42 protein-coding genes and 1 pseudogene (2 of these 43 only partly in view) are annotated in these 57671 nt (G+C 67.0%); 36 read left to right on the top strand and 7 right to left on the bottom strand.

Annotated elements, in window-relative coordinates; all coding sequences use genetic code 11:
- Positions 1 to 619 carry the 5' portion of a phosphodiesterase DibA gene (gene dibA, locus PSm6_RS09150; RefSeq protein ID WP_265170081.1) on the bottom strand. Its footprint begins 1322 nt before the window's first position, so 619 of the gene's 1941 nt are visible here — the first part of the coding sequence; it begins with the start codon at positions 617 to 619; the stop codon falls past the left edge of the window.
- Positions 620 to 785: 166 nt separating this feature from the next.
- Between dibA and desA the strand changes: the two genes are divergently transcribed.
- Entirely contained in the window at positions 786 to 1973 is a 1188-nt protein-coding gene (desA, locus tag PSm6_RS09145) for a delta-9 fatty acid desaturase DesA (protein ID WP_021217922.1), read from the top strand.
- A 526-nt stretch (positions 1974 to 2499) separates the two neighbouring features.
- On the opposite strand, the gene PSm6_RS09140 is transcribed toward desA, so the two are convergent.
- Positions 2500 to 2697 carry a hypothetical protein gene (locus PSm6_RS09140; protein WP_236207517.1) on the bottom strand — a complete coding sequence of 66 codons (198 nt, stop codon included), beginning with the start codon at positions 2695 to 2697 and terminating at the stop codon, positions 2500 to 2502.
- Between the two features lie 96 nt (positions 2698 to 2793).
- Positions 2794 to 3750: a LysR family transcriptional regulator gene (locus tag PSm6_RS09135; RefSeq protein WP_111263963.1), complete on the bottom strand. Its 957-nt coding sequence runs from the start codon at positions 3748 to 3750 to the stop codon at positions 2794 to 2796.
- Between the two features lie 167 nt (positions 3751 to 3917).
- Here PSm6_RS09135 and PSm6_RS09130 point away from each other — a divergent pair.
- From PSm6_RS09130 to PSm6_RS09120, 3 genes and pseudogenes are all read left to right on the top strand, one after another.
- Positions 3918 to 4978, top strand: a pseudogene (locus PSm6_RS09130) (HlyD family secretion protein).
- Entirely contained in the window at positions 4978 to 6003 is a 1026-nt protein-coding gene (locus PSm6_RS09125) for a DUF2955 domain-containing protein (protein WP_371877065.1), read from the top strand. The pseudogene PSm6_RS09130 and the gene PSm6_RS09125 overlap by 1 nt, the downstream one beginning before the upstream one ends.
- Before the next feature lie 75 nt (positions 6004 to 6078).
- A complete protein-coding gene (locus PSm6_RS09120; protein ID WP_111263970.1) occupies positions 6079 to 7047 on the top strand; it encodes a GGDEF domain-containing protein in 969 nt (322 codons plus the stop codon).
- Between the two features lie 121 nt (positions 7048 to 7168).
- On the opposite strand, the gene PSm6_RS09115 is transcribed toward PSm6_RS09120, so the two are convergent.
- Genes PSm6_RS09115 through PSm6_RS09105 form a run of 3 tightly spaced genes read right to left on the bottom strand, consistent with a single transcriptional unit; the run spans position 7169 to position 11254 of the window.
- The gene (locus PSm6_RS09115) at positions 7169 to 8776 is read right to left on the bottom strand and encodes an arylsulfatase (protein ID WP_265170080.1); all 1608 of its coding nucleotides are present in this window, start codon (positions 8774 to 8776) and stop codon (positions 7169 to 7171) included.
- 19 nt (positions 8777 to 8795) lie between these two features.
- Positions 8796 to 9659 carry an ABC transporter ATP-binding protein gene (locus PSm6_RS09110; protein WP_021217915.1) on the bottom strand — a complete coding sequence of 288 codons (864 nt, stop codon included), beginning with the start codon at positions 9657 to 9659 and terminating at the stop codon, positions 8796 to 8798.
- A complete protein-coding gene (locus tag PSm6_RS09105; protein ID WP_265170079.1) occupies positions 9656 to 11254 on the bottom strand; it encodes an ABC transporter permease in 1599 nt (532 codons plus the stop codon). The genes PSm6_RS09110 and PSm6_RS09105 overlap by 4 nt, the downstream gene beginning before the upstream one ends.
- Positions 11255 to 11538: 284 nt before the next feature.
- Between PSm6_RS09105 and PSm6_RS09100 the strand changes: the two genes are divergently transcribed.
- Positions 11539 to 12588: an ABC transporter substrate-binding protein gene (locus tag PSm6_RS09100; protein WP_265170078.1), complete on the top strand. Its 1050-nt coding sequence runs from the start codon at positions 11539 to 11541 to the stop codon at positions 12586 to 12588.
- A 335-nt stretch (positions 12589 to 12923) separates the two neighbouring features.
- Here the strand turns inward: PSm6_RS09100 and PSm6_RS09095 are convergent, their stop codons facing one another.
- Positions 12924 to 13853, bottom strand: a complete 930-nt coding sequence (locus tag PSm6_RS09095) for a LysR family transcriptional regulator (protein ID WP_021217912.1) — start codon at positions 13851 to 13853, stop codon at positions 12924 to 12926.
- A gap of 367 nt (positions 13854 to 14220) precedes the next feature.
- Here PSm6_RS09095 and PSm6_RS09090 point away from each other — a divergent pair, with 367 nt between their 5' ends.
- The 31 genes from PSm6_RS09090 to PSm6_RS08940 form a co-directional block, all read left to right on the top strand.
- Entirely contained in the window at positions 14221 to 16581 is a 2361-nt protein-coding gene (locus PSm6_RS09090; protein WP_265170077.1) for a TonB-dependent receptor, read from the top strand.
- Positions 16582 to 16618: 37 nt separating this feature from the next.
- On the top strand, positions 16619 to 17524 hold the full coding sequence (locus PSm6_RS09085; RefSeq protein WP_021217910.1) for a TauD/TfdA dioxygenase family protein: 906 nt from the start codon (positions 16619 to 16621) through the stop codon (positions 17522 to 17524).
- 78 nt (positions 17525 to 17602) lie between these two features.
- Positions 17603 to 18508, top strand: coding sequence for a TauD/TfdA dioxygenase family protein (locus tag PSm6_RS09080; RefSeq protein ID WP_043245266.1), 906 nt, complete (start codon positions 17603 to 17605; stop codon positions 18506 to 18508).
- A gap of 650 nt (positions 18509 to 19158) precedes the next feature.
- Complete coding sequence (locus PSm6_RS09075) at positions 19159 to 19968, top strand: energy transducer TonB (protein WP_021217908.1); 810 nt, start codon at positions 19159 to 19161, stop codon at positions 19966 to 19968.
- 44 nt (positions 19969 to 20012) lie between these two features.
- The gene (locus tag PSm6_RS09070) at positions 20013 to 20729 is read left to right on the top strand and encodes a MotA/TolQ/ExbB proton channel family protein (RefSeq protein ID WP_021217907.1); all 717 of its coding nucleotides are present in this window, start codon (positions 20013 to 20015) and stop codon (positions 20727 to 20729) included.
- A 1-nt stretch (position 20730) separates the two neighbouring features.
- The gene (locus PSm6_RS09065) at positions 20731 to 21132 is read left to right on the top strand and encodes an ExbD/TolR family protein (RefSeq protein ID WP_021217906.1); all 402 of its coding nucleotides are present in this window, start codon (positions 20731 to 20733) and stop codon (positions 21130 to 21132) included.
- A gap of 491 nt (positions 21133 to 21623) precedes the next feature.
- The gene (gene tssB, locus PSm6_RS09060; protein ID WP_265170076.1) at positions 21624 to 22127 is read left to right on the top strand and encodes a type VI secretion system contractile sheath small subunit; all 504 of its coding nucleotides are present in this window, start codon (positions 21624 to 21626) and stop codon (positions 22125 to 22127) included.
- 30 nt (positions 22128 to 22157) lie between these two features.
- On the top strand, positions 22158 to 23693 hold the full coding sequence (gene tssC / locus PSm6_RS09055) for a type VI secretion system contractile sheath large subunit (RefSeq protein ID WP_111264619.1): 1536 nt from the start codon (positions 22158 to 22160) through the stop codon (positions 23691 to 23693).
- 24 nt (positions 23694 to 23717) lie between these two features.
- Positions 23718 to 25073 carry a type VI secretion system baseplate subunit TssK gene (tssK, locus tag PSm6_RS09050; protein ID WP_236233144.1) on the top strand — a complete coding sequence of 452 codons (1356 nt, stop codon included), beginning with the start codon at positions 23718 to 23720 and terminating at the stop codon, positions 25071 to 25073.
- On the top strand, positions 25070 to 25747 hold the full coding sequence (tssL, locus tag PSm6_RS09045; protein ID WP_265170075.1) for a type VI secretion system protein TssL, short form: 678 nt from the start codon (positions 25070 to 25072) through the stop codon (positions 25745 to 25747). Before tssK ends, tssL begins: the two co-directional genes overlap by 4 nt.
- Before the next feature lie 10 nt (positions 25748 to 25757).
- Entirely contained in the window at positions 25758 to 27479 is a 1722-nt protein-coding gene (locus tag PSm6_RS09040; protein ID WP_265170074.1) for an OmpA family protein, read from the top strand.
- A 13-nt stretch (positions 27480 to 27492) separates the two neighbouring features.
- Positions 27493 to 27984 (top strand): Hcp family type VI secretion system effector, encoded by a 492-nt coding sequence (locus PSm6_RS09035; protein WP_111264615.1) that lies wholly within the window; start codon positions 27493 to 27495, stop codon positions 27982 to 27984.
- A 95-nt stretch (positions 27985 to 28079) separates the two neighbouring features.
- Positions 28080 to 30746 (top strand): type VI secretion system ATPase TssH, encoded by a 2667-nt coding sequence (gene tssH, locus PSm6_RS09030; protein WP_265170073.1) that lies wholly within the window; start codon positions 28080 to 28082, stop codon positions 30744 to 30746.
- Between the two features lie 2 nt (positions 30747 to 30748).
- Entirely contained in the window at positions 30749 to 33508 is a 2760-nt protein-coding gene (locus tag PSm6_RS09025; protein ID WP_265170072.1) for a type VI secretion system Vgr family protein, read from the top strand.
- A gap of 5 nt (positions 33509 to 33513) precedes the next feature.
- Positions 33514 to 36789: a phospholipase D-like domain-containing protein gene (locus tag PSm6_RS09020; RefSeq protein WP_265170071.1), complete on the top strand. Its 3276-nt coding sequence runs from the start codon at positions 33514 to 33516 to the stop codon at positions 36787 to 36789.
- A complete protein-coding gene (locus PSm6_RS09015) occupies positions 36786 to 37919 on the top strand; it encodes a T6SS immunity protein Tli4 family protein (RefSeq protein WP_265170070.1) in 1134 nt (377 codons plus the stop codon). Before PSm6_RS09020 ends, PSm6_RS09015 begins: the two co-directional genes overlap by 4 nt.
- Positions 37916 to 39049 (top strand): T6SS immunity protein Tli4 family protein, encoded by a 1134-nt coding sequence (locus PSm6_RS09010; RefSeq protein WP_265170069.1) that lies wholly within the window; start codon positions 37916 to 37918, stop codon positions 39047 to 39049. The genes PSm6_RS09015 and PSm6_RS09010 overlap by 4 nt, the downstream gene beginning before the upstream one ends.
- A 79-nt stretch (positions 39050 to 39128) precedes the next feature.
- Positions 39129 to 39395, top strand: a complete 267-nt coding sequence (locus tag PSm6_RS09005; protein WP_307735133.1) for a PAAR domain-containing protein — start codon at positions 39129 to 39131, stop codon at positions 39393 to 39395.
- Between the two features lie 2 nt (positions 39396 to 39397).
- A complete protein-coding gene (locus PSm6_RS09000; RefSeq protein ID WP_503827120.1) occupies positions 39398 to 40651 on the top strand; it encodes a KPHS_23130 family T6SS system protein in 1254 nt (417 codons plus the stop codon).
- A 1102-nt stretch (positions 40652 to 41753) separates the two neighbouring features.
- A complete protein-coding gene (locus PSm6_RS08995; protein ID WP_371877063.1) occupies positions 41754 to 44006 on the top strand; it encodes an ImcF-related family protein in 2253 nt (750 codons plus the stop codon).
- Positions 44003 to 45586: a type VI secretion system protein TssA gene (tssA, locus tag PSm6_RS08990; RefSeq protein ID WP_265170066.1), complete on the top strand. Its 1584-nt coding sequence runs from the start codon at positions 44003 to 44005 to the stop codon at positions 45584 to 45586. Before PSm6_RS08995 ends, tssA begins: the two co-directional genes overlap by 4 nt.
- Positions 45587 to 45619: 33 nt before the next feature.
- Positions 45620 to 47383 carry a type VI secretion system baseplate subunit TssF gene (tssF, locus tag PSm6_RS08985; RefSeq protein WP_371877121.1) on the top strand — a complete coding sequence of 588 codons (1764 nt, stop codon included), beginning with the start codon at positions 45620 to 45622 and terminating at the stop codon, positions 47381 to 47383.
- Positions 47347 to 48441, top strand: coding sequence for a type VI secretion system baseplate subunit TssG (gene tssG, locus PSm6_RS08980; protein WP_111262994.1), 1095 nt, complete (start codon positions 47347 to 47349; stop codon positions 48439 to 48441). Before tssF ends, tssG begins: the two co-directional genes overlap by 37 nt.
- A gap of 105 nt (positions 48442 to 48546) precedes the next feature.
- Positions 48547 to 48957, top strand: coding sequence for a type VI secretion system lipoprotein TssJ (gene tssJ, locus PSm6_RS08975; RefSeq protein ID WP_307735132.1), 411 nt, complete (start codon positions 48547 to 48549; stop codon positions 48955 to 48957).
- 3 nt (positions 48958 to 48960) lie between these two features.
- On the top strand, positions 48961 to 49392 hold the full coding sequence (tssE, locus tag PSm6_RS08970) for a type VI secretion system baseplate subunit TssE (protein ID WP_265170064.1): 432 nt from the start codon (positions 48961 to 48963) through the stop codon (positions 49390 to 49392).
- A 27-nt stretch (positions 49393 to 49419) separates the two neighbouring features.
- Positions 49420 to 50550, top strand: a complete 1131-nt coding sequence (locus tag PSm6_RS08965; RefSeq protein WP_265170063.1) for a type VI secretion system ImpA family N-terminal domain-containing protein — start codon at positions 49420 to 49422, stop codon at positions 50548 to 50550.
- Between the two features lie 128 nt (positions 50551 to 50678).
- A complete protein-coding gene (locus tag PSm6_RS08960) occupies positions 50679 to 51260 on the top strand; it encodes an RNA polymerase sigma factor (RefSeq protein ID WP_265170062.1) in 582 nt (193 codons plus the stop codon).
- Positions 51257 to 52255 carry a FecR family protein gene (locus PSm6_RS08955; protein WP_265170061.1) on the top strand — a complete coding sequence of 333 codons (999 nt, stop codon included), beginning with the start codon at positions 51257 to 51259 and terminating at the stop codon, positions 52253 to 52255. The genes PSm6_RS08960 and PSm6_RS08955 overlap by 4 nt, the downstream gene beginning before the upstream one ends.
- A gap of 830 nt (positions 52256 to 53085) precedes the next feature.
- On the top strand, positions 53086 to 55506 hold the full coding sequence (locus PSm6_RS08950; protein WP_265170060.1) for a TonB-dependent siderophore receptor: 2421 nt from the start codon (positions 53086 to 53088) through the stop codon (positions 55504 to 55506).
- 442 nt (positions 55507 to 55948) lie between these two features.
- Positions 55949 to 57613, top strand: a complete 1665-nt coding sequence (gene mdcA / locus PSm6_RS08945) for a malonate decarboxylase subunit alpha (protein ID WP_265170059.1) — start codon at positions 55949 to 55951, stop codon at positions 57611 to 57613.
- Positions 57613 to 57671, top strand: partial view of a triphosphoribosyl-dephospho-CoA synthase gene (locus tag PSm6_RS08940; RefSeq protein WP_184489814.1) — the 5' portion only. The gene runs 790 nt beyond the window's last position; the window shows 59 of its 849 coding nt (coding positions 1-59); the start codon lies at positions 57613 to 57615; its stop codon lies beyond the right edge, outside the window. Before mdcA ends, PSm6_RS08940 begins: the two co-directional genes overlap by 1 nt.

Raw genomic sequence — 57671 nt, 5'->3', positions numbered from 1 at the left:
AGTCCAGCTCGTTCTGCGAGCGCTTGATGGCGCTGACGTCGGAGAACACCGCCACGTAATGGGTGAGCAGGCCGTCTTCGTCGTGGATGGCGCGGATGTTCTGCCACAGCGGGTACACCTCGCCGTTGTGCCGGCGGTTCCACACCTCGCCGCTCCAGGCATGGCGGTTCTTCAGGGCGTTCCACATCGACTGGTAGAAGGCCTCGTCGTGGCGGCCGGACTTGAACAGGACCGGGGTCTGCCCCAGCACCTCGCTCTCCTCGAAGCCGGTGATGCGGGCGAAGGCACGGTTGACGTGGACGATGCGCTGCTCGGCATCGGTGACCAGCACCCCTTCCTGGGTGGCGTCGAACACCGCGGCGGCCTGGCGCAGGCTGCTCTCCTGCTCGCGGCGGGCCTGCAGGTAGGCGCGCAGGCGGCGCATGTGCAGGCACACCAGCAGGTACAGCAGGCCGCTGGTGACCGCCACGAAGAGCAGCCCCTTGGCCGACTGCAGCAGCTCCAGGCGGCTGCCATCGGGGCTCAGCAAGGGCAGCAGATGGTCGCTGAAGAGTATCCAGGCGCTGGCGAGGAGGAAGTAGGGCAGCACCAGTTTCACGGCGCTGAGCTTGGGTTTCATAGGTGAGTCGAGGCCATGCCAGATGTGATCGGTTTCGCATTATAGATGAATGGAGATTCATCTCTTTCTTATCTAAAGAACAGGATGGTTTTCTCACAATTCATGGGGATAATGCCGGTGTTTGTCCGACAACCTCGCCCTTCCTTCCCCCGAGGCTACGCACTCCATGTGGTACAACGGTTTTCTCGATCTGTCGGTGTGGCAACTGGTGGCAGCCACCCTGGTGATGACGCATATCACCATCGTCGGCGTCACGGTCTACCTGCACCGCTATTCCGCCCATCGCTCCCTGGAACTGCACCCGGCGCTGAAGCACTTCTTCCGCTTCTGGCTGTGGCTGACCACCGCGATGAACACCCGCGAATGGACCGCGATCCACCGTAAGCACCACGCCAAGTGCGAAACCGTCGACGACCCGCACAGCCCGGTGATCAAGGGCCTGGGCACCGTCCTGCGCCGCGGCGCCGAGTTGTACCGCGAGGAAGCCGAAAACGAAGAGACCCTGCGCATCTACGGCAAGAACTGCCCGGATGACTGGCTCGAACGCAATGTCTACTCCCGCTACCCCCTGGGTGGCGTGTTCCTGATGGCGGCCATCGACCTCGCCCTGTTCGGCGTCGCCGGCATCACCATCTGGGCGGTGCAGATGATGTGGATCCCGGTCTGGGCCGCCGGTGTCATCAACGGCCTCGGCCACGCCGTCGGCTACCGCAACTTCGAATGCCGCGACGCCGCCACCAACCTGGTGCCCTGGGGCATCCTCATCGGTGGCGAAGAGCTGCACAACAACCACCACACCTACCCGAACTCGGCCAAGCTGTCGGTGAAGAAGTGGGAATTCGACCTGGGCTGGGCCTGGATCAAGCTGTTCAGCTTCCTGCGCCTGGCCAAGGTGCAGCGCGTGGCGCCCATTGCCCACCGCGTGGAAGGCAAGGGCAGCCTGGACATGGACACCGCCATGGCCATCCTCAACAACCGGTTCCAGATCATGGCGCAGTACCGCAAGCTGGTGATCGCGCCCCTGGTGAAACAGGAGCTGGCCAAGGCCGACGAGTCGGTGCGCCACCTGTTCCGCCGCGCCAAGCGCCTGCTGTCCCGCGAGACCAGCCTGCTGGACGAACGCCACCATGCGCGCATCGCCGCCATGCTGGAGCAGAGCCAGGCGCTGAAGGTGATCTACGAGAAGCGCCTCGCCCTGCAGCACATCTGGGTCAAGACCAGCGCCAACGGCCACGACATGCTCGAAGCCATGAAGCAATGGGTGCACGAGGCTGAGGCCAGCGGCATCCAGTCGCTGCGCGACTTCGCCGAGCAGCTCAAGACCTACTCGCTGCGCCCGGCCGCCACGGCCTGATCGCAACGACCCCGAAGAAGCCGGCCATTGCCGGCCTTTTTCATGGGCGTGTCCCGCAGGTTGGTGCCGAGCCCGCGAGGGCCAACGATGCGTGCCCGCCCCTTCGCGAATGAATTCGCTTCTACGGGAGAGGGGCGAGGTGTTGGTGTGTGGGGCGAGTCCGCTTGGTGGATAGAAGAGCGCTATCCACCCTACCCAGCGGGGAAGTCCGTGCGGGCACGAGCTGCCAGGCGATGTAGGGTGGACCCCGCTTCACCGGTCCACCGCTGCGGGGTTGGGCCCCTGCCATCTGTAGAAGCGGCTTCAGCCGCGAAAGACTCACCGCCGTCCCCCTGCTGCGTGTGGCTGGACACTCCATCGCGAATGAATTCGCTCCTACCCTCCCACTCCCACCTGCACCGCCCACACACGCCTGGTTCTGAAACGCAGCCAAAAAAAACCGCCCGGGGGAGGGCGGCTGGAACAAGACATCGAAAGGAGCAATCACATCGACGTCAGGAGGTAAGGAGGAGGTGGAGCGGGTCGATCAGCTGTCCTGGCCGGACTCGGCCTTGCGCTCCGTGCCCTGCTTGGCGATGGCCTCTTGCTGGGCAGCGTCCTGGGCGCGCTGCTCATACTGCGCATTTCGCGCAATAAAGGCGGACGACTCTTCGGCGAAGGAGAACTGGGTGAAGGACAGGGCGAAAGCGGTGAAGGCGGCAGTAACAAAGAGATTGCGTTGCATAGCGTGATCCTCGGCGGGATGCATCTGGAAACCGAGGCCATCTTAGGGGCCGGGCCGGTGGTGAAAAACCGCGGCCCAGGTGAATCACAATTGCTTCTAGCGCAACAATTGCGTGCGCACCGCCCAGTGGCGGGGATCGTCCAGCACGGCATCGTCCTGGGCGAAGAGGGGCGGCAGTTCGGCCTTGAGGAAGTCCACCCAGGTGCGGGTCTTGGCGTCGAGGAAACGCCGTGACGGATACACCGCGTAGATGTTGCGCTCGCGCAGGCGGTGCTCCGGCAGCAGGCGCAGCAGGGTGCCCTCGCGCAGCGGCTGGCAGGCGACGAAGGAGGGCAGCAGGCAGAAGCCCATGCCCGCCTGGGCGGCGCGTGCCAGGGATTCGGCGACGTTGACCTGGAAGGCCTCCGCCGGCAGCACGTCGTACTCGCCGTCCTCGTCCTGCAGCACCCAGTTGTCCTGGTAGAGCGGGTCCAGCAGGCGCAGGTAGCGGTGGTGACGAAGGTCCGCCGGCCCCTTGGGCACGCCATGCTGCTCCAGGTAGGCGGGCGCCGCGCAGACCACGCTGTACATCTGCCCCAGGGATTGCGCCACCATCTGCGAGTCCGGCAGCTCGCGGGCGAAGGTCAGCACCACGTCCTGGCCGTCCTCCAGCGGGTCGGGGTTGCGCTGCGACAGCGTCAGGTCGATCACCACCTCGGGGTACAGCGCGGTGTAGCGCGCCACCAGCGCGGTGACGTGCTGCAGGCCGAGGCCGGTCATGGTGTGTACCCGCAGCCGGCCGCTGGGCTTGAGGTGCGCACCGCGCGCCTCGGCGGCGGCCTGGTCCACCTCGTTGAGGATCGAGCGGCAGCGTTGCAGGTAGCGCTCGCCCACCTCGGTCAGCGCCAGGCGCCGGGTGGTGCGGTGCAGCAGCCGCGCCTGCAGCTGCTGCTCCAGCTCCGAGACCAGCCTGGAGACCTGCGCGGTGGAAAGGTCCAGCGCCTGCGCCGCCGCGGTGAAGCTGCCGGTCTCGATGACGCGGGTGAACACACGCATGCTGTTCAGGGTGTCCATTGTTACTCCTCGCGCAAGGCTGATTCTCGAAGGGCGCTGATTATCCAGGAAACGCCGGTAAATATACTGCCAGCCCTGAGCTGTTTGCCGTTTTCCCGGATCACCGCCCATCGCCCCGCCTGCGGGCTCGTGGCCCTGCCGATCCGCCCTGCATTGCCGAGGTATCCATGACCCCCGACCAAAGGTTCGCCCGCCGGGTGCGGAGCGCCATCGTGGCCTTCGTGCTGCTCTTCGCCTACTTCCTCGCGGCCGACCTGTGGATGCCCATCACCCCCCAGGCCCAGCTGACGCGCTCGGTGCTGCGCCTGGCGCCCCGGGTCAGCGGCCAGGTGCTGGACATCGCCGTGACCAACAACGCCCACGTCCAGGCTGGGCAGTTGCTGTTCCGCCTCGACCCCGAACCCTTCCGCCTCGCCGTCAACGCCGCCGAGCTGGCGCTGGAGCAGGCCGCCCAGGACAACGCCGAGCTCGACGCCAGCCTCGCCGCCGCCCGCGCCGACAAGCTCGCCGCCGAGGCCTCGGCGCAGGAGCTCGCGCGCGAGGCCGAGCGCCTCGGCAAGCTGGTGGCCAGCCAGCACGTTTCCCGCCAGCTGTTCGAGCAGACCCAGTCGCAGCGCGCCGCCGCCAGCGCCAAGGTGGCCGCCGCCACCGCGCGCATCCACCAGCTGGCCGCCGAGCGCGGTGCGACGGGCGACGACAACCTGCGCCTGCGCCAGGCCCGCAATGCCCTCGACCAGGCGCGCCTGCAACTGCAGTACAGCGAAGTGCGCGCCGAGCGCGCCGGTACCCTGAGCAACCTGCAACTGTCCCCCGGCGCCTTCGTCGCCGCCGGCAGCCCGGTGGCCGCGCTGGTAGCCGATGAGGCCGACATCAGCGCCGACTTCCGCGAGAAGGCGCTGCGCTACGTGGGCCTGGGCGATGGCGCCAGCGTGGTGTTCGACGCCCTGCCCGGGCGCATCTTCGCCGCGCGGGTCGGCGCCATCGACGCGGGCGTCAAGGAAGGCCAGCTGGACGCCAACGGCGACCTCGCCGCCCCGCCACCTCCGACCGCTGGGTGCGCGACGCCCAGCGCCAGCGCCTGCACGTGCTGCTGGAGGCGCCCCCGGAAGCGCCCCTGCCCAGCGGCGCCAAGGCCACGGTGCAGCTCTACCCCCACGAATCGCCCCTGGCCACGTTCTTCGGCCGGGTGCAGATCCGCCTCATCAGCCTGCTGCACTACATCTACTGATGGAGCGCCCGGCCCTCAGCGAGAACGGCCTGCGCCAGTGCCTGCGCCTGGCCTGCGGCGGCACCCTCGGCCTGTTCGTGTGCAAGCTGATGGGCTGGGACAACGGCTCGTTCTTCTGCGTCTACCCCATGCTGCTGCTGGGCCTGGTGCCCACCCTCAACGCCCATGTGATCCGCCAGTTCCTCGCCCAGGCGGTGCTGGTGAGCCTGGAGACGCTGGTCATCTACGGCCTGTTCGGCGACCGCCCGCTGCTCATCGTGCCCCTGGTCTTCGCCGCCTTCCTCTGGCGCTTCAGCCTCATGGCGCGCGGCCCGCTGTTCCTGTTCGGCGCCCTGGGCTGCGTGTTCCTCTCCATGCAGCTGCACTTCGCCAGCTACCCCGAAACCCACCTCTACGACCTGGTGGCCAGCAACCTGGTGGCCGCCGCGCTGACGGTGCTGATCGCCTGGCTGATGTTCTTCCTCTTCCCCGATGCCGAGCCCCGCGAGCCGCGCACCCCGCCGCCCAAGGACCTGGCCAGCCAGCGCCACGAGGCCCTGCTCGGCGCCTCGATCGCCACCTTGTCGTTCATCCTGTTCCAGAGCTTCGACCTGAAGGATTCGCTGTCCGCGCAGATCGCCTCGATCCTCGTGCTGTTCCCCATGCACTGGAACGGCATCCGCTTCGCCGGACGCATCCGCGCCCTCGGCACCCTGCTCGGCTGCCTGATCGCCCTGGTGCTGCAACTGCTGCTCTACGACCACTACGACGTGCTACCGCTCGTCGCCTCGCTGTACTGGATAGCCGCCTTTTTCTGTGCCCGAGTGCACGTATTGGAGGGGGCGCAGGGAATCGGCTTCGGTGCGCTGACAACTTTGGCCATCGTTTTCGGTCAATACCTGACGCCGAGTCACGACATGATGTTCAGCCTGGCCTATCGGCTCAGTTCGGTTTGCGTTGCGGTCTTCATCACCCTGCTTGCGGTGTTCGTCCTGCACCGCCTGTTCAACCGTTTTGCAGCCATTCGTCACCAGAGTCATGCCTGACGCCGGCCACTCATGCCCGCCGCTTCGTCGTGGGCGTAACGTGACCCGAATACGCGAAGGCAGGCTATGGGCCGGATGGAAAACTTCGAGGAAACACCCAGCGAGCTGGAGAAGCTCACCCTGGCACTGCTGCACAGCCGTGGCGAGGTGGAGCGCCTGCGCGAACGCGAACTGCTGTTCAACAGCCTGCTGGGCAGCGTCAACGCCGTGCTCTGGGCCTTCGACTGGGACGCGCAGAAGATCATCTACGTCAGCCCCCACTACGAGCGCATGTTCGGCCGCCCGGCCGAGCTGCTGATGGTGGACTTCAACGAGTGGCGCAACTGCATCTACCCCGATGACGTCGAGTACGCCGCGCGCAGCCTCGCCGAGGTGCTCACCAAGGGCGCGGTGGAGGTGCGCGAGTACCGCATCATCCGGGGCGACGGCCAGGTGCGCTGGCTCAGCGACAAGTGCTTCGTCAGCCGCCAGGGCCAGGCCGGGCAGTCCACCCTGGTGGTGGGCATCGCCGAGGACATCACCGAGAAGAAGACCCTGGAGGCCGAGCTGCAGCGCCTGGCCACCACCGACGTGCTGACCGGCACCAGCAACCGCCGCCATTTCTTCGAATGCGCCCAGCGCGAGTTCGACGTCGCCGAGCGCTATGAGCGGCCCCTGGCCTTCCTGCTGCTGGACATCGATGACTTCAAGAAGATCAACGACACCTACGGCCACCAGGTCGGTGACCTGGTGCTGCAGCGCATCGCCCAGTGCGGCGCCGGCGCCCTGCGCCGGGTCGACCATTTCGGGCGCATTGGCGGCGAGGAATTCGCCGCCGTATTCCCCGGCTGCGACCCGGCCCAGGCCCTGCAGGTGGCCGAGCGCCTGGAGCGCGAGGTGCAGCGCCTGTCGTTCAGCGCCGCCGGCCAGATCTTCAGTGTCACCCTCAGCCAGGGCCTGACCACCCTGCGCCCCGGCGACACCCTGGAACAGCTCTACGCCCGCGCCGACGAAGCCATGTACACCGCCAAGCGCAGCGGCAAGAACCGCATCGTGCAGGTGTAACCGCCTGCCCTCGTAGGGTGGACGTCGCTCTTCACGTCCACCAGCGAAGCCCCGGGTGAGCACCGACGGTGGACCGGTGAAGCGCGGTCCACCCTACGCCCCTGCTTTCTTCGCGCTCGCCCTACGGCTGGAACGGCGACTCGCTGAGGATCACCCCCGTCTCGTCCACATAGCGCTGCCAGGCCGCGATCAGCCCGGCCAGGGCTTCCGGCCGTTCCTGGGCCAGGTCGTGGATCTCCCCCGGGTCCTTCTCCAGGTCGTACAGCTGCCAGGTTTCCGGCCCCACGGGTGCGGGCAGGTACACCGCCTTCAGGTGCCCCTGGCGGATGGCGCGCATGCCGAACAGCTCCCAGCCGGTGACCGTTTTCTCGTCATGCACCCGGGGCGTCTCGCCCGAGAGGTAGCCGAGCCAGGAGCGCCCGCGCACCGGCGCCACCTCGCGGCCGCGCCAGCGCGTACCCGGGTGGCGCACACCGGCCAGGTCCAGCACCGTCGGGGTGATGTCCATCACCGTGGCGAAGGTGTGGCTCACCTGCTGCTGCCGCTGCAGCTGTGGATAACGCACCAGGGCCGGCACGCGGATGCCGCCCTCGGTGGTGAAGGCCTTGTACAGGCGCGACGGCGCGGTGGCCGCCTGGGCCCAGCGCGGCCCGTACCAGACATAGGAGTTGGCGCGGCCGATGTTCTCCAGGCTGTTGTCGTAGTGCTGGTCGAGGAAGCTCTTGAGGTTCGGGCCGAACTTGGGGAAGGCCTCCAGCAGCGCGCCCTCGGCACCGTTGTCGGACATGAAGAGGATGAAGGTGTCGTCCTCCAGCCCCTGCTGGCGCAGGTAGTCCAGCACCCGGCCTATGTTCCAGTCCATGCGCTCCACCATGGCCGCGTAGACCTCCATGGTTCGCGCCGACACCTGGCGTTCCTCGTCGCTCAGTGCCTCCCACTCGGCGCTGATGGCGCGCACCGGGTGGGCTTCCACGTCCTGCGCCACCAGGCCCAGGGCCTTGAGCCTCTCCAGGCGTTCCAGGCGCAGCGCCTCGGGGCCGGCGTCGTAGCGGCCGCGGTAGTTATCCACAACCTCGGCGGGTGCCTGCAGCGGCCAGTGCGGGGCGGAGAAGGGCAGGTAGGCGAAGAAGGGCCGGCTCTGGTCGCGTTCCTTGAGGTACTGGATCAGCTTGTCGCCAAAGGCATCGGAGGAATAGAAGCCCTCCGGCAACTGGTCGATGAAGCGGTCGTCCTCGACGTACAGCGCCGTCGTCGCCTTGAGGATGCCCGGCGTGCTGGCGTCGTAGGGCGGCTCGTAGCCGTAGTGGTTGGCCGCGCCCGGCAGCAGCGAAAAGGAGCGCTCGAAGCCCCGCGCATGGGGCGCGCGCTCGGCGGTCAGGCCCAGGTGCCACTTGCCGGACATCAGCGTCTGGTAGCCGGCCTCGCGCAGCAGCTCCGGCAGCGCCACCACGCGGTCGTTGAGGTAACCCTCGTAGCCCGGTTTGCCGATCAGCTCCGGGGTCAGCGCCTCGGCCATGGTGCCGATGCCGGCGATATGGTGGTCGGTGCCGGTGAGCAGCATCGAACGGGTCGGCGAGCAGGTGGGCGCGGTGTGGAAGTCGGTCAGGCGCAGGCCGTCGAAGGCCAGGCGGTCCAGGTTCGGCGTGGCGATCTCACCGCCGAAGGCACCGAGGTCGGAAAACCCCAGGTCGTCGGCGACTATCACCAGGAAGTTGGGGCGTTTGCTCATCCAGCGTTCTCCAAAGGGGCTACAGGGCGATGAATTCGAGGGGCAGGTCGGCGACGCGCGGCGGCACCGGCGGCTGGTAGTCGCCTTCGCCGGTCAGCTGGTGCAGCAGGGCTTCGCGCACCCGGTGGAAGTCGTGGCTGGTGCGCTGGCGCGGGCGCGGCAGGTCGATGTCCACCACCTGCTTGATGCGCCCCGGGCGCGGCGCCATCACCACCACGCGGTCGGCCAGGTAGATGGCCTCCTCGGCGTCGTGGGTGACCAGGAGGGTGGTGATGCGCTGGCGCTTGCGGATGGCCAGCAGCTCGTCCTGCATCTGCTGGCGGGTGAGGGCGTCGAGGGCGCCGAAGGGCTCGTCCAGCAGCAGGATGCGCGGGCTCGCCACAAGGCCCCGGGCGATGGCCACGCGCTGGGCCATGCCGCCGGACAGCTGGTGCGGGTAGGCGCTCTCGAAGCCGCTCAACCCCACCAGCTGCACGAACTGATGGATGCGCCGGGCGCGCTCGCCCTGCTCGATGGGTTCGTTGACCAGGCCCAGGCCGATGTTCTGGCTGACCGTCAGCCAGGGGAACAGGCGGTGCTCCTGGAACACGATGCCGCGTTCGCCGCCGATGCCGCGCACCGGCTTGCCGTCCACCTCGATGCGGCCGCTGAAGTCGGTATCCAGCCCCACCAGCAGGCGCAGCAGGGTGGACTTGCCGCAGCCGCTGGAGCCGACGATGGCGATGAACTCGCCCTCCTCGACATCCAGACTGAAGTCCTCGATGGCCTGGAAGGGCTGGCCGTCCACCTGGAACACCTTGCCGACCCCGGCGAAGCTCAGGGTGGGCGGCGCGGAAACGGGCTGGTTGGCCGCTTCGGCGGCACTGCGGTTGAAGGCGTTCATGCGGTTCTCCAGCGCGTGGCGCGGGTTTCGATGCGTTGTCCGAGAGTGCCCAGCAGGGCGCCGACCAGGCCCACCAGCAGCATGGCCGCCATCACCTGGTCCATGCGGAACAGCTGCTGCGCGCCGAGCATGTAGCTGGCGATGCCGCCGTCCGAGGGCATGAAGTATTCGGCGCCGATGGTGCCCAGCCAGGCGTAGATCAGCGACAGGCGCAGGCCGGCGAAAATGGCCGGCGCGGCGCCTGGCAGCACCAGCAGGCGCAGGCGTTTTCCCAGGCCCAGGCGCAGCACCTGCGCGGCCTCGCCCAGTTGCGGCGAAAGCCCGGCGACGCCGCGCTGGGTGGCGATGAACAGGGGGAAGAAGGCCGCCAGGCTGACGAAGGCCAGCTTGGCCGCCTCGCCCAGGCCGAACCAGGCGGTGAGCAGCGGTACCCAGGCGAAGATCGCCACCTGGCGCAGGGCCGAAAGGCTCGGCCCGGCCAGGCGCTCGGCCAGGGTGGAAAGCCCCAGCAGCAAGCCCAGCAGCAGGCCGGAGGCGCCGCCGATCAGCAGCCCGAGCAGGGCCCGTTGCAGGCTGGCGGCCATGGCCGTGGGCAGGCTGCCGTCGGTCAGGCCCTGCTGCAGGCTGCGCAGCACGTCCAGCGGCGAGGCGAGGATGTTGGCGTCGACCCAGCCGAAGCCGGCGGTGGCCTGCCACAGCACGACGATGGTCAGGGGCAGCAGCCCGGCCTGCACACGTTGCCAGCCCTGCAGGCGCGGGCTCCGGGGTTGCTGGCCGGTGGCCGGGTGGGGCCAGAACAGCAGCAGGGCGTCGAGACGGTTGATGCCGCGATCCATCAGCGCGCCCACCAGGCCGATCACCAGGATGCAGACGAACACCAGGTCGAGCATGAACAGCTGGCGGCCCCAGACCATCAGGTAGCCGATGCCCTCGCTGGAGGCCAGCAGCTCCACCGCCAGCAGCGAGGTCCAGCCGGTGGCCAGGGCCAGGCGCAGCCCGGCCATGAATGCGGGCAGGGCGCCGGGCAGCACCAGGCGCCAGAACAGCAGGTGCGGCGGCAGGCGCAGCACCGCGGCGGCTTCACGCAGGCGCGGCTGGGCATCGCGCACGCCCACCAGCACGTGCAGGGTCACCGGCACCACCACCGCCTTGATCAGCACCACCAGCTTGAGGGTCTCGCCGATGCCGAAGAACAGCATGAACAGCGGGATCCAGGCCAGGGTGGGAATCTGCGCCAGGGCCACGAAGGTCGGGTAGACCAGCGCCTCGGCCCGCCGCGAAAGCCCCAGCCAGCTGCCCAGCAGCACGCCACCGGCGACACCGGCCAGCAGCCCCCAGAGCAGGCGCTGCAGACTTATCCACAGGTGGCCCCAGAGCTCGCCGGAGCCGAACTCCAGGGCGCTCTGCCAGACCACCGCCGGTGCCGGGAGGATCTGCTCGGACATCCACAGCCGCTCCGAGGCCACCCACCAGAGCAGGAACAGGCCGAGGGGCAGCAGCCAGGGCAGGGCCCAGGCGAAGCCGTGCAGGCTCGGGGTCGGCAACGTGAAGCGGGGGGCCGGCTGGAGGGCGGGCAGCGTCTGGATCTTGCTCATCGGGTCTCCCGGCGCTTGGGCTCTAATGTTATTTCCGTGTGGAATATAAAATTCGAATATCCATTTATTTATGGATAAGAGCGTCATTTGTGGGGGAGGGCCGGGGCAGCGGCAAATGCCTTTGTTGAATATTTTTTATGCATTCCCTGCATAGCGGCCCACAGGGCGCGGCTCGCCTGATTTATGCGTTCGGGTTATCAAAAAATGAATTTTTATTATTTTATTGCCGGAAGCCCCTGTGCCTATCTAGCCGCCACATGACCCCCAGCGCAGGAGCGCCTCCCATGAAAACCCTGATCAACAGCGTCCTCGGGCTGTTCGCCCCCACCGTGCTGGCGGGCGTGCTCGGTGCCGCCCCGCTGCTGGCCCAGGCCGTCGAGGCGCCGAAGGAAATCCGCATCGCCGTGCCCGACCTCAGTGCCGGCAGCCAGCACAGCGGCGGTGGCGTGGTGGACGTGCTGCGCAGCCGGAACATCCTCGAACAGGAATTCGCTAAGGACGGCATCAAGGTCCAGTGGCTGTTCTTCAAGGGCGCGGGCCCGGTGGTCAACGAAGCCCTCGCCAACGGCCAGGTGGACTTCGCCTACCTGGGCGACCTGGCCGCCATCATCGGCAAGGCCAGCGGCCTGGATACCCGCCTGCTCAGCGCCACCGCGCGCGGGGTGAAAAGCTACCTGGGCGTGGTGCCCGGCTCCGGCATCAAGACCCTGGAAGACCTCAAGGGCAAGCGCGTCGCAGTGTTCCGCGGCACCGCCAACCAGCTGTCCTTCGCCAACGCCCTGGCCAGCCGCGGCCTCTCCGAACGCGACTTCAAGGTGATCAACCTCGACTTCAACGCCGCCAACGCGGCCCTGGCGGCCAAGCAGGTGGATGCTTCCTGGGGCCTGGCCGGGCTGATCGCCCTGCGCGACAAGGGCCTCGCCGAACTGCCCCTGAGCACCCGCGACCTGGGCGGTGCCGGCAGCACCCAGGCAGTACTGGTGGGCACCGGCGCCTTCGTCCGCGACTACCCGGAGGTGACGGCACGGCTGATCAAGGCCCAGCAGCAGGCAGTGCAATGGCTGCGCGACGATGAGAACAAGCAGGCCTACGTCGAACTGGTGTCCAGCCTGGCCAGCTACCCGGTGGGCATCCTCGGCACCGACCTCAAGGATGAAAGCTTCAACACCCTCTTCGACCCGCAGCTGGATGCCGACTTCCTCGCCCGTCTGCAGAAAGGCGTCGACTTCGCCGCCGAGCAACGGCTGATCCGCAAGCCGTTCAAGGTGGCCGACTGGAACGAACCGCGCTTCCTCGATGCCGCCTTGAAGGAACCGGTGCAGGCATCGCGTTGAGGCCGCCCAATACAGGGTGCCGGCCCTGTTCGCGAATGAATTCGCTCCCACAAAAGCCGGACCGCTGCGGGGTGGGCGTCGCTCTTTACGTCCACCAGCGGAGCCTCCGGCGGCCCCCTTTGGTGGACCGATAAAGCGTGGTCCACCGCTCGGCATTTCGCGTGCCCGTAGGTTGGCGCCGAGCGCAGCGAGGCCCAACGCAACTGCGCCGAACCCTTTCGCGAATGAATTTGCTCCCACGAAAAGCCTGACCGCTGCGGTTGGACGTCGCTCTTTACGTCCACCAGCGGAGTGCCCGGCAGTCCCCTTGGTGGACCGAGGTCCGGCGGGCAGGCTCAGGCGCTGCGCCGCGCTTCTTCCGCTTCGATTCCGTCCAGCTCGACGATGAGCTCGATCAGTGCCCGCGCGGCGGGGGAGAGGCGGTAGCCGGTGCGGGTGACGATGCCGCAGCGGGCGGAGAGGCTTTCCAGGTTCTCCGGCAGGTTGCGGAAGCTCAGCAGCGCCAGCTCACCGCTGTCCAGCAGCGGTGCCAGGGTCTCCAGCATGCCCACGCCCACGGCGTCGGTCTGGCGCACCACCTGCACCAGCGCCGGCACGTGCTCGCACTCCAGGTTGAGGTCGAAATCCGCCTTGCCGCTGAAGCCCGCCAGCAGCTTGCGGATGCCCGCCGGCAGCCGGGTGGCGGCCAGCGGGTAGTCGAACATGTCGTTGGTGGAGAGGCTTTCCTTGGCCAGCAGCGGGTGCCCCCGGCGGCAGAAGAAGCGGCCGTTGCGCGGGGTCAGTTCGCGGGTCTGGAAGTTCGGGTCGATCTCGAACTGGCGGATGTCGGCGATGAAGAACTCGATCTCGTCCCGGGCCAGCAGGCGGCCCAGGGCTTCCCAGTTGTTCACCTCGAAGCGGGTGGTGATGCGCGGGTGGCGGCTGATGAAGGCGGCCAGGGCGTCGGGCACCAGCTTGGCCGCCGGTGCCGGCCCGCAGCCGAAGTGCAGCTCGCCGGCATCGAGCTTGGTCATCTGGTTGATTTCACGGGTCAGGTTGCTCGCGCCCTGCACCAGGCGCAAGGCGTGCTGCAGCACCACCTGGCCTTCCGGCGTGGGACGCAGGTCCTTGTTGCCCCGGTCCACCAGCTGGCAGCCGAAGGCCTGCTCCAGGCCCTGGATGCTGCGGCTGAACGCCGGCTGGGTGATGCCCATGGCATCGGCCGCACGAACGAAACTGCGGTGTTCCACCAGGGCGATGAAGTAACGGAGTTGGCGCAGATCCATCATGCTTTACCGGCATCGAAAATATAGGTCGAAGGCATTTGCCCGCGTATGGGTGCTGGTTTTAAATGCAGGCTCTTATTCCGTCAACGAAGCTTGTTTGTATAAATAAGATTAAAAAGGAATAAGTATATGGCCCAGCCCGAAGGGGGATACCCGATGACCACGCCAGCCCGACTTCCCGTCTCCGCCATGACCCGGCTTCTCGCGCCGCTCATGCGCCGCTGTCGCTGACAGCCGAACCCTGAGCCCGGTGGCCCTGCGCGCCACCTGACGCTCCCCCGAACCCACGCCGCCCCGACCGTCGCCCTGCGTGCGATGCGGGCCCGCTCCGCCCGGAAAAAGCCGGGCCCCGAACAAGGATTGCCCCATGAGCCACCGCCGTACCGCTTTCCCCTCGTCCCTCGTCCGGCCCCTGGCGCTGCAGCGCCTGGCCACCGTGGACTATGCACTGACCCTGCTGCTGGCCCTGGGCGCGGGGAGCGCCTGGGCCGCCGAGGGCAACACCGAGCAGCAAGTGGACAAGGATGTCGCCCTGCAGAAGGTCACCGTCACCGCCCGCCGCCGCGAGGAAGACGTGCAGGACGTGCCCACGCCCATCACCACCCTCAGCGGCGCCACCCTGGAAACCCAGCGCGTGTACAAGGTGCAGGACCTGCAGCAGGTGCTGCCCAGCGTCAACGTCGCCTTCATCCACGCGCGCCAGTCCAGCGTCGCGGTGCGCGGCATCGGCAACAACCCGGCCAGCGATGGCCTCGAAGGCAGCGCCGGGGTCTACCTGGACAACGTCTACCTCGGCCGCCCGGGCATGGCGGTGTTCGACCTGCTGGACATCGAGCAGCTGGAACTGCTGCGTGGCCCCCAGGGCACCCTGTTCGGCAAGAACACCACCGCCGGCGTGCTCAACATCAGCACCCGCGCACCCACCTTCAGCCCCGAGCGCACGGTGGAGGTCTCCGGTGGCCAGGACGGTTACTTCCAGGCCAAGGGCACGGTCAACGGCGCCCTCACCGAAACCCTCGCCGCGCGCCTGTCGGCCTACCGCACCCGCGACGACGGCTTCATCAAGAACATCCACGACGGCAACGACCTCAACGGTGGCGAGCGCCAGGGCGTGCGCGGGCAGTTCCTCTTCGAGCCCAACGAGGACTTCAGCCTGCGCTGGATCAACGACTACAACGAGGAGGATTCCAGCACCGGCACCATGGTCGTCTACGGCGCGCCGGCGCGTTACTGGCAGCGCGCGGCCCTGGCGGGCGCGTCCCCGCTGCGCGACCCGGACGACAAGAAGGTCAACATCGACGGCCGCCAGAGCGTCAGCGTGCACCAGGGCGGCAGCTCGGTGGAGGCCAACTGGAACCTCGCCGGCGGCTACACGCTCACCTCCATCAGCGCCTACCGCTACTGGCACTTCACCCCGGCCAACGACGAGAGCCTCAACGTGCCGGCGCTGCTCGACACCGGGGTGGAGGTGCACGACCGCCAGTTCTCCCAGGAGATCCGCCTCGCCTCGCCCACCGGCGGCGCCTTCGACTACGTGCTCGGCGCCTACGTGTTCAACCAGAACCTGGGCAACAAGACCTTCACCGACTATGGCTCCCAGGCCGACCTGTTCCTGCTCGGCGCCAACCTGGACGCCCTCAACAACGTCAGCACCAAGGCCAACGGCAAGATCGAGACCGACAGCTACGCGCTGTTCGCCCAGGGCACCTGGCACCTCACCGACCGCCTCGACTTCACCGCCGGCCTGCGCGGCACCTACGAGGAGAAGGACGCCAACATCAAGCGCTTCGCCCCCGTGGGCGGCGCCGCCGTCACCGGCCAGGCCGCCGCCATCCGCGCGGCGCAACTGGGGGCCTATGACTCGGGCGACCTCAGCCTGCACAACGCCGCACCGTCCTTCCTGCTGAGCCTGGCCTACAAGTTCGATGACGATCTGCTGGGCTACGCCTCCCTGGCCCATGGCGAGAAATCCGGCGGGGTGAACCTGGCGGTGGGCTCGGCACCGGTGGCCGGCGCCGACTCGCTGCTGGTCGGGCCGGAGCGCGCCAACGACGCCGAACTGGGCTTCAAGAGCACGCTGCTCGACCGTCGCCTGCTGCTCAACGCCAACCTGTTCTGGACCGGCATCCATGGCTACCAGGCCACCACCCTGTACCAGGCGCCGGGCTCCACCAACGTCGTGCAGGTGCTGGCCAACGCCGGCAGCGTGCGCTCGCGCGGCCTGGAGTTCGAAGCCACCGCACTGCCCGTGCGCGGCCTCACCCTGAACTTCAACGGCTCCTACAACGACGTCACCTACCTCAGCTTCAAGGACGCCCCGTGCCCCGGCGAGGTGAGCACCGCCCCCGGCGCCCCGGCCACCTGCGACCTCACCGGCGAGCGCGTGGTCGGCGCCTCGAAATGGATCGCCAACCTCAGCGGCGAATACAAATGGCAGCTGGAGAACCGCATCGAGCCCTACCTCACCGCCAGCTATTCGTACCGCTCCGAAGCCGAAGGCACCCTGGACAACTCCGACCTCTCGAAGATCGACGGCTACGGCCTGGTCAACCTCTCGGCCGGCGTACGCCGTGACCTGGGCGACGGCCAGGTGGACGTCTCCATCTGGGTGCGCAACGCCACCGACACCGACTACTACCTCAGCGCCTTCGCCTACTTGAACGGCGCCTACACGGCCTCGGTGGGCGCTCCGCGCACCGCCGGCGTCTCCCTGCGCTACGACTTCTGACCCCCAGCAGCACCCACCCCAACGCGAGGACCGCACCATGAGCAACGCAGCACTGGCCACCCAGCAGACCGAGCTCCAGCTGGACATCCACCCCATCGCCGGGCGCATCGGCGCCGAGATCCGCGGCGTGACCCTCTCCGGCGACCTGGACGCCGCCACGGTCGAGGCCATCCAGGCCGCCCTGGTCCAGCACAAGGTCGTGTTCTTCCGCGGCCAGGCCCACCTCGACGACCAGGGCCAGGAAGCCTTCGCCAAGCTTCTCGGCGACCCCATCGCCCACCCCACCGTGCCGGTGCGCGAAGGCACCCGCTACCTGCTTCAGCTCGACGGCGCCGAAGGCCAGCGGGCCAACTCCTGGCACACCGACGTGACCTTCGTCGACGCCTACCCCAAGGCCTCGATCCTGCGCAGCGTGGTGGCCCCGGCCGCCGGCGGCGACACCGTCTGGGCCAACACCGCCAGCGCCTACGCCGACCTGCCCGAGCCGCTGCGCGCGCTGGCCGACACGCTCTGGGCCGTGCACAGCAACGAATACGACTACGCCGGCGTGCGCCCCAGCGTGTCCGTGGAGAAGCTCGAGGAATACCGCAAGGTGTTCGCCTCCACCGTCTACGAGACCGAGCACCCGGTGGTGCGCGTGCACCCCATCAGCGGCGAGCGCAGCCTGCTGCTGGGGCACTTCGTCAAACGCATCAAGGGCCTCTCCCAGGCCGATTCGGCGCACATCTTCGCCGTGCTGCAGAGCCACGTGACGCGTCTGGAAAACACCGTGCGCTGGCGCTGGCAGCAGGGCGACGTGGCCATCTGGGACAACCGCTCCACCCAGCACTACGCCGTGGACGACTACGACACCCAGCCGCGCATCGTGCGCCGCGTGACCCTGGCCGGCGAAGTGCCGGTGGGCATCGACGGCCAGCTCAGCCGCACCACGAGGAAGGGCTGAAGGCCAACTTCCGAATGCCCGGGGCGCGGCCACCCGCCGCGCCCCGTTGACCGAATACACCGAATCAGGAGAGCCACCATGACACTGGCCGCCCAGCGCCACGACGAGCCCGCCCCATCGATCCACCCCGAGCAGCCCTTCACCGTCACCCCGCTGGCCGCGCCCCTGGGTGCGGTGGTCAGCGGCTTCGACGCCACCCGCATCACCCCCGAGCAGGTGCTGGCCCTCAAGCAGGCCCAGCGTGAGCATCACATCCTGGTGTTCCGCGACCAGCACCTGGACGACGCCCAGTACCTGGCCTTCGCCACCCACTTCGGCGCGGTGTTCCAGCCGCCGGCGGACATCCCGGTGCTGTCCTCCGGTGCCGACGGCAAGGCGCCGGAGATCGTCAAGGTGGCCAACACTGAGGATGGCGAGCTGGGCAACACCGCCATTCCCGCCCACGTCGACCACCACTGGACGCCGACGCCGTCCTCCGGCTCCTTCCTCTACGCGCTGGAAGTGCCCTCCAGGGGCGGTGAGACCCGCTTCACCAACCTGGCCCTGGCCTACAGCGCGCTGGATGAGGCCACCCGCCGCGAGATCGACCCGCTGCGGCTGATCAACTACAACCCCTTCATCCGCCTCAAGAGCGGCGGCTACAACGGCGGCTTCGTCACCTACCGCACCCCGGACATCCCCGCCATCCAGGGCACCGAGCACCCGTTGGTGCGCACCCACCCGGAAAGCGGCAAGCGCCTGCTGTTCCTCGGCGTGCACACCGAGGTGGAAATCCCCGGCGCCGACCCGGAATACGGCAAGGCGCTGATCGGCCGGCTGCGCGAGCACCTGGAGAACCCGCGCTTCCACTACGCCCACGCCTGGCAGCCGGGTGACATCGTCTGGTGGGACAACCAGGCCGTCCTCCACGCCCGCAACGGCTTCCCCGCCACCGAAAAGCGCCGCATGAAGCGCATCAGCCTCAGCGGCAGCCGCCCCTTCTGATCCCCCGCCCCGATGGCCCGCCATCGGGGCTCGCCAGTCCCCGTGGGTGCGCCTTCATTTGAACGTGGGAAACCACGTCCTTAGGGCGTGGTCATGAGTCATCGGCTCTGCCTGTGGCGATTTGAATTGAGAACCCGGCAGGATGAACGCGTGCCGTAGGGTGTGCCGTGCGCACCTCCGCGCGGTGCTGCCGGCGAGTCTGAGGTGCGCGCAGCACACCCTACGTCCGGAGTGAATGGCGGCTGCATGTTCCGAGGTCTGATTGCGCCCCCTTCCAGGGAGCCAAAAGCAAAGCCAGGTTCTAAGAACGTGGATGTTTACTCGCGAAAAAATCGACGCCGCCGTGTCGGGCCTCGCTGCGCTCGGCGCCAACACACCCCTCCATCCCGCCGCTTTCAATGCCTTGCAGGCATATTTTCAATGCCTTCCAAGCATCACGATTTATAAATCCTTATTTATCAATCAGTTATAAATTTATATTCCTTAAAGTAATTAATGAATCGTTAAAAATTACTTTAAGAGATAAGCCCAAAAACCAATCATCTCTCCGTGGCCGACCGCTCTGGGACGGCCCTCATGCAGCCCCGGAGGCTGCAACCCGTTCAATGTCCGGTGCACAGGCCGGACTTTTTTATCCAGGAGTCTTGCCGATGGGCAATGTCCTCAAAGCCGACAGCGCAGGCAACGTGCTGTGGCGTGAAGTACGCAGCCCCGGTGAGGTGCTCGACCTCGGTGTGCCGTTGCGGCATGCCCTGGGGCTCGGGCGCTTCCAGCGACCGGGCTCGCGTGTACTGGGGCGCCGCGAAGCGGTGCTGCTCGGCGTGTTCGCCCTGGTGCTGCACACCGGCGTTCTCTACTGGGCGAGCCAGAAGTCCACGCCGCCGCTGCCGGAAGTGCCGCCGCAGATTCCGCCCATGACCATCGAATTCACCACCCCGGCACCGCCCGTGGTGGAGCCGCCACCGCCGGAGCCGCCGCCGCCCGTGATCGAGCCGCCACCACCGGTGGTGGAGGAGCTGGCCGTCAAGCCGCCGCCGCCCAAACCGGTGCCCAAGCCCAAGCCGCAACCACCGAAGCCGGTGCCCAAGCCCGCGCCGAAACCGGTCGAGCCGCCGCCGCCCGCACCACCCAAGGCCGAAGCCCCGCCCGCGCCCCCGGCTCCGCCCGCGCCGGCACCGGTCACGCCGCCGTCGGCCAACGCCGGCTACCTGCGCAACCCGGCGCCGGAATACCCCTCCTTCGCCCAGCGGCGCGGTTGGGAAGGCACGGTGCTGCTGCGGGTGCATGTACTGGCCAGCGGCTTGCCCAGCGAGATCCAGATCCAGAAAACCAGTGGGCGCGACCTGCTGGACGAAGCGGCGGTCAAGGCCGTCAAGCGTTGGACCTTCGTGCCCTCCAAGCGCGGCGACCAGGCGCTGGATGGCTGGGTCAGCGTCCCGATCGACTTCAAATTGAACTGAAACAGACCGAATTCACGCGTTAGCGCAACACAGAGGATTGCCCCATGGACTTGCTTACCAACCCCTTCGCATCGGTCGAACACGTGGTCATCTGGCTGCTGATCGGCTTCTCGGTCATCACCTGGGGCCTGGCCCTGGTCAAGGCCATCCAGTTCGCCCGCCTCAAGCACCAGGACCGCAAGTTCCAGAAGCTGTTCTGGAGCGCCACCAGCCTCGACAGCGCCGCTGACCTGGTCCAGGGCAACAACGGCGCCGCTGCCCACGTGGCCCAGGCCGGCTTCGCCGCGATCCAGGTGATCGACGGCAGCCAGCCGGGCGACCTGAGCCAGGCGATCAACCACCAGGACCGCCTCGAACGTGCCCTGCGCCAGCAGATCCAGCGTGAGCGCCGCTCCCTGGAATCCGGCCTGGCGGTGGTCGCCTCCATCGGCTCCACCTCGCCCTTCATCGGCCTGTTCGGCACCGTGTGGGGGATCATGGAAGCGCTCAAGGGTATCAGCCTGGCCGGCTCCGCCAGCCTGGAAACCGTGGCCGGCCCCATCGGCGCGGCCCTGGTCGCCACCGGCGTCGGCATCGCCGTCGCGGTGCCTGCGGTGCTGGTCTACAACTACTTCCTGCGCAGCCTCAAGCTCACCGCTGCGGACCTCGACGACTTCGCCCACGACTTCTACAGCCTGGCCCAGAAGAGCGCCTTCAAGGTCATCGTCTCCCCGAGCGCCGGCAAGCACGGCGCCGCGCAGAAAGTGAAGGAGGCGTCCTGACATGGCCTTCTCCACACAGGACAGCGACGAGGTTCTTTCCGAGATCAACGTCACCCCGCTGGTGGACGTGATGCTGGTGCTGCTGGTGGTGTTCATCGTCACCGCGCCCCTGCTCACCAACGCCATCCCGATCAACCTGCCGAAGACCGAAGCGGTCGCCCCGCCGGACCAGAAGGACCCGCTGGTGGTGAGCATCGACGGTGAAGGCAAGCTGTTCATCAACAAGGACGAGATCCAGCCCGACCTGCTGCAGGCCAACCTGGAGGCCGCCAAGGCCAAGGACCCGGAGCTGCGCGTGCAGCTGCAGGCGGACGACAAGGTCGACTACGGCGCGGTGGCCAAGGCCATGGCCTCCATCGAACGCGCCGGGATCACCAAGCTGGCGGTGATCACCGCCCGCTGACAGCTTTGGCCGCCTCCCTTCAGGCAGGGGGGAGGTGGCTTTTTTATCCTGCGGCTTTCTGAGACAGGAAGGCCTGCAACGCCCGCCAGGGCTGACCCGGACTGCATGCGGCAGCTCCGGGTTTTTTGTGCGCGCGCAGGGGCGGAGAGCCTCGGCGTTCGTCATCTGCCCAATCGTTAACAGTTGGGTTCCTACAGCACTCTCCGCCGGCTTCAGACCGTTCACGGCTCCTCTCGGACTTTTCCTCTTTCGCCGCTTTGTGGTTATCGGCCTAGATAGCCGCCGGCCCGCCAGTGTGGCGTTCGCCTCCGTAGCAACGTGCATCCGAAGCAGCCGCTCATGCCGTTGCGGCCCATGCAAGCAACGAGTACGAAATGGAATTCAGCCCCTTCGATCGCACCGACGGACCGCACGACCACCTGGCCGTGGTCACGAATTCCTGCTCGACAGCTTTCATCTGACCTCCCCCCGGGGAGACATCTGGAGTAGTCATGGCATCGAACAGTTTCCAAAACGAAGTACCCAAGGCACGGGTCAACATCAAGCTCGACCTGCACACCGGCGGTGCGCAGAAGAAGGTCGAGCTTCCGCTGAAGCTGATGCTGATGGGCGACTACAGCAACGGTCGTGAAGCGCGCCCGCTGTCGGAGCGGAGCAAGGTCAACATCAACCGCAACAACTTCGACAGCGTGCTCGCCGAGTTCGCCCCCCGCATGAAGCTGGCCGTGGAGAACACCCTGGCCGATGACGATTCGGAAACCTCGGTCGAGCTGGCCTTCCAGCGTATGAAGGATTTCGAGCCCGAGCAGGTGGCTCGCCAGATCCCCCAGCTACGCGCCCTCCTGGCCATGCGCAATCTGCTGCGCGACCTCAAGTCGAACCTTCTGGACAACGCGACTTTCCGCCAGGAACTGGAACGCATCCTCAAGGATGACGCCCTCAGCGACGAGTTGCGCGCCGAGCTCGCTGCGCTCGCCCCCCAAGACGCCTCTTAACGCATCCGGATTTCCACAGGAAGGTTTCCCATGTCCGTAGAACACACCTCCGCAGCCCCTCGTGGCGCCACTTCATTCGATGAAAGCCAGGGCGTCTATGCGGCGCTGTTCAGCAAGATCAACCTCAGCCCGATCAGCGAGTTGAGCGGCCTGGATGCATTCCAGAACAACGAGGCGCTGTCCGAAGCGTCGGCGGACGAGCGCGTCACGGCGGCGGTCAGCGTCTTCCTCGACCTGCTCCAGCAGTCGGCGCAGAAGGTCGAGCGCCTGGACAAGACGCTGCTCGATGAACACATCGCTTCCCTCGACGCGCAGATCAGTCGCCAGCTCGACGCGGTCATGCACCACGAGGATTTCCAACGCGTGGAATCCACCTGGCGCGGCGTGAAGTCGCTGATCGATCAGACGGACTTCCGCCAGAACGTCCGTATCGAACTGCTCGACATCAGCAAGGACCACCTGGTGCAGGACTTCGAGGATGCACCGGAAATCGCCCAGAGCGGCCTCTACGTCCACACCTACACCCAGGAATACGACACCCCCGGCGGCGAGCCGATCGCGGCCGCCATCTCCAACTACGAGTTCGATGCCAGCCCCCAGGACATCGCCCTGCTGCGCAACCTGTCCAAGGTCGCTGCGGCGGCGCACATGCCCTTCATCGGCGCCGTCGGCCCGGCCTTCTTCGGCAAGGAGTCGATGGAGGAAGTCGCCGCCATCAAGGACATCGGCAACTACTTCGATCGGGCCGAGTACATCAAGTGGAAATCCTTCCGCGACAGCGACGATTCCCGCTACATCGGCCTCACCCTGCCGCGTGTCCTCGGTCGCCTGCCCTACGGCCCGGACACCATCCCCGTGCGCAACTTCAACTACGTGGAGAAGGTGAAGGGGCCCGACCACGACCGGTACCTGTGGACCAACGCATCGTTCGCCTTCGCCGCGAACATGGTGAAGAGCTTCATCAACAACGGCTGGTGCGTGCAGATTCGCGGCCCGCAATCGGGTGGCGCGGTGACCGACCTGCCGATCCACCTCTACGACCTGGGCACCGGCAACCAGGTGAAGATCCCGTCGGAGGTGATGATTCCCGAGACCCGGGAATTCGAGTTCGCCAACCTCGGGTTCATCCCCCTGTCGTACTACAAGAACCGCGACTACGCCTGCTTCTTCTCCGCCAACTCGGCACAGAAGCCGGCGCTGTACGACACCGCCGATGCCACCGCCAACAGCCGCATCAACGCGCGCCTGCCGTACATCTTCCTGCTGTCGCGCATCGCCCATTACCTGAAGCTGATCCAGCGGGAAAACATCGGCACCACCAAGGACCGGCGCCTGCTGGAACTGGAGCTCAACAAGTGGATCGGCGGACTCGTCACCGAGATGACCGACCCCAGCGACGACCTGCAGGCATCGCATCCGCTGCGCGAGGCGAAGGTGCTGGTCGAGGACATCGACGACAACCCCGGCTTCTTCCGCGTCAAGTTGTACGCGGTGCCGCACTTCCAGGTGGAGGGCATGGACATCAACCTGTCGCTGGTCTCGCAGATGCCCAAGGCCAAGGCCTGACGCATTGGCCAGGGAAACGACGCCATGAACATCGACCGCCCCCTCTGGGCTGCGGGGACGCTTCTGTCCCCGCAGCAGTTCCAGCAACAGGCCCGCTGGGAAGCCTGGACCAACGAGCGCATCGCCCGGCTCGCCCTCGTTCATCCCTGGGGCGTACTGGCAGCCGACTTCGATGCCGATGCCCTGAGGATGGGCCGGCTCAAGGCATCGCGGCTTCACGTGCGCATGCCGGACGGCACGCTGATCGATACCGACCGCGCCGATCACCTGCCGCCGGCGCTTGAGCTGTCCCGCGTCCTGGCCGACGACATCCGCAGCGCCACCCTGCTGCTGGCATTGCCGCTGGAACAGGGCAATGGCAACAACTGTGTGCTCGATGGCCAGCGTGAAGACCGGCCCACCCGCTACCGCCAGAACTGGCAGGCGGTGCAGGACCTCTATGGCGATGAGCGCCAGTCCATCAGCGTCATGGAGCACCAGCTCAGCCTGCGCCTGGCCAGCGACGACAACGGCGACTACCTGACCTGCCCGGTGGTGCGCCTGCTGCGCGATACCCAGGGAACCTGGGCCGTGGATGCCGGCTACGTACCGCCATTGCTGAGCCTCGATGCCCATGCGGGCCTGCTGGTGCAGCTGGACAACCTGTTCATCCAGCTGTCCGCCAAGCGCCAGCGCCTGATGGCCATGCGCCGTGAAAGCAACCAGCGCATGGCCGATTTCGCGGTGGCGGACGTCTCGCTGTTCTGGCTGCTCAATGCGCTCAACACCTACCAGCCGATCCTCGCCGACCTCAGGGCTCATCCTGCGCGTCATCCCGAGCAGGTCTACCTGGAGCTGGCGAAGCTCGCCGGCAGCCTGTCGACCTTTTCGCTGGAGCACGACATCGACCAGGTGCCGGTCTACCGGCACGAGCAGCTGGAGCGGGTCCTGCCGCCGCTGATGAGCATGATCTCGACGCTGCTCGAAGCCAGTCTGCCGTCGCGCGTCATCGCCCTGGAGCTGGAGGAGAGCGGGGCGAACCGCTGGAAGGTTTCGCTCCACGACCCCAGGCTGCGCGAGCCGGACGGCGCCGACTTCTACCTTTCCGTCCGCTCGCGACTCTCCGCCGCGCAGCTGCAGAGTCAGTTTCCCCACCTGTGCAAGGTGGGGACCCCGGATGACGTCGATCACCTGGTCAACGCGGCGCTGGACGGCATCCCGCTGCAACCGCTCAACCATGTCCCCGCTGCCATCCCGTTGCGCCTGGAGAACCAGTATTTCGCGCTGGATCTCGGGCATCCCAAGGGGCGGGCCATGCTCGCCGCCGGTGTGTGCGCCTTCTATGTTCCCGCCACGCTGATCGACGCCCGGCTCGAACTGTTCGCGGTACTGCGCTCATGAGCCTGCACAGCGAGGTACGCGTTAACGCCTCGGCCTCCATCGACGCACTGCTGCAGGACAGCTACCTGCTGGTAGTGACCCTGCGCGAGGGGCGCTCGGCCCACCATGGGCGTGACTTGTGGAGGCGCTGCATCCAGCAGGTCGAAGCGCTACGCCACGAACTCGAGGCGCGGGGGATGAGCCAGCGGAGCATCGACTGCATCAGCTACGCCCAATGCGCGTTGCTGGATGAAACCGTGCTCGCGTTCGCCCGGGACGATGATCACGCCGACTGGGCCGGTGAGCCGTTGCAGGTGAAGTTCTTCAACCGTCACCAGGCGGGTCATTTCCTCTACGAGGACATGCACGAGGTCCTGCGCGAGCCCTCGCCCGACCCCCAGGTCCTGACGGCGTACCACCGCGTCCTGCTGCTGGGATTCAAAGGGCGCTACGAGCTGCATGATCCGGAGCGCGATGGCCTGGTGAGCGCGTTGGAGGAGCGGGTCCCGCCCTTGGCCATAGGCGGCGACCTGAGCCTCGGCACGGGCGTCGAGCGCGGCGATGCGATGAAGCGCTGGCTGCGCGGCCCGGCGATGCAGGTGCTCGCGATGGCCGTGCTGGTCGCCGGGACCTGGTGGGGGCTCGACCAGTACCTCGGTCGTCTCGTCGCCTCGTTGCTGCCCGGTGCGGTGTGAAGGGCGCGCGATGAGCAGGATGCTGATGCGCGGGCTCTGTGCGTGGGCGGCTCTGCTGGCCCTGGCGCTGCTGTGCGTCTTTCCGATGGCGGGCGGCGTGCGACTCATGGGCGCGACGCTCGTCCTGGGGGCTCTCCTGCTGGCCTGGCGCTGGGCAGGCCAGCGGGGCCTGACGCTCGACGTCGGACTGCGGTTGCCCGCTGCGGGCTTCCAGCAGCCGGTGGTGCTGGTTTGTGGCGATGGGCAGAGGGGGCTGTTCGATGAGCCCGATGCCGCGGGGCCCCGCTGGAGGATGACGACACAGGGCTGCTACCTGCCTGTGGATAACCTGGAACACCTGCCACTGATGGTCCGCACCATCCTGGCTCAGCGGCCCCACTGGGGCGGGCAGCTCGGTGTGCTCCTGGTCATCGATCCAGGCGAGCATCGCGATGCAGTCGAGCTGGAGGGCAAGCTCCGGGCGTTCCGCCATCAATTGGTCCAGGCCCGCCGGCAAGCGGTGCTGCCGCTGCTCCAGGTCAGCTACCTGCAAGGCGACCGGGGCCAGACGCCCTGGTTCTGCTGGGCGGCCAATGGGTCGCAACCCGATGTGCTGGAGGCGGGCGCCTGCATCGCCTTCGCTGAATGGCAGAGGCTCGGGGGTGACCCGGTGCTTTCGGCATCGCGCCTGCGCACCGGCGTCCTGCTGGGCGCGGTAGCCGGTTGGTTGCGCCAGCATGTGCAGGCTTCCCCCGTCGGCCGGGGCGGCAATGACTCGGCAGCCACGGCCGTGGCCTGCGGCGTCATGCTGGTGCCGACCCTGCCTGGCCGCGTCGCCGGGAATCTCTGGCAGCAATGGGTGCGTGACCGGACGACGCTGGAAGAGGCGACCGAGCCTGCGCACGAGACCTCGTCACTCCTGCCCCTTCCGGACGCGCTGCTCCCGCTCCTGCCGACGCGTGTGAGTCCCACGCCGCTGCGCCGTGCCTGGCTGGCATCGCTCTGGCTATCCGCCCTGGCAGTGGTCTCGGCCCTGGTCGGCTCCGCCTGGCACAACCGCGAACTGGTGCGCCAGGTCAGCGAGGACCTGCATCGTTACCTGGCCATCCCCCACGCCCAGCACCGTGACCAGCCCGAGTTCGAACTGCGTGAAGCAGCCATGGCGGTCTTGCGCTCCGATGCAGCGCGCCTGGATGGCTACTACCGCCAGGGTGAGCCGCTCTGGCTGGGGTTGGGCCTGTACCAGGGGGAGCGCCTGAGGGACGAATTGCTGGCCGTCATCACCGGTTACCGGAGGCCCCACGATGCACCCACGGAGGTGCCGCGGATGCCCGAGCCGGTGCGGCTGGACAGCCTGTCGCTGTTCGCCGTGGGCAGCGCCACGCTCAAGCCCGAGTCGACCAGGCTCCTGATCAACGCGCTGGTCGACGTCAAGGCCAGGCCCGGCTGGCTGATCGTCATTGCCGGGCATACCGATGCCAGTGGTGATGCCGACCGGAACCTCCAGCTGTCCCGTGATCGTGCCGGGGCGGTGCGTGACTGGATGCAGCGGATGGGGGACATCCCCGACAGCTGTTTTGCCGTACAGGGCTTCGGTGCCGGTCAGCCGATCGCCAGCAATGACACCGAAATCGGGCGCGCCGCCAACCGGCGCGTCGATATCCGCCTGGTGCCGGAGGTGGGGGCCTGCGTGTCGCCCACCGCCGCACGGGGTGGCAAGGACCAGCCGCACTCCGCGGCTGTCAACCTCTGAGAAGGAGCTTCACATGGCAATTCCCGTTTATCTCTGGCTGCAGGACGATGGCGGAGCCGACATCAAGGGGTCGGTGGACGTGCAGAAGCGCGAAGGCAGCATCGAGGTCATCGCGCAGGATCACAGCCTCTACATCCCCACCGACAACAACACCGGCAAGCTGACCGGCACCCGGGTCCACACCCCGTTCCTCTTCACCAAGGAGATCGATGCCTCCAGCCCCTACCTGTACAAGGCGGTGACCACCGGCCAGACCCTCAAGAGCGCCGAATTCAAGTGGTACCGCATCGACGATGCCGGCCAGGAAGTCGAGTACTTCATCACCAAGCTGGAGAACGTCAAGGTCGTGAAGGTCGCGCCGAAGATGCACGACGTGAAGGACCCGTCCAAGGAGAAGCACAACCACCTGGAGCAGGTCGAGTTGCGCTACGAGAAGATCACCTGGACCTACAAGGACGGCAACATCATCCATGCCGACTCCTGGAACGAACGTCAGAGCGCCTGACCTCGGGATGGTCGGCGGGGCACACCGCTCCGCCGACCCTTCGCGAACCATTCCGACGCACAAGCGCCACGCACTTCGTACAAGGACGCATCGCCATGGCCCAGAACTCCGCCAGCCTGCTTCGTCGCCTCAACCCCTATTGCGCCCGGGCCTTGAGTGCCGCCGCCTCGCTCTGTCAGAGCCGCGCCCACGCCCAGGTCACCCCCGAGCACTGGCTGCTCAAGCTGCTGGAGCAGGGGGAGGGCGACCTCACCCTGCTCGCGCGGCGCTATGGCTGGGAACTCGATGCGCTCTGGCAGGGGCTGCTCGCCTATCTGGACAGCCTGCCCCGCAGCGTGCGCGAGCGACCCCAGCTCAGTGCCGAGCTGCAGCAGTTGATCAAGAACGCCTGGCTGCGGGCCTCCCTGGACGACGACAACGACCGGCTGCGTTCCCTGCACCTGCTCGGCGCCCTGCTGGAAACGCCCAGCCTGTTGCGTTGCGAGACCACCTGGCCGCTGCTCAGCCTCAGCGAAGCCCAGTTGCAACGCCTGTTGCCCTTGCTGGACCGACATTCGGAAGAGCGCCCGGATGTACAGCGTGAAGCCCGCCTCGACGAAGCCGAGCCCGGTCAGGTCGCCCTGCCTTCCAGCCCGCCTGCGGGCTCCGCAGCCGACCCGTCCCTGGCCTTGCTCGACCGGTTCACCCAGGACCTGACGGCGCAGGCCCGTGAGGGGCGTATCGATCCCGTGTTCGGCCGTGATGACGAGATCCGCCAGGTCGTCGACATCCTCAGTCGGCGACGCAAGAACAACCCCATCCTCGTGGGCGATCCGGGGGTCGGCAAGACCGCCCTGGTCGAGGGCCTGGCCCTGCGTATCGCCGAGGGCGAAGTACCCGACAGCCTGAAACCCGTGAGCGTGCGGACCCTCGACCTGGGGCTGTTGCAGGCCGGTGCCGGAGTCAGGGGGGAGTTCGAGCAGCGCCTGAAGCAGATCATCGACGCGGTCCAGCAAGCGGAGCCGCCCATCCTGCTGTTCATCGACGAGGCCCATACCCTGATCGGTGCCGGCAACCAGGCCGGCGGCGCGGATGCCGCCAACCTGCTCAAGCCCGCCCTGGCCCGGGGCGAGCTGCGCACCATCGCCGCCACCACCTGGAGCGAATACAAGCAGTACTTCGAGCGAGACGCGGCGCTGGAGCGGCGCTTCCAGATGGTCAAGGTCGACGAGCCGGACGACACCGGTGCCTGCCTCATGTTGCGGGGCCTCAAGGCCCGCTACGCCAGCCATCACGGTGTGCATATCGAGGATGCCGCGGTACGCGCAGCCGTCAGCCTGTCACGGCGCTACATGACCGGGCGCCAGCTGCCCGACAAGGCCGTCGACCTGCTGGATACCGCCAGTGCCCGCGTGCGCATGAGCCTCGATTGCGAGCCCCAGGCACTGCTCGGCATCAAGGCCCGGCAGGTCGCCCTGAAGCTGGAGCGGCAAGCCCTGGAGGCGGACGGCCTGCTGGGCGCAAAGGCACCCGCCCGGCGGCTGGACGAGCTCGCCGAACAGCACGCCGGATTGGCACGACGCCATGCGGAGCTGGAGCGGCAATACCGTCACGAACTCGACCTGAGCCAGCAGCTCCTGGCGGCTCGCCAGGAGGAGCCACGGCAGGCGGAACGCTGCGCCGAGCTGCAGCGGCGTCTTGAGCAGGCGCAGGGTGACCAGCCGCTGCTGTCCCTGGATGTCACTGCGCGCAACGTCGCCGAGGTGGTCGCCGACTGGACCGGCGTCCCACTGGGCAGCCTGCTCAAGGATGAGCAGGCCAGCCTGCTGGAACTGGAGCATCAACTCGGTCGCCGGGTCATCGGCCAGGATCATGCCCTCGGCGCGCTGGCCCAGCGGTTGCGAGCCGCACGGACAGGCCTGACCGGTGACCAGGCGCCCCAGGGCGTGTTCCTGCTCGTGGGCACCAGCGGCGTCGGCAAGACCGAGACTGCACTGGCACTGGCCGACAGCCTGTATGGCGGCGAGAAATCGCTGATCACGCTCAACCTCTCCGAGTACCAGGAGGCCCACACCGTCAGCCAGCTCAAGGGCTCTCCGCCGGGCTATGTCGGCTACGGCCAGGGTGGCGTGCTGACCGAAGCGGTGCGCCAACGGCCCTACAGCGTGGTGCTGCTCGATGAAGTGGAGAAAGCCCACCCGGACGTGCTCAACCTGTTCTACCAGGTCTTCGACCGTGGCTTCATGCGGGACGGTGAGGGGCGGGAAATCGACTTCCGCAACACCGTCATCCTGATGACGTCCAACCTGGGGAGCGACCTGTTGCAGGCGTGCCTGCAGGTGCAGCCGCATGCCACCGACGGCGTGCTCCAGGAACTGCTGCGCCCGGTGCTGCGCGATCACTTCCAGCCCGCGCTGCTGGCCCGCTTCCAGACGCTGATCTATCGCCCGCTGCCGGCAGATGCACTCAGACGCATCGTCGATCTCAAGCTCGAACAGGTTTCACGCCGCCTGCAACGCCACTACGGCCTGGGCTGCCAGGTCGACGACGCCCTGAGCGAGGCCCTCGTCGCCGCCTGCCTGCTGCCGGATACCGGTGCCCGCAACATCGACAGCCTGCTCAACCAGCAGATCCTGCCGGTGCTCAGCCAGCAGCTCCTCCGGCGCCAGGCCACCCGGCAACACGCCCGCAGCGTCATCCTCGGCCATGACGAGGATGAAGGCGTCACCCTGCAGTTCATCGACCGGCAGGACTACATGCATCCGGTCATCGAGGAGGCTTGAGCATGCTTGCCGAACTCCGCCATTTCTTCGATCACAGCCGCCACCGCCTGCAGGTGGGCGAACTCGACGTCGGGCTCGACGTCCTCGCCTTCGTCGGGGACGAGACGCTCAGCCAGCCCTTCACCTACCAGGTCGAGTTCACCTCGTCCCAGCGCGACCTCCCCTCCAGGCGCATCGTCGGGCAGCCCGCCAGCTTCAGCCTCTTCGCGCCCCCCGCACCGGTGCCCTTCGCCGGCCTGGGCGTGCCGCCGGCCCAGCCGCTGCGCACCCTGCATGGCGTGGTCACGGGCTTCCGGCGGATCTCCGGCTCCAACGACGAGGCCCGCTACGAAATCACCCTGCAGCCGCGCCTGACCCTGCTCGGGCGGGGCCGGCAGTACCGCATCTACCAGCACCTCTCGGTGCCCGAGATCGTCGAGCAGATCCTGCGCAGCGACCGCCACCGCTGGGCCGGGCAGGACTTCTTCTTCGACCTCAGGCGCGACTACCCCAAGCGCGAGCAGGTCATGCAATACGACGAGAGCGACCTGGCCTTCATCCAGCGCCTGCTGGCCGAGGTGGGCATCTGGTACCGCTTCACCGCCGACGAGCGCCTGGGCATCGATGTCGTCGAATTCCATGATGACCAGCGCAACTACCGGTTCGGCGTCCAGCTGCCCTACCGCCCGCCGTCCGGCACCGTCAGCAGCGGCCAGGACGCCGTCTGGGACCTGCAGACGAGCCACGGCGTGGTGGAAAGGAACCTGCGCATCCGCGCCTACACCCCGCGTGACGCGACGGCCTACCTCGACGGCGACCTCGACCAGACCCGGGGCGACCCGACCACCTACGGCGAGGCCTATCACTACGGCGAGCCCTACATCGAGCTGGACGACCCTCACGCCCAGGACGAAGACCTGCAGAGCGAAAGCGGCTACTTCTATGCCCGCCTCGCCCACGAACGCTACCTCAACGACCAGACCCGCCTCGACGGCCGCACCAGCAGCGCCACCCTGGCACCTGGGCAGGTGCTGAAGATCGAGGGCGGCGCGCCCGAGGCCTTCACCCCTGGCGCCGTCATCACCCGCCTGGTCACCGTCGCCGCCCGCGATCGCAGCTTCGAAGCCCGCTTCGAGGCCATCCCCTACAGCGAAAGCGTGTGCTTTCGCCCGCCGCTGCTGCCGCGGCCCGTGATCGCCGGCACCATCCCGGCCCGCGTCACCAGCGCGCAGGCCGACGACCTCTACAGCCACATCGACCTGGAGGGCCGCTACAAGGTCAACTTCCTCTTCGACCAGGACACCTGGCCCGCCGGCCAGGAAAGCATGTGGCTGCGCCTGGCACGCGCCTATGCCGGGGATACCCACGGCCTGCACCTGCCGCTGATCCAGGGCACCGAGGTCGGCATCGCCTTCGAGCGCGGCGACCCGGACCGGGGCTTCATCGCCTTCGCCCTGCACGACAGCCGGCACCCCGACCTCGTCACCCTGAAGAACTACAAGCGCAACGTCCTGCGCACCCCGTCCAACAACAAGCTGCGCCTGGACGACACCCGTGGCCAGGAACACATCAAGCTCAGCACCGAGCACAGCGGCAAGAGCCAGCTCAACCTCGGCCATCTGGTGGATGGGCAACGGCAGAAACGCGGCGAAGGCTTCGAGCTGCGCACCGATGGCAGGGGCGCGCTGCGTTCCGGCAAGGGCATGTTCATCAGTGCCGATGAGCAGCCGCGTGCCCAGGGGCAGGTGCTTGCCATGGGGGAGGCCATGGCCCGGCTGCACGAGGCGGGCGAGCAGATGGGGGCGCTCTCGGGCGACGCACAAAGCGCCAAAGCCGATCCGGCTGACGTACAGGCGCAACTCGACCTGATCCGGCAGGACCTGGAGCAGATCAAGTCCGCCGTCCTGCTGCTCAGTGCCCCCAAGGGCATCGCGCTCAGCAGTGGTCACCACCTGCAACTGGCCGCAGAACGGAACCTCATCGCCAATGCGGGCAGGGACGCCGCCTTGAGCGTGATGCGGCGGCTGTTCATCGGCGTGGGTGAGGGCGTCAGCCTGTTCGTGCGCAAGCTCGGCCTGAAGCTCATCGCCAACCAGGGCGCGGTGCAGATCCAGGCGCAGAACGACCGCCTGGAACTGCTGGCCCGCCAGGGGCTGGAGATCACCAGCACCGAGGATGAAATCCGCATCACCGCCAAGAAGAGGATCGTCCTCAACGCCGGGGGCAGCTACATCAGCGTCGATGCCTGTTCCATCGAAGCCGGCACCCAGGGGGACCACCTGATCAAGGCGGCGCATTTCGATTACCAGGGGGCGGCCAGCAGGCCGTTGGCGATGCCCTTGCCACCCCAGCGGATGGCCCCGCCCACATCCCCTACGCACTCGCGGTCCTTCAACATCCTGTTGCAGGACGTCCCCGGCGAGGAAGGTTGGGCGCTTGCCAGCACGCCCTGGGCCATCCACCGAGGCAACGCTGCCGAGCCGCTGATGCAGGGAGAAAGCGACGCCCAAGGCAAGGTCCTGCTGGACGACGAACAGCAGAGTCAGCTTATCGAACTCTACAGGTCCTCCGACCTTTGGCTCAGCTATCCGGGGCAGCGTGTGCGGCTACGCCTGCATACCGAACACGACGACTGGGATAGCGAAGCCCACGCCTTGGCAGCCCTCGACTACCAGGCGCAGCAACCGGCTGCCCAGTCGCGCCACCCGCTTGAAGGCCAACGTGCTCAGCTCGACTGCCAGCCTACAGGCTCCCTCTACGGCTTTTTGCAAGGCAAGGAGTGAGTGCCATGGAACGGCAACCCTACAACGGCATTCGCGAGAAAGAGCTCAACCAGATCAACACCCAGGACGGCAGGGCTTACGTCGCCTACTCAGCCCCTGACTTCTTCATCAGCCAGTCAGCCTTTGCGCCCAGGCGATCCGGCAATCAGGTGCGTTTTTTCACCACCGGCCAGGATTACTACCGGGACTTGGCCGAAGCCATCGACGGAGCCGCCCAGTGCATTTTCATCACCGGTTGGCAGATCAACTACGACGTGGTGCTCGACGGCACGCGCAGCCTCTGGCAATGCCTTCGCCAGGCCCTGGTGCGAGCGCCTGGCCTGCAGGTGTATGTCATGCCCTGGCTTAGCCCGAGTGGCAGCCTGGGGACGTACGACTTCGAAACCCTTCTGGCGATGCTTCATCTCAATGCCGGGTTGTCGGGCGCGCCGCGCGCCTTCTGTACACCGGCGGTGCAGCAAAGCGACATGAAGGGGCTGGGCGTAGCGTTCTCCCATCACCAGAAGTCCGTGGTGATCGACAATCGCATCGGTTATGTCGGCGGTATCGACCTGGCCTATGGCCGTCGTGACGACAACGACTTCAGCCTCGATGCCAGCGCCCGGCTCGGCAACGATGCCTACAACCCCGGGCTTCCCAAGCTCGGCTGGATGCCCATGCACAAGCATGTCAGCTCCAGGGGGCTGATCATGGCCACGCTGTTCGACCTGTCCAGGCCCACGGTGAGCGTGCGCGCCCAGCCCTACCTTGGGCGCTTCAGACGCCCGCCGCTCCCGCTGGCCTTGCTCAGCCTGTCCAGCCGAGCCACCACGCTCAACGGCACAGCACGGGTGGCGGACTTTTTCTCCAGCCCCATGCTGGCGCCCTTTGATTATCTGCGTCGTGCCAGCAACAGCCTTGACGAGAAGCTCGGTGAACTCGGAGGCTCCATCGCGGATGCTGAGCTGAGGGTAAGAATCAACCTGATCCGTGCGGTGGCCAACCTGATCGCCAGCCACCTGGACACCGAGGTCATGGCCCCGGCACTGAAAGCGGAACTGCGTGAGTGGATCGATACCTTGCGCATCAACACCCATAACCTGGGTGCAAGCCTCCATTACCGCAGCCTCTTGCTGATCGAACGCTGGATGAGCGAGACCGAACTGGGACAGGTCTTCGCCCTGATCGGCGGCAAGAGCATCAACGATGTGCCCGAACGATTCATGAAGCCCGCATCCGAACTGGCCATCGGCGCCTTCTGGCTGCTGCACGGCCTGCTGCAGGGGGCCGTAAGCGAACTCAAGCAACCCTACGCCTTTCTCGATACGAAGCCGCAACCCCTGGCGTCGCCCGACTACGCAACCCTGGCAGCCGACCAGCCGCGCATGCCCTGGCAGGACGTACACAGCCGTATCGAAGGCCCCTCGGTATTCGACCTCAGCCGCAACTTCATCGACCGCTGGAACAGCCAGCAGGCCTACCTCAACGACAGCCCCGCCATGCAGAACAGCGTCATCGGGCACAAGGCCTGCAAGGCCGTGGCGGCGGTGATGACCTGGCTCAACGACCTGGCCGAATACATCGGCGTAGCAACACAACTGCCGCCGAACGTGCTCTGCGAGATTATTCCGCCCAAACCCAAGTGCCGGTGGATCAACGCCGGCCTGGTGCCCCAGGCGCCCGCGCCGATGCGCGGTGGCGCCAGCGTGCAGGTGCTGCGCAGCGCCTCGGCCCGCCTCACCGAGCAGGAGACCAGGGGGCGCCAACTGGCTGGCGTCCGCCATGGGCTGCCACCGGGCTTGGCTGAGCAGGGCGTGCAGGACAACTGCTTGCGCGCCATGCTGCAGGCCATTTCCAGCGCACAGCAGTTTCTCTACATCGAGAATCAGTTTTTCCAGAGTGCCTTCGGCGAGGAAGGCGAACTGGGGGATGACCAGGTCGATGCGTTTTCCGGCCCCATGGCCACCCTGCGCGAGCCTCGCAGCCTGCGCCGGGATCTGGTCGAACGCGTACGCCTGGATAAGGCCCTGGCCCAGAAGGACATCTGGCAACTGGACTGGGTCGAGCTGGACCGGATCGCCCGTGAGCCAGGCAAGGAAGCCAAGGTGTTCATCGAAGGGCTCCAGCGCATGCTGGCCAACAACGGGCAGGGTTGGGCCAGCCGCCGCCTGGGGCCGCCCCAGGCCAGCCTGCTCAACCCCGTTGGCGAGGCCTTGGCCGCGCGCATCGGCCGTGCCATCGACGAGGGGCGGCCCTTCCACGTCTACCTGGTGTTACCCGTACACCCGGAAGGCACGCTGGACACCCTCAACATCCTCCACCAGATCCACCTCACCCAGCAGAGCCTGCTCTTCGGCGAGCACAGCCTGGTGCGGACCATCCAGAGGCGCATGGCCCTCAAGGCCCTGCTGGAGCGCAAGATCGAACGGCAGGAAGCCCTCGATGCCATCGAGCGCCAAAACTCAGCGGGCGAACCCTTCTACGCCCAGCAGGACTGGCGGCGCTACCTGACCCTGCTCAACCTGCGTACCTGGGCGGAGCTGGATGGCCGCGTGGTCACCGAACAGATCTACGTGCACAGCAAGCTGCTGATCGCTGACGACCGCGTCGCCATCCTCGGCAGTGCCAACATCAACGACCGCAGCCTGCTGGGCGGGCGCGACTCCGAACTGGCCGTCATCGTCCGCGACAGCAACCCCAGGACCGTGGCGCTGGACGGAGAGAAGCCCCAAGTGGTGAGCCAGGCCATCCACCAACTGCGGGTGGACCTGTGGACGAAGCACTTCGGTCTGGCACAAAGCCGCCTCGGCCCGGTGCAACCCGCCAGCATCCTGACCAGCGTGCTGGACAAGCCAGCGGCGCAAAGTACCTGGGAGGCCATTCAGCAGGTGGCTCAAGCCAACACTGAAGCCTACGAGCTGGCCTTTGACTTTATCCCCCAAAGCACCAGCCCGGTGCAGACCCAACTGACCCCAGACTTATCACCGAAACACAAGAATGGTTTCCCCTGCTCGGTCTGGCCGACCTGGGCTTATCGGGATGCAGTGAGGCGGGACCGTGGCGGAAGTCAACTGCAATTGCTGCCCCATGAACAAGCCTTTTGGCGCTCGGACACCCTGCAGGACGTGCGCACATTCGCCCCACCCAAAGGTATCGAGGGCTTTATCACCGCCCTGCCCACGAACTGGACCCGGGGCGAGCGCAACCACTCCGGCCTGCACTTCAGCGCCATCGCTCATAACGGCAGCGGGCCCGCCCCGCGCCTCAATCCCACCCCGACACCGCCCAAGGCCGCCACATGACCCGATTGCTTCTGTTGCTGCCCCTGCTGCTTGCGCCCCTGGCCCAGGCCGACTCAGCCCGCCAGGAGTGCCTGGGCCGCGTGGCCTTCGATGTACAGGAAGACATCGAATGGGCGGTGTTCAGCAACAAGCGTGTGACGCAAATTTCCAATGCCAAGGGCGGCGGGCACCGCTTTACCGACAAGGTCGCGGGCCGTTGGGAGCGAGGTAGTTATGGCTCGGAGCACGAGGCTGTTGTCTACGTCACGGCGCCGACCACCCGTGAAGAGTTCGACAGCGCGGCTATCTATATTCGCGGACGAGGTGAGATATACAAAAACACCCTTCTCAATGACATAAAGATCCATCAGCGTCGCATCGAAAGGTTCAAACAAGATCCTTGGGATACCAGCCAGTCCATTAAAAATGTTGAAGAAGAAATCCGTGAGATCGAAGCCGATATACCCCTGACCAAAATCTACGACCACGATTTGGGAATTCCTGATTCTTACGCCTTAGGCGGCAAGAATATTCCCTTTCACTTGCTCCTGTGGCGCGACTCGCGGGTCTACTACTTCGCCTTCAAGCCATACCCAGGTACAGCGGCCTATATGCAGGACCTGGCCCGGCGTTTCCGTACTCGTGCGCTGTACGAAGTCCCCCAGGAACCGGGCATCTGCTTTCCCTATGGTTTTATCGCCGACGACGGCAAGACGGCCTACGAGTTGCGCAACGCCCTGCGCTTCACCCGCACACCCAATGTGATCGTCAGCCTGCTCACCGCCTCGGCCGGTGACCCCACCGAGCCGACCATGGGGCTGTACGACACCGACTACTGGCCCGGCTTCGACAGCAGCAAATGGCGGCGGGTCAACCTGGTCGAGCAGGTCTACTTCGGCAAGCGTCTGGCCACCTTCACCGGCTGGCACCTCACCCCCACCGAGGGCGGCGGCGAGCAGGAGCGCGCCTGGTTCGGTCATGCGCATATCGGCGGGCCGGGCACTTCTACACCGATGTTGGCCATCCAGGTGCAGACCTTCGAGAAGGGCATCGACGACCTTATCGAACACACCCCGCCACCGGAAACGGTACTGCCGCGCATCAAGGCCCTGACGCGTTCGCTGCACTACCGCGAGGGCATTGCCCGATGACCCGATTGCTTCTGTTGCTGCCCCTGCTGCTTGCGCCCTTGGCCCAGGCCGACTTAGCCCGCCAGGAGTGCCTGGGCCGCGTGGCCTTTGATGTTCAGGAAAACATCGAATGGGCGGTGTTCAGCAATAAGCGTGTGACGCAAATCTCCAATGCCAAAGGTGGCGGGCACCGCTTTACCGATAAGGTCGCGGGCCGTTGGGAGCGGGGTAGCTATGGCACGGAGCACGAGGCCGTCGTCTACGTCACTGCCTCCACCACCCGCGAAGAGTTCGACAGCGCCGCAAACTACATCCGCGGACGTGGGCTGCGCTATCAGCAAGAGTTAAGAAGGAGAATCGAAATCAATGAATTCCGTATGAAACGAATGCAAGCCAGCAACTACAGCACCGCAGATGACATCAAAAGTGTCGAAGAGGTAATTCGTAAAATCGAAGCCGATATACCCCTGACCAAAATCCACGACCACGACCTGGGCATTCCAGATTCCTACGCCCTGGGCAGCAAGGAGATTCCCTTTCACTTGCTACTGTGGCGTGACTCGCGGGTCTATTACTTCGCCTTCAAGCCTTACCCGGGCACAGCCGCCTATATGCAGGATCTTGCCCGGCGCTTCCGAACTCGCGCGCTGTACGAAGTCCCCCAGGAGTCGGGCATCTGCTTTCCCTATGGTTTTATCGCCGACGACGGCAAGACGGCCTACGAGTTGCGCAACGCCCTGCGCTTCACCCGCACCCCCAATGTGATCGTCAGCCTGCTCACCGCCTCGGCCGGTGACCCCACCGAGCCGACCATGGGGCTGTACGACACCGACTACTGGCCCGGCTTCGACAGCAGCACATGGCGGCGGGTCAACCTGGTCGAGCAGGTCTACTTCGGCAAGCGTCTGGCCACCTTCACCGGCTGGCACCTCACCCCCACCGAGGGCGGCGGCGAGCAGGAGCGTGCCTGGTTCGGTCATGCGCATATCGGCGGGCCGGGCACTTCTACACCGATGTTGGCCATCCAGGTGCAGACCTTCGAGAAGGGCATCGACGACCTTATCGAACACACCCCGCCACCGGAAACGGTACTGCCGCGCATCAAGGCCCTGACGCGTTCGCTGCACTACCGCGAGGCTGTTGCCCGATGACCCAGCTGCCCCGGGCGAGGTGCAGCGCCGCCGGCGCTCATTGCTTACACAACCCGATAACCGCAAGACCGGGAGGTTGATGATGAAAGGAGTAATTCGAGTTGGCGACAAGAATTCTGGCGGGGGCGTCGTTCTGGCTGGCTCCTCCACGATGAAGTTCCGGGGCATCGGCGCTGCGCGTCTGGGGGACCCTGTCATGTGCCCGCTCCCGGGACATGGTGCAACGGTAGTTGCAGAAGGGCACCCCGTATTCAAGGATCATGGTCTTCCCGTGGCGTTTCACGGTCATCGTTGTGCTTGCGGGTGTGTGCTGTTGACGTCGCTACCCGACGCCACTGCGAGCTAGCCATGCCGGTCCGAATCGACAGTATTCCGCCATTGGCCATGCGTCCGCACCCACCACGTCCGTGGCGGTGGCTGGCGGGTCTGGTGATTTCCCTGCTGATGGGCTTCCTGGTGACGCTGATGTTCGCTGACGAGCCCTTGCGCCAGGACGGCCAACGCTTCTGGTGGCAAGCGCTGATGTTGCCCTTGTTCCTGTGGTGTGCGTCGTTCGTCCTGAGGTACCTGGTGCATATTGGGGGCGTAAGTGTTGCTGATGGCTGGGACAGGGCGCGAGAAGCCGACTTGCTTGCACGATTGCGACGGGGAAGACGTTCTCATCGGATCCTTGCGGTCAGCCTTCACACTGCGTTGCGTGGGCCGGCTGACTCGACTGGACAGGAGCAGAGCGAGGCGCTTGCTGGTGACCAGAGTGCCCTGAGGACCCAGCCCCTTTGGGACTCGCCGAGCCAGTCCTGCCGACACAGCGAACTGTCATTCGATCTGGGCCTTCAAGAGGGGGAGCTCGACCATGAGGTGCTGCTGGCGCAGGTCTATCGGAGAGTGCTGGTCGACCTGGCCGATACGGTCCTGACACTCCCTGCCGAGCAGCCCATGGCTCTCGTACTGGACATCGACAGTCAGGTCACTGCGCAACGGACGCTTGCTCTGTGGCACGAGGCATGGGTCGAACAGGGGCTTCGACAGGAGCTGCCGCTGTTCGAGCATCAGGGTTTCCCTGCCGTCGATCACTGGCTGGACTCCCGCAGGCGCGACTCATCGCTGTTGCTTGTGGTGTCGGCACGAATCGCACCGTCGCCTGCGGACGAAACAGCGGAGGTTGCCGTATGCCTCTTGCTGGGCGACCGCGGAGCGCCGTCGCCTCTACCTCCGTTGGCCTACCTGCACCGCCCTGAACAAGAGAGTGGGGGCACTACCGATTCGTTGCGTCGTGCAATCCTCCGGGCGTTGGAATGGGTGCCTCTGGATGCCGATGCCATAGGGGATTCATGGCTGGCAGATATTTGCGACTCGCGCCACGGTGATGTCTCCCGGGCGTTTCTTGAGCTGTTGGTGCCGCTGCAGCTCGGGCAGGGGATGCACGACCTGAAAGCTTCGTTGGGGGCTTGCGGCCCGGCGGCACCCTGGGTCGCCATTGCTGCTTGCGCAGAGCGTGCGCGATCGAGGCAGCGGCCACAGCTCATCGTGAGTGGTGGGGATGTTGAGGCTGCGCTGTGGTGTTCCGTCGTGACACCCGTCGCGATGTTTGAATCGGAATAAGGATGTATCGATGTCGTCCCGTCGCATGTTGATCCTGATGGTGCTGGTCTTGTCGGTCGGGCTGGGGCTCGAACTGATTCTTTGGCGATACCCGGAGCTCGTGGGCACGGTAGCAGGAGCCGACCTGCACTCCACCTGGATGCTTGCCACGGCCATGGCGACCATGCTGCTGGTGGTGCTGTTGGCCTCTCAACTCATTCTGGGGCGGCGAGTCGGAGAGTTCTCTTACCGGCAAGTGCTGGCAGACGACGTCGAAGCCTCTTCCGCTGTTGCACTTCAGACCACCGAGCACCGGCACGACCTGGATAGGCTGACCGAGTCTCTGAGCGATCGCCATGGCCGCTTCTGGAAGCGCCGGGTCTGTATTTATCTGGTGGTGGGAGGTACGCGTGAAGTCGAGGCCATCGCACCGGGGCTGATGCACGCGGGCTGGTTGGAGGGCCAAGGTGTGCTGTTGCTTGTTGAAAGCCTCGCCGGTGACCAGGCTGCCACGGCTAAATTCTTGCGATCCTTGCGTCCAAGCAGGCCGCTGGATGGCATCGTCTGGGCCCTGAGTCCGGCGCAAAGCGCGGATCCTGAGTACGTGGACCGTTATCAGTATCAGTTGCAGGCCCTGGCGCGACAATTACGCTGGCAGGCGCCGACGCATCTCTGGGAGGTGCACGAGAGCCACTGGGCACAGCCGGCCTTTGCATCGGCGGTGGGCTGCGCGCTGCCTTTGAACGCAGGAGCTGAACAGCTCGAGGGGCAACTGAGTCACCTGTTGCCCACCCTGCGCGAGCAAGGGTTGGCGAGGATGGAGCTGGACAACCGCAACGACGGGCTCCTGCGTCTGGCCCGCGAACTGCAAACCGAGGGGATCCACCGTTTGCGCATGGTCTGGGCTCGCTTGCGGCGGAGTTCCGGGGTGATGCTGCGTGGCCTGTGGTTCAGCCTGCCGCTGCCGCCATCGCATAGGCCCGGGGATCACCACTGGCTCGCTCATCCCGCATGGAATGGCATCCTGTCGGTTCCGCATCCGCGAGGACGGCCGCATGGCTGGACCTGGTCGCGTACCGCCAGCACCGCCCTTCTCGGCCTGGCCGCCTTCTGCGGAGTGGGGATGCTGGTGTCCTTCGCTGGCAACCGCGCGCAGATCGCCGAGATGCAGGCCGTCCTGGCCACCCTGGACCAGCCCCGGGAAGGCGACGAGCAACTGCTTGCCCTCAACGCGCTGGTCCATGAGCTCGACCGCCTCGACCAACGCGCCAGGCACGGCGTGCCCTGGTACCAGCGCTTCGGCCTGAGCCAGAACGACGGCCTGCTCGCCGCGCTCTGGCCCCGCTACGAGGCGGCCAACAACCGGCTGGTCCGCGACCCGGCAGCGGCCGGCTTCGAGCGCCAGCTGCGCGGGCTGCTCGGCCTGGCGCCGGGCAGCGCCGAGCGCGCCACCCGGGCCCGGGAGGCCTACGAGCCGCTCAAGGCCTACCTGATGATGGCCCGGCCGGAGAATGTCGATGCGTCATTCCTCGGCAAGGCGCTGGCGGCCGCCGAGCCTGCCCGCATGGGCATCGGCGAGGGCACATGGCAGGGCATCGCGCCGAACCTCTGGCGCTTCTACGCCGCGCAGCTGGAGGCGCACCCCGGCTGGCGCATCACCACCGACCCGGCCCTGGTCGCCCGGGCCCGCCAGTTGCTGATCAGCCAGCTCGGCCAGCGCAACGGCGAGGCGGCCCTCTACCGGCAGGTGCTCGACGCCGTCGCCAACCAGTACCCGGCCATGGGGCTGCAGCAGATGGTCGGCGATACCGACGCCCAGCCGCTGTTCTCCACCGCCGCCGAGGTGCCGGGTGTATTCACCCGCCAGGCCTGGGAAGGCGGGGTACGCAAGGCCATCGACGAGATCGCCGCCGCGCGCCGCGAGGAGATCGACTGGGTACTCAGCGATGACCGCAGCCAGATCGACGCCGCGCTGACCCCCGAGGCCCTGCGCGAAAGCCTGACCGCACGCTACTTCCAGGACTACGGCCGGGCCTGGCTGGACATGCTCAACAGCTTGCGCTGGCAGGAGGCCGGCAGCCTCGCCGATGTGGTCGACCAGCTCACCCTGATGACCGATGTGCGCCAGTCGCCGTTCATCGCGCTGGTCAATACCCTGTCCTACCAGGGGCGTGCCGGCACCCGTGGCCAGGCCCTGGGCGAGTCGCTGCTGCAGTCCGCGCAGAACCTCATGGGGCCGGACAAGGCCCCGGCCATCGAGCCGTTGGCGGCGCTGCCGAAAGGGCCGCTGGAAGAACGCTTCGGCCCGCTGCTGGCGTTGCTCGGCAAGGGCGCCGAGCCCTCGCGCAACGACGACAACCTCAGCCTGCACGCCTTCCTCACCCGTGTGACCCGGGTGCGCCTGACGCTGCAGCAGGTGAGCGCCGCCCAGGACCCCCAGGCGATGATCCAGGCCCTGGCGCAAACCGTGTTCCAGGGGCGCAGCGTCGACCTCACCGACACCCAGTCCTATGGCAGCCTGATCGCCGCCAGCCTCGGCAGCGAATGGGCCGGCTTTGGCCGGGCACTGTTCGTCCAGCCGCTGGACCAGGCCTGGCAGCGCATCCTGCAACCCTCCGCTGCCGGGCTCAATGACCACTGGCAGCGCGCCATCGTCGGGCCCTGGAACAGCGCCTTCGCCGGCCGCTACCCGTTCGCCGCGAGCGCCAGCGACGCATCGCTGCCCATGCTCGGGCAGATGATCCGCGCCGACAGCGGGCACATCGACCGCTTCCTCACCCGCCAGCTGGGTGGCGTGTTGCGCAAGGACGGCAATCGCTGGGTGCCCGAAAGCACCCAGGGCCAGGGGCTGCGCCTCGATCCCGCGTTCCTCGCGGCGGTCAATCGGCTCGCCGAACTGGCCGACGTGCTCTACACCGACGGCGGCATGGGCATCGCCTTCGAGCTGCGGGCCAAGCCGGTACGCGACCTCGTGCAGACCACCCTGACCCTCGATGGGCATCGCCTGGCGTACTTCAACCAGCGGGAACGCTGGCAACGGTTCGACTGGCCCAGCGCGAGCGATCACCCCGGCGCGCGCCTGAGCTGGACCCACGCCAGGAGCGGAGAGCGGCTGCTTGGCGACTACGCCGGCACCTGGGGCCTGATCCGGCTGCTGGAGCGGGCCCGGGTCACTCCGCTGGATGACAGCGAAACCCGCTATCGCCTGGTGCTGGAGGCCCCCGATGGCCTGGGGCTGACCTGGCACCTGCGCACCGACCTGGGCGCGGGCCCCCTGGCGCTGCTGCAATTGCGCGGCTTCAGCTTGCCGGCGCGGATCTTCCTCGAGCCCGGCGGCGCCTCGCGCCAGCTGGCGCATTACGGAGAGCAGCCATGAGCCTGTCCGCCCTTATCGCCAGTTGCCTGGGCGCGCGTGACGCGCTGGAGCTGGCCCGTCGCGAGGCCCCCGGTTGGGAAGCCTGGCTGCAGCCGGTCGGCCCGTCGTCTGCGGTGGGGGACGACCCGGGCTACGACGACGACTTCCAGCACATGCGCGAGGAGGTCAACAAGCTATCCGGCGCGGATACCGAGCGGGTCGCGCAGTTGGCGGAAGCGCTGATCAAGCGGCGCTGCAAGGACCTGAGGGTGGCGACCTACTACCTCTGGGCGCGCATGCAGATGGATGGCGAGGCGGGGCTCGCCGATGGGCTGAGCCTGCTGGCCGTGCTGCTCGAACGCTTCGGCGACGACATCCTGCCGAGCCGGCCGAACAGCCGGCGCATGGCGCTGGAGTGGCTGGCCAGCGGCAAGGTGCTGGATGGGCTGTCGCTCTACCCCGAGGTGGTGAAGGTCGAGGCGGAGCGGACGGTCGCCGCGCTGGCCTGGCTGAACCGGACCCTGGAAACCTGGCCGGTGGAACAGCGGCCGTCGCTGGGAGCGCTCTATACCGCGCTGACCAACCGCCTGGCGCAATCCGGCGGGGTGGACGCCCTGGTGCCGCAGAACAGCGCGGCCCACGAAGCAGGCTGGCAGGGCGCCACGCCATCGCTCACCGCCATCCGCTCCGGCCGCGACCTGCTCGATGGCGGGCGCGTCCTGGCCGGCTACCTGCGCGAGCAGCCGCTGGGCTGGTTGGCGGCGCACCGGCTGATGAAGAGCCTGCGCTGGGACACGGTGCACCAGTTGCCGCCCGCAGAGGGCAGCGGCACGACCCGGCTGGCGCCGCCGCGCAGCGAGTACCGGGCCCAGCTGAAACGGCTGCACCTGCAGCAGAGCTGGAGCGAGCTGCTCGATCAGGTCGAGCGCATCTACGCCGAAGGGGTGAACCACTTCTGGCTCGACCTGCAGTGGTACCTCTGCCAGGCGCTGAGCCGGCAGGCGCCGCCCGAGGATGGCTGGGCCGATATCGTCAAGCGCGACCTGGGCATGCTCCTCGACCGCCTGCCGGGCCTGGAGTCCCTGCGCTGGAACGATGGCTCGCCATTCGCCGACGAGGTCACGCGCAACTGGATCGCCCAGCACGTGAGCGGCAACCAGTCGCCGCAATGGCTGCCGGCGCCGGCGACGCCCGATCCGGTGGATGTCGACATCCTCGCCCTGGAGGCCAGGGCGCTGGTCCAGGCCGACAGCGAAGGGGTGGAGGCGGCCATCGCCTGGCTCGGAACGCAGCCCGGCGCGCAGAGCGGGCGGCAGCGCTGGCTGCTGCGCCTGCTGATGGCCCGGGTCGCCGAACAGTGCGGCAAGACCGACCTGGCCATCCACCTGCTGGCGGAGCTGAAGGTCACGGCCAGGCGCCAGGCCCTGGAGCAATGGGAGCCCGACCTGAGCTTCGAGGTGCAGGCGCGCCTGCTCAAGCTGCTGCGCCTGAAATCCCAACGCACCGATGTGGACAAGCCCGCGCTGGGGCGTCGCAAGGAGGCGCTGCTGGCCGATCTGGTCAGCATCGATCCGGTGCGCGCCGCGGTGTTGTGTCGCTGAGCATTGATCAAGACAGGAAGCATGCTTGTGGATATGGAAAACCGGACGCTGCGCTATTTCGACGCGGAAATGCGTTACCTGCGCGAGGCCGGCCAGGAGTTCGCCGAAGCCTTCCCCGACCGGGCGGCGCACCTGAGCCTCGACCGCCCGGGCGCGCGCGACCCCTACGTCGAACGCCTCTTCGAAGGCTTCGCCTTCCTCATGGGCCGCCTGCGCGAGAAGCTCGACGACGACCTCCCGGAGCTGACCGAAGGGCTGGTCAGCCTGCTCTGGCCGCACTACCTGCGGACGATTCCCTCGTTGTCGATCCTCGAACTGACGCCCGACCTGCAGCAGATGAAGCGCAGCGAGTGCGTCGAACGGGGATTGGAGGTGCTGTCCCAACCAGTGGGAGCCCAGCGGACCCGCTGCCGCTACACCACCACCCAGGACATCGCCCTGCAGCCCCTGGCGGTTGAGTCGTTGCGACTGGCCTACCAGCCGGATGGTCGTTCGCTGTTGCGCCTGCGTTTTGCCTGCGGCCCCCTGGCCGAGTGGTCGCAGGTGGACCTGAGCGCTCTGCCGCTGTACCTGAACGCCGAGGCTCCCCTGGCCAGCGCCCTGCACCTGGCGCTGACCCGGCGGGTGCATGCCCTCTACGTGCGCCTGCCCGGGGTTGCCGAGCGCATGCCCCTGCAGGGGCATTTCGCCGCCCGGGGGTTCGCCGAGGAGGATCGGCTCTGGCCCAAGGGCGACAGCGCGTTCAGTGGCTACCAGCTGCTGCTGGAGTATTTCGGCTTTCGCGAGAAATTCATGTTCGTCACCCTGCATGGTCTGGAACGGCTGAGCCTGCCCGAGGGGGTGCCCTGGCTGGAGCTGGAGGTGGTGCTCGCCGAGGGCTGGCCCCACGATTTCGAACCGCGCACCGAGCACGTCCGCCTGCACGCCGTGCCGGTGATCAACCTGTTCACCCTGGAGGCCGACCCCCTGCGCCTGGACCCGCTGCAGAGCGACTACCTGCTGCGGCCCATGCGCCTGCAGGACGGGCATACGGAAATCTATTCAGTGGACCAGGTCACCGCCTCGAAGAACGCCGAACGCGAGGACTACGTCCCGTTCACCAGCTTCCGGCACAAGGGCGGAATGCTGCGTGACGACGCCCCGGAGCGCTATTTCCATACCCGCCTCAAGCGCGCGGCGAACGGCCTGCACGACACCTGGCTGATTCTCGGCGGCGAGGGGTTCGACGTCGATCGCCTGGTGGCCGGCGAAAGCCTGTCGCTGCGCCTCACCGGCACCAACGGCCAACTGCCGCGCAAGGCCTTGCAGAGCACCTTGCTCGACACGCTGGTGCAGTCCACCCAGACCGGCCTGCGGGTGCGCAACCTGTGTGCGCCGACGCTGCCCTGCTACCCGCCCAGCCGCGACCGCTTCCACTGGCGGGTGCTCAGCCACCTGGGCTCGAACTTCCTGCCCATGCTGGGCAGCGCCGAAGTGCTGCGCGGCACCCTGGCGCTCTACGACTGGACCGGCAACGAGCTGAACCAGCGTCGCCTGGAGGCCATCGTCGATGTGCGCCACCACCTGATCCAGCGCTTCGAGCGGGGCTTTTTGCTGCGTGGCGTGGACATCGAAGTCACGCTGGACGCCAACGGCTTCTGCGGTGAAGGGGACATCAGCCTGTTCGGCGAGATGCTCAGCCGCTTCTTCGCCCTGTACGCCGACATCCACCTGTTCAACCAGCTGACGCTGATCCTGCAACCCACCGGGAAGTGCCTGAGATGGAACGAGAACCACAGCCAGCGCATGCCCGGCTGAACGCCAGCGGCCTGTTGCGGGCCCTGGAAGGACGGGTTGCCGAAGCGGACCTCTACCGGTTCTGCCAACTGCTGGAGCGGGCGCTGCCGGGGCAGCCGCCCCTGGGCAGCACCGAGCGCCCCTCGGATGACCCGGTGCGCTTTCGTCCCGACCCCGGCATGGGCTTCCCGGCAGGCGAACTGAAGGCCATCGAGTTCGCTGACGAGCCGGACCGGATGCCGGCCACCGTGCGCACGCGGCTGCTGGGGCTCTATGGCGTGGACTCGCCGTTGCCGACCACCTACCTGGACGACATCGCCCAGCGCCGCGAAGGGCACGAGGCGCTGGAAGCCTTCCTCGATATCTTCAATCACCGGATCTTCACCCAGCTCTATCGCATCTGGCGCAAGTACTCGTACCCGGCGACCTTCGAGCCCGGTGGGGCCGACCCGACGTCCCAGTGCCTGCTGGGTCTCATCGGCCTGGGAATCCCCGGCACCGCCGAGCATGTCGCGACGCCGATCTCGCGCTTTCTCGCGCTGCTCAGCGTCATGCGCCTGCCCACCCGCAACGCCGAAGGCATCGCCGCGCTGGTGAAGCTGCTGGCCCCCGAAACCCGCGCCCGCGTCACGCCGCACTGTCCGCTACGGGTGGTGCTGGCACGGCCGGCGGGGCTGTCGGCGGCCGAGCCGGTGGGCCTGTCGCAGGGCACCCCGCTGGGGCGTGTCGGCCATGACGCCAACAGCCAGCTGCACCTGTCGCTGTTCACCGAAGACCCGCGGGAAGTGCAGGGCTGGCTACCGGGCGCCCACCTGCACAGCGACCTCCTGGTGCTGCTGCAGGTCTACCTCGGCTGGCGCTGCACGGCACGGCTCGAACTCTCCCTGCCGACACGCTGCCTGCCACGGCCGGTGCTGGGCGAGACGACCCTGCTGCTCGGCATGACCGGGCTGCTGGGCCAGGGCGGCGAACGGAGCGACCTTCTCCCCGGGACCGTGACCATCCCGCTTGGGCGCTATCGGGGCCTTCGCAACAATCCGCAGGAAAGAGAGACACAGCATGTCGCGTACCGTTTTTAGGCCTTTGCTGCCGGCCCTGCTGGCCGCGCTGATGGGGGGTGTGGCCTGTACCAGAGCGTCGGCGACAGTTCGGCGGAGCTCGCCAGGTCGATCTTCTACAAGCAGGTGAAGACCCTGCACCTGGACTTCAGCGCGCGCCCCGCGATCAACACCGACCCGCGCGACATGTCCGGGCTGTCCGTGCCGACCCTGGTGCGCATCTACGCGCTGCGTGACGCCCAGGCGTTCAGGCGGGCGACCTACGACCACCTGCTGGACGACAGCCATGAGCGGCTCGGTGCCGACCTGCTCGACGAACGCACCCTGGTGATCAACCCCGGAGAAGGCGCGCAGCTCAGCGTGCCGCTGGATGAAGCCACCCAGGTCATCGCCGTGGTCGCGCTGTTCCGCCAGCCGGACACCCGCAGCGGCTCCTGGCGCCTGGAACTCACCCGCGACGACCTGGACCCGGACCAGCCACGGGTGATCGAGCTCGGCGACAACCGCCTGGCCCTGCGTCCACTGCCCGAGGCCTGACCCGTGACCGAGCACACGCCATCGCTCTACGAAACGCTGCTGCAGAACTTCACCGGTGAACTGGATCTGCATCGGGTACGCGAGGAGGACCGGCTCATCCTCTCGGTGCTGGACAACCTCCAGCGCATCCTCGACAGCCGCGCCGGTTCGCTCAGCCACCTGCCGGACTACGGGCTGCCGGACATGGGTCAGGTACTGCAGGGGCTGCCGGCTGCCGCCCACGGCCTGATCGGCGCCCTGACCCACACCCTGCTCGAGTACGAGCCGCGGCTGGCGGAGCTGAGCGTCCGCTTGCTGCCCCAGTCACGGCCCGGGCAGCTGGAGTACAGCCTCGACGTACGGCTCAAGAGCGGGGAGCAGGCGACGTTCGGCACCACGCTGGCGCCGGAGGGCAGGGTGCTGGTCCGCCACCTCCGGCAGCAGAACTATCTGTAGACAGGATTCGATCCGGGAGAGAACACCATGAATGGACTCGTTGGCAGGGCGCAGAACGAACTGCATCAACACGGCGACCTTGCGGCGCTCTACGAGGAACTGGCAAAGCTGCACCACCCCGCTTGCCCGGATGTCGACTGGCGCAAGGTCGAGCAGTGGTGCCGGGAGCTGCTCCGCGACAATGGCAGTGACCTGCAGATCGCCGCCTTCCTGGCCCTCGCGCTGGCCCAGCGCTACGGGCTGCCCGGCGTGGCCGAGGGCATGACCTTGCTGAACCAGCTGCTGGCGGGGGCGTGGGATCGCCTGTGGCCGCGCAACGCGACGGAGCGCATGGACATCCTCGCCTGGCTGTTCACGCAGTGGCAGCCGCTGCTGCGCGGGCTCGATATCGGCAAGAGGGATGCCTCCCTCATCCGCACCCTGGAAGCGGACCTCGCCTGCCTGCAGGAGGTGCTTGGCCGGCAGCGGCTGCCCGCGATGACGGCGCTGCGGGCCCTGAACCAGCAGGTATCGGCACTGGCTGCGCGGTTGCAGGACGATGCTTCGCCGCTCCCGGGCCATCCCCGCGAACGCGGGAGCGCAGCCCCGGAGCAGCCCATGAGGCTGTTCATCTCGATGCCGGAGCATGGCGGGGTCGCGCCGGTCGTGTACCTGGAGCGTCGCCCCGGCAAGCGTGCGCTCCGGGTCGCGCTGGTGCTGCTGCTGGGCCTGGTCGCGCTGGTGCCGCTGGGGGTGCTGGGCTGGCAGCACTGGCAGCGCATGCAGGAGCAGGCGCGCATCGCCACCGAGCCCATTCGCCTGGACAGCCTGCAGCTGTTCGACTCCGGCAGTGCCCGGTTGAAGCCGGACTCGACCAAGGTGCTGATCAACGCGTTGGCCAACGTCAGGGCGCAACCGGGCTGGCTGATCGTCATCACCGGGCATACCGACGCCACCGGCGACGAGCTGCGCAACCTCGCCCTGGCACAGGCTCGGGCCGCAGCGGTCCGTGACTGGATGAAGAACATGGGGGACGTGGCCGACGACTGCTTCGCCGTGCGCGGCCAGGGCTCGGGGCAACCCATCGCGGACAACGCCACCGAGGCCGGACGCGCGGCCAACCGCCGTGTCGATATCAGCCTGCTACCGGAACCGGGCGCCTGCCAGGCTCCTCGTTGAGGTCGTTGCCAGCGCTCTCCGGCCGGGTCATTACGGGGGCCGGAGGCGTACGGTCGTCGCTTCGCTGTTAATTGTTATTTGATAAGCATTATCATCCGCGCTCTCTTCCTCGAAGCCTGCGCCGCTCCATGCCCGATACCTCCTCACCGGCCGACCTGCCGCCGGATGCGCCCGCACCCGGCGATCCGTCGCGGCGCGAGGATCTGTTGCGCGTGTTCCTCGCCCAGCGGGAGCGGATGGAGGCGCTGGTCAGCCGGCGCGTCGGCTGTCGCGCCACGGCGGCGGACCTGGTCCAGGACCTGTTCCTGCGCTTCTGGCGCCGCCCGGCGGCACCGGTGGAGGACCTCGCCACCTACCTGTTGCGCAGCGCCCACAACCTGGCCATCGACCACATGCGCAGCGAAGGCGCGCGCACCCGCAACGAGGCCGGCCTGCTGCTCGAACAGGGCGAGGCGCCGCCCCCGGAAGCGGCGCTGGAGGCCGGCAACGACCTGCGTCACGTTGAAGCGGCCTTGCGCTCGCTGCCGGAGCGCACACGCCACATTTTCCTGCTCAACCGCCTCCACGGCAGCACCTATGGCGACATCGCGCGCGCCATGGGGCTTTCCCAGTCCGCCGTGGAAAAACATATGATGCGTGCCTTGGGAGCCTGCAAGGCCAGCCTGCAGGACAGGCCGGCCACCATCTCGCCGGGGAGCGCGAAACCATGAGTCTCGATCAGCAGCGGCCCGTCACCGCCACCAGCAGCCAGCATGCCGTCGAGCAGGCGGCCTGGCTGTGGATCGGACGCATGCAGGGGCGGCCTTCGCCGGCCCAGCGCGAGGCCTTCGAGCGCTGGCTCTATGCCGATGTCACCCATATCGAGGCCTACGCCCAGGCCCAGGAGCTGTGGCGCCGTACCTGGCCCGCGGCCCATGCCATCGCCGCCGAGGAAGACGCGCGCCTGCGCCAGTACCTGGAGCGCATGGCCGTGCCGCCTGCTCGTGGGCGGCGCTGGGGCGCCCTGCTGGCGATGGCCGCGAGCCTGGCGCTGGTGGTCTGGGGCGGCGGCTGGAAACCCGTCGACTGGCTGCAGGACCTGGGCGCCGATTACGTGTCCGCGCCCGGTGAGGTGCGCACGGTGGAACTGGCCGACGGCTCGGTGATCACCCTGGATGCCGACAGCGCGGTGAGCGTCGAGCTGCGCGCGGACGAGCGCCATGTCGAGCTGCGTCGCGGCGCGGCCTTCTTCCAGGTCAGCCATGGCGAGGTGCCGTTCGTGGTCTACGCCGCCGGTGGCGAAGCCCGGGTGCTCGGCACCCGCTTCGGCGTGCGGCTGCGCCACGGCGGCGCGCGGGTCACGGTGGAGCAGGGCAGGGTGGGCGTCACCGCCGCGCCCGGCCAGCCCCAGGACGTGCTCGCCGCCAACCAGCAGTTGGTCTATGGCGAAGGCAAGGCCGGTGAGACCTGGACGGTGGACGCCCAGGCGCAGCTGTCCTGGCGGGAAGGGCGGCTGACCTTCTACAAGACGCCCCTGGCCGATGTTCTGGCCGAGCTGGCGCGCTACTACCCGGGGCGCATCGTCCTGCTGGATGACGAACTGGCCGCGCGGCGCATCAGCGGCAGCTTCCCCAGCAACGACCCCCACGCCATCCTCGACTCCCTGCGCGCCGTGGTCGGCTTCCGCCAGCACGAGGTGCTGGGCCGGTTGATCGTGTTGCGCTAGCTGTTCGGCACATGTCTGTAGGGGCGAATTCATTGGCTCTGTCTGCGTTAGCTGTTGTGGTTTTAATGCAAGCGCTCAAGCACGGCTATTTCCGGGCACCCAAGGGTTCGTGCCCCCCCCCCACCGCATGGGTTTCGCTTCGCTCTACGCCATCCTACGAAAGCCGCCGTTACGTGCACGTTGGGTTGGTGCGCACATCAATGTGTGGATTTGAGCGAAGAAAGTTGGAGCAGCCGCCAAGGCCCCTCCAGGAGGCCGAACGCAGTCGTTGCGCCGGGGGACGAGCGGCATGGATGCCGCGAGAGGCGCGCCAGGCCATGGATGGCCCATCGCGCCGGCCCCCAGACGACGCTTGCGGCGAACGCACTTCAGTGCGGCCCGAAGGGCGAGCGTAGCGAGTAACGGCGATGGAGTGAGGGAACCCCGGCGAAGCCGGGGCCGGATGATGGGGCAAGCCCTTTTGGTTTCTTTTGGGTGGTTCGGCACCCCGACGACTGCCAAAAGAGACTCGCCCGGGTGGGCGAAACCAGAAACATCACCAGAACTCGGCAATCAGCTGGACTCAAATCCTCTAGCAACACTTAACGCAGACAGAGCCAATTCATTCGCCCAGCAGGCCGAAGGCCTGCCACACGGAGCCCTGCGGGGCAGCTGTGCTGCCCTTGGCGAATGAATTCGCCCCTACACAAAGCTGCTGTCCGGCAGGCGGTTTTATTTTTTTCAAAATTATTTTCAATTTCAGGTGAGGTATCCGCTCGCGGGCTCCGTGTAGGAGGTGGAATGCGATTTATTCGCAAAGAAACCCATCAGCCAGGGGGCAGGTCATACCCATGAAGTACAGGACATCGCGGTTGCAGGGCGGCGCATTCAAGCGCCTCGGTCTGGTTTCGGCATTGCTCGCCCTCGGCCACGTGGGCGTGCTGCCGCTGGCCCATGCCGCCGATGCCGAGGCGCCCGCCGCCGCGCTGGCCAGCGTGCATGAGTTCGCCATCGCCGCGCAGCCGCTGCCCCAGGCCCTGGCCGCCTTCACCCGCGTCACCGGGCTGGCGCTGGTCTACACCGAGGATGCCGCCTACCAGGTCCAGGCGCCGGCGGTGAACGGCCGCATGAGTGCCGAGCAGGCCCTGGCGCAGCTGCTGGCCGGCAGCGGGCTGGGTTATGCACAGGTCAACCCCGGCACCCTCACCCTGGTGCCCCGCGCCAACGACGGTGCGCTGAACCTCGATGCGGTGAACATCAACTCCCGCCAGCTGGCCGCCACCAGTTACCAGCCGCCGCCCACCACGCGCCTGATGCGCTCGGAAACGCCGCTGCTGGAAATCCCCCAGGCGGTGGCCGTGGTGCCCCAGCAGGCGCTGCTCGACCAGCAGCCACAGAACCTCGACGACGCCCTGGCCAACGTCAGCGGCATCACCCAGGCCAACACCCTCGGCAGCACCCTGGATGCGGTGATGAAGCGCGGCTTCGGCGACAACCGCGACGGCTCGATCCTGCGCGACGGCATGCGCACCATCCAGGGCCGCAACCTCACCGCCACCGCCGAGCGGGTGGAAGTGCTCAAGGGCCCGTCCTCGATGCTCTACGGCATCCTCGACCCGGGCGGCGTGATCAATGTGGTCAGCAAGAAGCCGCTGCTGGAGGACTACCGCGCCATCACCGGACGCGCCTCCACCTATGGCGATGGCAAGAACGGCAGCGGCGGCACCCTCGACGTCACCGGCCCCCTGGGGGATTCCGGCCTGGCCTACCGCGTGATCGCCGACTACGACGACGCCGACTATTGGCGCAACTTCGGCCACAACCGCGACAAGACCTTCGCCCCCTCCTTCGCCTGGTACGGCGAAGACACCACGGTGAACCTCAGCTTCGAGCACCGCGAGTACTCGGTGCCCTTCGACCGCGGCACGGTCTTCATCAACGGCAAGCCCCTGGCAGTGCCGGCCACCCGCCGCCTGGACGAGCCCTATAACGTCACCGAGGGCCGCTCGGACTTGATGATCCTCGACCTCGAACACCCGTTGAACGAGGACTGGAAAGCCCACTTCGCCTACAGCTACAACCGCGACACCTACGACGACTACCAGGCGCGGGTGCAAAGCCAGAATGCCAACGGCACGCTGAGGCGTCGCCTGGATGGCACCCGGGGCGCGGTGAGCACCGAGCATTTCGCCACCTTCGACCTGGACGGCAAGGTGCAACTGGCCGGCATGCAGCACGACCTGCTGATGGGCGTGGACCACGAGTACCGCAAGTTCTACCGCGAGGACCTGATCCGCCAGACCACCAGCGTCAGCTTCAACCCCTGGAACCCGGTCTATGGCCAGGTGCCGGTGCCCACCACGGTGGCCGCCGGCGACAGCGACCAGACCGACCGCGTGGTCAGCCAGTCCGCCTTCTTCCAGGATTCGGTGCACCTCAACGAGCAGTGGATATTCATCGCCGGTGCTCGCTACCAGCTCTACGACCAGCTCGCCGGTCGCGGCCGTCCGTTCACCAAGAACACCGATATCGACGGTCAGCTCTGGGTGCCCCGGGTCGGCCTGGTCTACAAGATGACCGACGAGCTGTCCCTCTACGGCGGCTACACCGAGTCCTTTAAACCGAACTCCACCATTGCGCCGCTGAGCGGGACCGGATCGGTGAACGCGATGGCTCCGGAGGAGGGCAAGAGCTGGGAGATCGGCGCCAAGCTGGATATGCCGGGCCGCATCACCGGCACCCTGGCGCTGTTCGATATCGTCAAGGAGAACGTCGCCGTGACCGAACTCGATGGCTCCAACCGAGCAGTGGGTGAAGTCCGCTCACGTGGCATTGAGCTGGATGTCACCGGCCAGGTCACCGACAACCTCAGCCTGATCGGCACCTTTGCGTGGCTGGATGCGGAGCTGACCAAGGACCCGCTCTACAAGGGCAACGAACTGCAGAACGTTGCCAAGCGCAGTGGCTCGCTCTCGGCGGTCTATGACTTCGGCCAGGTGTTCGAGGGTGATCGTTTGCGTGCAGGCTTTGGTGGTCGCTACATCGGCTCCCGTGAGGGCGATGTCGCCAACAGCTTCAACCTGCCTCACTACGCAGTAGCCGACGCCTTCGCCGCCTACGAGACGCCCTTGGGTAACGACAAGCGTCTCAAGCTGCAGCTGAACCTGAAGAACATCTTCGACAAGACCTACTACAGCTCCTCGGTGAACCAGTGGAACGTCTCCATCGGTGACCCGCGCCTGGTGCAGCTCTCCAGCACCCTGGAGTTCTAAGCCCCGAGCAGCCCCGCACGGTGGACCGGTGAAGCGGGGTCCACCGGCATCACACCGAGCACGGTGCATGACCGTAGGTTGGTGCCGAGCGCAGCGAGGCCCAACACAACGATCCCGAACCCTCTGCACAAGCAGTTGAAGGCATGGGTGGGCGTCGCTCTTTACGTCCACCAGCGGAGCTCCCGGTTGACCTCGCTGCATGCAAGGTGCGTGAAAAGGCGGGAGCGCGTTGCGCTCCATCGCGGATGAATCCGCTCCCACAACAAGAGCCCCGGTCGACCCCGCATGGTGGACCGATGAAGCGGGGTCCACCCTGCATCCGGCATCGCACCGCAGTGGATCGTTAACCTCGCCGTAACGATCCGTCCCCGGGCTTGATTGATGACCCACCGGTCGCGCTCCTAAGGTTCGCTCCACGACAGCGGAACCCGTGGAGCCTCCAATGACAACGACAATCTCCCCACCGCCGCAATGGTCGCGTCGGCGCGCGGAAAAGCAGCGTCGCCTCGACCAGGTGCGATCCCTCGCCGACGGCGTGGTGCTGCCCAGCGAGCGCATCGTCGCCGCCCTGGAGGCGCTGATCGCCCCCGGCGACCGGGTGGTGCTCGAAGGCAACAACCAGAAGCAGGCGGACTTCCTCTCCCGCTCCCTGGCCAAGGCCGATCCCGGGCGCCTGCACGACCTGCACATGATCATGCCCAGCGTCAGCCGCGCCGAGCACCTGGACCTGTTCGAACGCGGCATCGCCCGCAAGCTCGACTTCTCCTTCGCCGGGCCGCAGAGCCTGCGCATCAGCCAGCTGCTGGAAGACGGCCTGCTGGAAGTCGGCGCCATCCACACCTACATCGAGCTGTACTCGCGCCTGCTGGTGGACCTGATCCCCAACGTCGCGCTGGTGGCCGGCTTCATGGCCGACCGCCACGGCAACATCTACACCGGCCCCAGCACCGAGGACACCCCCGCCCTGGTGGAGCCCACGGCCTTCTCCGACGGCATCGTCATCGTCCAGGTCAACGAGCTGGTGGACGACGTCGGCGACCTGCCGCGCGTGGACATCCCCGCCTCCTGGGTCGACTTCGTGGTGGTGGCCGACAAGCCGTTCTACATCGAGCCGCTGTTCACCCGCGACCCGCGCCACATCAAGCCGGTGCACGTGCTGATGGCGATGATGGCGATCCGCGGCATCTACGAGAAACACAAGGTCCAGTCGCTCAACCACGGCATCGGCTTCAACACCGCCGCCATCGAGCTGATCCTGCCCACCTACGGCGAATCCCTGGGGCTGAAGGGCAAGATCTGCCGCAACTGGACGCTCAACCCGCACCCGACGCTGATCCCCGCCATCGAGACCGGCTGGGTGGAAAGCGTGCACTGCTTCGGCACCGAGCTGGGCATGGAGGGCTACATCGCCCAGCGCCCGGACGTGTTCTTCACCGGCCGCGACGGCTCCATGCGCTCCAACCGCATGATGTGCCAGCTGGCCGGGCAGTACGCGGTGGACCTGTTCATCGGCGCCACCCTGCAGGTGGATGGCGACGGCCATTCCTCCACCGTCACCCGGGGCCGCCTTGCGGGCTTCGGCGGTGCGCCGAACATGGGCCACGACCCGCGCGGCCGCCGCCATTCCACCCCCGCCTGGCTGGACATGCGCGCCGAACCCGAGGCCCTGCTGGCCCGTGGCAAGAAGCTGGTGGTGCAGATGGTCGAGACCTTCCAGGAAGGCGGCAAACCCACCTTCGTCGAGACCCTGGACGCGGTCGATGTGGCCCGGAAGAGCGGCATGCCCCTGGCGCCGATCATGATCTACGGCGACGACGTCACCCACCTGCTCACCGAGGAAGGCATCGCCTACCTGTACAAGGCGCGCACGGTGGAAGAGCGCCGCGCCATGATCGCCGCCGTCGCCGGGGTCACCGCCATCGGCCTGCGCCATGACCCCAAGGACACCGAGCGCATGCGCCGCGAAGGGCTGATCGCCCTGCCCGAGGACCTCGGCATCCGCCGCACCGATGCGACCCGCGAACTGCTCGCCGCCAAGAGCATCGCCGAGCTGGTGGACTGGTCCGGCGGCCTCTACAACCCCCCGGCCAAGTTCAGGAGCTGGTGATGAGTGCACTGATCGCGAAAAGTACCGGGCTGCCCCTGGCCGAGTGGCTGGCGGACCA

Source organism: Pseudomonas solani (assembly GCF_026072635.1).
Lineage (GTDB): Bacteria > Pseudomonadota > Gammaproteobacteria > Pseudomonadales > Pseudomonadaceae > Metapseudomonas > Metapseudomonas solani.
The sequence above is the reverse complement of the archived record's forward strand: the minus strand, read 5'-3'. Positions and strand labels throughout refer to the sequence as shown.

Bases quoted from the DNA above. Each gene is read 5' to 3' on its own strand.
- PSm6_RS09035 (WP_111264615.1), top strand. From the start codon at position 27,493: ATGGCAATTCCCGTTTATCTCTGGCTGCAGGACGATGGCGGAGCCGAC.
- mdcA (WP_265170059.1), top strand. From the start codon at position 55,949: ATGACAACGACAATCTCCCCACCGCCGCAATGGTCGCGTCGGCGCGCG.
- PSm6_RS09135 (WP_111263963.1), bottom strand. From the start codon at position 3,750: ATGGACACCCTGAACAGCATGCGTGTGTTCACCCGCGTCATCGAGACC.
- PSm6_RS09040 (WP_265170074.1), top strand. From the start codon at position 25,758: ATGAGCAGGATGCTGATGCGCGGGCTCTGTGCGTGGGCGGCTCTGCTG.
- tssC (WP_111264619.1), top strand. From the start codon at position 22,158: ATGTCCGTAGAACACACCTCCGCAGCCCCTCGTGGCGCCACTTCATTC.
- PSm6_RS09120 (WP_111263970.1), top strand. From the start codon at position 6,079: ATGGAAAACTTCGAGGAAACACCCAGCGAGCTGGAGAAGCTCACCCTG.
- PSm6_RS09125 (WP_371877065.1), top strand. From the start codon at position 4,978: ATGGAGCGCCCGGCCCTCAGCGAGAACGGCCTGCGCCAGTGCCTGCGC.
- PSm6_RS09080 (WP_043245266.1), top strand. From the start codon at position 17,603: ATGACACTGGCCGCCCAGCGCCACGACGAGCCCGCCCCATCGATCCAC.
- tssG (WP_111262994.1), top strand. From the start codon at position 47,347: ATGGAACGAGAACCACAGCCAGCGCATGCCCGGCTGAACGCCAGCGGC.
- PSm6_RS09105 (WP_265170079.1), bottom strand. From the start codon at position 11,254: ATGAGCAAGATCCAGACGCTGCCCGCCCTCCAGCCGGCCCCCCGCTTC.
- PSm6_RS08995 (WP_371877063.1), top strand. From the start codon at position 41,754: ATGCTGGTGTCCTTCGCTGGCAACCGCGCGCAGATCGCCGAGATGCAG.
- PSm6_RS09085 (WP_021217910.1), top strand. From the start codon at position 16,619: ATGAGCAACGCAGCACTGGCCACCCAGCAGACCGAGCTCCAGCTGGAC.
- PSm6_RS09000 (WP_503827120.1), top strand. From the start codon at position 39,398: ATGCCGGTCCGAATCGACAGTATTCCGCCATTGGCCATGCGTCCGCAC.
- tssB (WP_265170076.1), top strand. From the start codon at position 21,624: ATGGCATCGAACAGTTTCCAAAACGAAGTACCCAAGGCACGGGTCAAC.
- tssH (WP_265170073.1), top strand. From the start codon at position 28,080: ATGGCCCAGAACTCCGCCAGCCTGCTTCGTCGCCTCAACCCCTATTGC.
- PSm6_RS09095 (WP_021217912.1), bottom strand. From the start codon at position 13,853: ATGGATCTGCGCCAACTCCGTTACTTCATCGCCCTGGTGGAACACCGC.
- tssF (WP_371877121.1), top strand. From the start codon at position 45,620: ATGGAAAACCGGACGCTGCGCTATTTCGACGCGGAAATGCGTTACCTG.
- PSm6_RS09140 (WP_236207517.1), bottom strand. From the start codon at position 2,697: ATGCAACGCAATCTCTTTGTTACTGCCGCCTTCACCGCTTTCGCCCTG.
- PSm6_RS09110 (WP_021217915.1), bottom strand. From the start codon at position 9,659: ATGAACGCCTTCAACCGCAGTGCCGCCGAAGCGGCCAACCAGCCCGTT.
- PSm6_RS09070 (WP_021217907.1), top strand. From the start codon at position 20,013: ATGGACTTGCTTACCAACCCCTTCGCATCGGTCGAACACGTGGTCATC.
- PSm6_RS08955 (WP_265170061.1), top strand. From the start codon at position 51,257: ATGAGTCTCGATCAGCAGCGGCCCGTCACCGCCACCAGCAGCCAGCAT.
- tssA (WP_265170066.1), top strand. From the start codon at position 44,003: ATGAGCCTGTCCGCCCTTATCGCCAGTTGCCTGGGCGCGCGTGACGCG.
- PSm6_RS09075 (WP_021217908.1), top strand. From the start codon at position 19,159: ATGGGCAATGTCCTCAAAGCCGACAGCGCAGGCAACGTGCTGTGGCGT.
- PSm6_RS09100 (WP_265170078.1), top strand. From the start codon at position 11,539: ATGAAAACCCTGATCAACAGCGTCCTCGGGCTGTTCGCCCCCACCGTG.
- PSm6_RS09090 (WP_265170077.1), top strand. From the start codon at position 14,221: ATGAGCCACCGCCGTACCGCTTTCCCCTCGTCCCTCGTCCGGCCCCTG.
- tssL (WP_265170075.1), top strand. From the start codon at position 25,070: ATGAGCCTGCACAGCGAGGTACGCGTTAACGCCTCGGCCTCCATCGAC.
- desA (WP_021217922.1), top strand. From the start codon at position 786: ATGTGGTACAACGGTTTTCTCGATCTGTCGGTGTGGCAACTGGTGGCA.
- tssK (WP_236233144.1), top strand. From the start codon at position 23,718: ATGAACATCGACCGCCCCCTCTGGGCTGCGGGGACGCTTCTGTCCCCG.
- PSm6_RS09015 (WP_265170070.1), top strand. From the start codon at position 36,786: ATGACCCGATTGCTTCTGTTGCTGCCCCTGCTGCTTGCGCCCCTGGCC.
- PSm6_RS08960 (WP_265170062.1), top strand. From the start codon at position 50,679: ATGCCCGATACCTCCTCACCGGCCGACCTGCCGCCGGATGCGCCCGCA.
- PSm6_RS08965 (WP_265170063.1), top strand. From the start codon at position 49,420: ATGAATGGACTCGTTGGCAGGGCGCAGAACGAACTGCATCAACACGGC.
- PSm6_RS09010 (WP_265170069.1), top strand. From the start codon at position 37,916: ATGACCCGATTGCTTCTGTTGCTGCCCCTGCTGCTTGCGCCCTTGGCC.
- PSm6_RS08950 (WP_265170060.1), top strand. From the start codon at position 53,086: ATGAAGTACAGGACATCGCGGTTGCAGGGCGGCGCATTCAAGCGCCTC.
- PSm6_RS09065 (WP_021217906.1), top strand. From the start codon at position 20,731: ATGGCCTTCTCCACACAGGACAGCGACGAGGTTCTTTCCGAGATCAAC.
- PSm6_RS09025 (WP_265170072.1), top strand. From the start codon at position 30,749: ATGCTTGCCGAACTCCGCCATTTCTTCGATCACAGCCGCCACCGCCTG.
- PSm6_RS09115 (WP_265170080.1), bottom strand. From the start codon at position 8,776: ATGAGCAAACGCCCCAACTTCCTGGTGATAGTCGCCGACGACCTGGGG.
- PSm6_RS09020 (WP_265170071.1), top strand. From the start codon at position 33,514: ATGGAACGGCAACCCTACAACGGCATTCGCGAGAAAGAGCTCAACCAG.
- PSm6_RS09005 (WP_307735133.1), top strand. From the start codon at position 39,129: ATGATGAAAGGAGTAATTCGAGTTGGCGACAAGAATTCTGGCGGGGGC.